Annotated in this window: 41 protein-coding genes and 1 pseudogene (2 of these 42 running past the window's edge); 22 read left to right on the top strand and 20 right to left on the bottom strand. The window is 46.6% G+C overall.

From position 1 onward, the window contains the following. The 5 genes from uvrA to AADH33_RS06895 form a co-directional block, all read left to right on the top strand. Positions 1-1,642, top strand: the 3' portion of a protein-coding gene (uvrA, locus tag AADH33_RS06915) for an excinuclease ABC subunit UvrA (RefSeq protein WP_348548404.1). 917 nt of this gene lie to the left of the window's left edge; only the last 1,642 of its 2,559 coding nucleotides appear in the window; its start codon lies off the left edge, out of view; the stop codon is at positions 1,640-1,642. Between the two features lie 58 nt (positions 1,643-1,700). After that, entirely contained in the window at positions 1,701-2,444 is a 744-nt protein-coding gene (locus AADH33_RS06910; RefSeq protein WP_348548403.1) for a M90 family metallopeptidase, read from the top strand. Positions 2,445-2,814: 370 nt separating this feature from the next. After that, on the top strand, positions 2,815-4,599 hold the full coding sequence (locus AADH33_RS06905; RefSeq protein WP_348548402.1) for a caprolactamase subunit beta: 1,785 nt from the start codon (positions 2,815-2,817) through the stop codon (positions 4,597-4,599). A gap of 46 nt (positions 4,600-4,645) precedes the next feature. Next, entirely contained in the window at positions 4,646-6,727 is a 2,082-nt protein-coding gene (locus tag AADH33_RS06900; RefSeq protein ID WP_348548401.1) for a caprolactamase subunit alpha, read from the top strand. A gap of 185 nt (positions 6,728-6,912) precedes the next feature. After that, positions 6,913-7,983 (top strand): AraC family transcriptional regulator, encoded by a 1,071-nt coding sequence (locus AADH33_RS06895; RefSeq protein ID WP_348548400.1) that lies wholly within the window; start codon positions 6,913-6,915, stop codon positions 7,981-7,983. A 157-nt stretch (positions 7,984-8,140) separates the two neighbouring features. On the opposite strand, the gene AADH33_RS06890 is transcribed toward AADH33_RS06895, so the two are convergent. After that, positions 8,141-8,797: a hypothetical protein gene (locus AADH33_RS06890; RefSeq protein ID WP_348548399.1), complete on the bottom strand. Its 657-nt coding sequence runs from the start codon at positions 8,795-8,797 to the stop codon at positions 8,141-8,143. A gap of 154 nt (positions 8,798-8,951) precedes the next feature. Between AADH33_RS06890 and AADH33_RS06885 the strand changes: the two genes are divergently transcribed. Then, on the top strand, positions 8,952-9,452 hold the full coding sequence (locus AADH33_RS06885) for a hypothetical protein (protein WP_348548398.1): 501 nt from the start codon (positions 8,952-8,954) through the stop codon (positions 9,450-9,452). Positions 9,453-9,952: 500 nt separating this feature from the next. On the opposite strand, the gene AADH33_RS06880 is transcribed toward AADH33_RS06885, so the two are convergent. From AADH33_RS06880 to AADH33_RS06850, 7 genes and pseudogenes are all read right to left on the bottom strand, one after another. After that, the gene (locus AADH33_RS06880) at positions 9,953-12,256 is read right to left on the bottom strand and encodes a TonB-dependent receptor (protein WP_348548397.1); all 2,304 of its coding nucleotides are present in this window, start codon (positions 12,254-12,256) and stop codon (positions 9,953-9,955) included. A gap of 312 nt (positions 12,257-12,568) precedes the next feature. After that, complete coding sequence (locus AADH33_RS06875) at positions 12,569-13,543, bottom strand: siderophore ABC transporter substrate-binding protein (RefSeq protein WP_348548396.1); 975 nt, start codon at positions 13,541-13,543, stop codon at positions 12,569-12,571. Then, positions 13,540-14,316, bottom strand: coding sequence for an iron ABC transporter ATP-binding protein (locus AADH33_RS06870; protein WP_348548395.1), 777 nt, complete (start codon positions 14,314-14,316; stop codon positions 13,540-13,542). The genes AADH33_RS06875 and AADH33_RS06870 overlap by 4 nt, the downstream gene beginning before the upstream one ends. Beyond that, a complete protein-coding gene (locus AADH33_RS06865; protein ID WP_348548394.1) occupies positions 14,313-15,263 on the bottom strand; it encodes an iron chelate uptake ABC transporter family permease subunit in 951 nt (316 codons plus the stop codon). Before AADH33_RS06865 ends, AADH33_RS06870 begins: the two co-directional genes overlap by 4 nt. Then, a complete protein-coding gene (locus AADH33_RS06860) occupies positions 15,260-16,201 on the bottom strand; it encodes an ABC transporter permease (protein ID WP_348548393.1) in 942 nt (313 codons plus the stop codon). The genes AADH33_RS06865 and AADH33_RS06860 overlap by 4 nt, the downstream gene beginning before the upstream one ends. 347 nt (positions 16,202-16,548) lie before the next feature. Next, positions 16,549-17,886: a putative histamine N-monooxygenase gene (basC, locus tag AADH33_RS06855; protein ID WP_348548392.1), complete on the bottom strand. Its 1,338-nt coding sequence runs from the start codon at positions 17,884-17,886 to the stop codon at positions 16,549-16,551. Between the two features lie 104 nt (positions 17,887-17,990). Next, positions 17,991-20,962, bottom strand: a pseudogene (locus tag AADH33_RS06850) (condensation domain-containing protein). Between the two features lie 89 nt (positions 20,963-21,051). Between AADH33_RS06850 and AADH33_RS06845 the strand changes: the two are divergent. The 3 genes from AADH33_RS06845 to AADH33_RS06835 are packed head-to-tail and all read left to right on the top strand — an operon-like array spanning position 21,052 to position 25,565. Then, entirely contained in the window at positions 21,052-22,695 is a 1,644-nt protein-coding gene (locus AADH33_RS06845; protein WP_348548391.1) for a (2,3-dihydroxybenzoyl)adenylate synthase, read from the top strand. Between the two features lie 48 nt (positions 22,696-22,743). Further along, a complete protein-coding gene (locus tag AADH33_RS06840; RefSeq protein WP_348548390.1) occupies positions 22,744-23,613 on the top strand; it encodes an isochorismatase family protein in 870 nt (289 codons plus the stop codon). A gap of 32 nt (positions 23,614-23,645) precedes the next feature. Then, the gene (locus AADH33_RS06835) at positions 23,646-25,565 is read left to right on the top strand and encodes an AMP-binding protein (protein WP_348548389.1); all 1,920 of its coding nucleotides are present in this window, start codon (positions 23,646-23,648) and stop codon (positions 25,563-25,565) included. Positions 25,566-25,810: 245 nt separating this feature from the next. Here AADH33_RS06835 and dhbA read toward each other — a convergent pair whose 3' ends face one another. The 7 genes from dhbA to AADH33_RS06800 all read right to left on the bottom strand — a co-directional run bounded on the left by dhbA (position 25,811) and on the right by AADH33_RS06800 (position 34,300). Beyond that, the gene (dhbA, locus tag AADH33_RS06830; RefSeq protein ID WP_348548388.1) at positions 25,811-26,569 is read right to left on the bottom strand and encodes a 2,3-dihydro-2,3-dihydroxybenzoate dehydrogenase; all 759 of its coding nucleotides are present in this window, start codon (positions 26,567-26,569) and stop codon (positions 25,811-25,813) included. 30 nt (positions 26,570-26,599) lie between these two features. After that, a complete protein-coding gene (locus AADH33_RS06825) occupies positions 26,600-27,748 on the bottom strand; it encodes an isochorismate synthase (protein ID WP_348548387.1) in 1,149 nt (382 codons plus the stop codon). 348 nt (positions 27,749-28,096) lie between these two features. Then, on the bottom strand, positions 28,097-28,954 hold the full coding sequence (locus tag AADH33_RS06820) for a 4'-phosphopantetheinyl transferase family protein (RefSeq protein ID WP_348548386.1): 858 nt from the start codon (positions 28,952-28,954) through the stop codon (positions 28,097-28,099). Then, positions 28,929-29,690 carry a thioesterase II family protein gene (locus AADH33_RS06815; RefSeq protein ID WP_348548385.1) on the bottom strand — a complete coding sequence of 254 codons (762 nt, stop codon included), beginning with the start codon at positions 29,688-29,690 and terminating at the stop codon, positions 28,929-28,931. The genes AADH33_RS06820 and AADH33_RS06815 overlap by 26 nt, the downstream gene beginning before the upstream one ends. An 86-nt stretch (positions 29,691-29,776) precedes the next feature. After that, positions 29,777-31,360 carry an ABC transporter ATP-binding protein gene (locus AADH33_RS06810; RefSeq protein ID WP_348548384.1) on the bottom strand — a complete coding sequence of 528 codons (1,584 nt, stop codon included), beginning with the start codon at positions 31,358-31,360 and terminating at the stop codon, positions 29,777-29,779. Then, positions 31,357-32,967, bottom strand: a complete 1,611-nt coding sequence (locus AADH33_RS06805) for an ABC transporter ATP-binding protein (RefSeq protein ID WP_348548383.1) — start codon at positions 32,965-32,967, stop codon at positions 31,357-31,359. The genes AADH33_RS06810 and AADH33_RS06805 overlap by 4 nt, the downstream gene beginning before the upstream one ends. Positions 32,968-33,151: 184 nt before the next feature. Continuing rightward, entirely contained in the window at positions 33,152-34,300 is a 1,149-nt protein-coding gene (locus tag AADH33_RS06800; RefSeq protein WP_348548382.1) for a histidine decarboxylase, read from the bottom strand. A 612-nt stretch (positions 34,301-34,912) separates the two neighbouring features. Between AADH33_RS06800 and AADH33_RS06795 the strand changes: the two genes are divergently transcribed. After that, positions 34,913-37,018, top strand: a complete 2,106-nt coding sequence (locus AADH33_RS06795) for a condensation domain-containing protein (protein ID WP_348549963.1) — start codon at positions 34,913-34,915, stop codon at positions 37,016-37,018. A 577-nt stretch (positions 37,019-37,595) separates the two neighbouring features. Here the strand turns inward: AADH33_RS06795 and AADH33_RS06790 are convergent. After that, entirely contained in the window at positions 37,596-38,654 is a 1,059-nt protein-coding gene (locus AADH33_RS06790) for a hypothetical protein (protein WP_348548381.1), read from the bottom strand. 288 nt (positions 38,655-38,942) lie between these two features. Between AADH33_RS06790 and AADH33_RS06785 the strand changes: the two genes are divergently transcribed. From AADH33_RS06785 to AADH33_RS06740, 10 genes are all read left to right on the top strand, one after another. Continuing rightward, positions 38,943-40,007, top strand: a complete 1,065-nt coding sequence (locus AADH33_RS06785; protein ID WP_348548380.1) for a LysR family transcriptional regulator — start codon at positions 38,943-38,945, stop codon at positions 40,005-40,007. A 279-nt stretch (positions 40,008-40,286) separates the two neighbouring features. Further along, positions 40,287-41,594, top strand: coding sequence for an NRAMP family divalent metal transporter (locus AADH33_RS06780; protein ID WP_348548379.1), 1,308 nt, complete (start codon positions 40,287-40,289; stop codon positions 41,592-41,594). A 418-nt stretch (positions 41,595-42,012) separates the two neighbouring features. Continuing rightward, positions 42,013-42,906: a methylisocitrate lyase gene (gene prpB, locus AADH33_RS06775; protein WP_348548378.1), complete on the top strand. Its 894-nt coding sequence runs from the start codon at positions 42,013-42,015 to the stop codon at positions 42,904-42,906. Positions 42,907-43,018: 112 nt separating this feature from the next. Next, positions 43,019-44,149 (top strand): bifunctional 2-methylcitrate synthase/citrate synthase, encoded by a 1,131-nt coding sequence (gene prpC / locus AADH33_RS06770; protein ID WP_348548377.1) that lies wholly within the window; start codon positions 43,019-43,021, stop codon positions 44,147-44,149. Positions 44,150-44,248: 99 nt separating this feature from the next. Continuing rightward, positions 44,249-46,894 (top strand): Fe/S-dependent 2-methylisocitrate dehydratase AcnD, encoded by a 2,646-nt coding sequence (acnD, locus tag AADH33_RS06765; protein WP_348549962.1) that lies wholly within the window; start codon positions 44,249-44,251, stop codon positions 46,892-46,894. Between the two features lie 142 nt (positions 46,895-47,036). Then, positions 47,037-47,348 carry a type II toxin-antitoxin system Phd/YefM family antitoxin gene (locus tag AADH33_RS06760; protein ID WP_025646995.1) on the top strand — a complete coding sequence of 104 codons (312 nt, stop codon included), beginning with the start codon at positions 47,037-47,039 and terminating at the stop codon, positions 47,346-47,348. A 20-nt stretch (positions 47,349-47,368) separates the two neighbouring features. After that, complete coding sequence (locus AADH33_RS06755; protein ID WP_348548376.1) at positions 47,369-47,629, top strand: Txe/YoeB family addiction module toxin; 261 nt, start codon at positions 47,369-47,371, stop codon at positions 47,627-47,629. A 254-nt stretch (positions 47,630-47,883) separates the two neighbouring features. After that, positions 47,884-49,125, top strand: coding sequence for a 2-methylaconitate cis-trans isomerase PrpF (gene prpF / locus AADH33_RS06750; RefSeq protein ID WP_348548375.1), 1,242 nt, complete (start codon positions 47,884-47,886; stop codon positions 49,123-49,125). Between the two features lie 152 nt (positions 49,126-49,277). Then, positions 49,278-49,877, top strand: coding sequence for a GNAT family N-acetyltransferase (locus AADH33_RS06745; protein ID WP_348548374.1), 600 nt, complete (start codon positions 49,278-49,280; stop codon positions 49,875-49,877). Between the two features lie 150 nt (positions 49,878-50,027). Beyond that, a complete protein-coding gene (locus AADH33_RS06740; protein WP_348548373.1) occupies positions 50,028-51,551 on the top strand; it encodes a bifunctional 2-methylcitrate dehydratase/aconitate hydratase in 1,524 nt (507 codons plus the stop codon). 40 nt (positions 51,552-51,591) lie between these two features. Here AADH33_RS06740 and AADH33_RS06735 read toward each other — a convergent pair whose 3' ends face one another. Next, the gene (locus AADH33_RS06735; protein ID WP_348548372.1) at positions 51,592-52,347 is read right to left on the bottom strand and encodes an SDR family oxidoreductase; all 756 of its coding nucleotides are present in this window, start codon (positions 52,345-52,347) and stop codon (positions 51,592-51,594) included. Between the two features lie 190 nt (positions 52,348-52,537). Between AADH33_RS06735 and AADH33_RS06730 the strand changes: the two genes are divergently transcribed. Continuing rightward, the gene (locus tag AADH33_RS06730) at positions 52,538-53,905 is read left to right on the top strand and encodes a DUF2868 domain-containing protein (RefSeq protein WP_348548371.1); all 1,368 of its coding nucleotides are present in this window, start codon (positions 52,538-52,540) and stop codon (positions 53,903-53,905) included. A 66-nt stretch (positions 53,906-53,971) separates the two neighbouring features. Continuing rightward, positions 53,972-55,591 carry a GTPase/DUF3482 domain-containing protein gene (locus AADH33_RS06725; protein WP_348548370.1) on the top strand — a complete coding sequence of 540 codons (1,620 nt, stop codon included), beginning with the start codon at positions 53,972-53,974 and terminating at the stop codon, positions 55,589-55,591. Between the two features lie 4 nt (positions 55,592-55,595). Here AADH33_RS06725 and AADH33_RS06720 read toward each other — a convergent pair whose 3' ends face one another. The 3 genes from AADH33_RS06720 to AADH33_RS06710 form a co-directional block, all read right to left on the bottom strand. After that, complete coding sequence (locus tag AADH33_RS06720) at positions 55,596-56,654, bottom strand: ArsA family ATPase (protein WP_348548369.1); 1,059 nt, start codon at positions 56,652-56,654, stop codon at positions 55,596-55,598. A gap of 82 nt (positions 56,655-56,736) precedes the next feature. Next, complete coding sequence (locus AADH33_RS06715) at positions 56,737-57,048, bottom strand: cory-CC-star protein (protein ID WP_348548368.1); 312 nt, start codon at positions 57,046-57,048, stop codon at positions 56,737-56,739. 125 nt (positions 57,049-57,173) lie between these two features. Further along, positions 57,174-57,671, bottom strand: the 3' portion of a protein-coding gene (locus tag AADH33_RS06710) for a carbon starvation CstA family protein (RefSeq protein WP_348548367.1). The gene runs 1,182 nt beyond the window's last position; only the last 498 of its 1,680 coding nucleotides appear in the window; the start codon falls outside the window, past its right edge; its stop codon occupies positions 57,174-57,176.

Raw genomic sequence — 57,671 nt, 5'->3', positions numbered from 1 at the left:
GCTCAAAAAAGAATCGCTATCGGTGACGTTTGCAGGGCTGGATATCGGCGAGCTGTCACAGCTTACCTTAACCGATTTGACGCTCGCGCTGGAAAAAACAGCGCATGCAAAAATCGAAGATGACACCCCCAACCGCGAAAAAGCCATCGTCGCACAGCGGATCGCTAGCGATATATTAGCGCGTGTTGAGGCACTAACGAGACTGGGCTTGGGTTACTTGTCGCTTGAGCGCACCACGCCGACATTATCGCCAGGGGAGTTGCAGCGGCTTAGATTAGCCACACAGATTCGCTCGCAGCTGTTTGGTGTGGTGTATGTGCTTGATGAGCCATCCGCAGGCTTGCATCCTGCCGACACGCAAGCACTGCTGGGCGCATTGGATGAGCTGATAGCCGCTGGCAACTCAGTGTTTGTCGTCGAGCATGATGTGAGCGTTATTCGTCATGCCGATTGGGTGGTCGATGTCGGGCCTAAGGCGGGCACGCATGGCGGCGAGATTGTCTATAGCGGCCCGGTAGAGGGTTTGCGTCAGGTTGCTGCATCAACAACCGCACAATATCTCTTTACCGATAAAGAGACGGCGCACAAAAAACCGCTTAGAAAACCTAGCGCTTGGCTACAGCTTGCTGATATAGAGCGCAATAATATCCAAGGGTTAAGTATTGCGTTTCCGCTAGGGGTGATGACCTGTGTCACTGGCGTATCGGGATCAGGCAAATCGAGCTTGGTCAGTCAGGCGCTAGTCGAGCTGGTTAATGAAGCCTTAGGGAAAGAAGTGGTTACCCAAGCCGCAACTGATGAAGCGGATTTGTTAGAGCAGGAGTTTGAGACGGTCACTAAAGGCCAAATTATTTCTGGCATGGACAAGGTCAGTCGCCTTATTGATATCAATCAAAAAGCCATTGGTCGTACGCCGCGCTCAAACCTTGCCACCTATACAGGGCTGTTTGATGATGTCCGTAAATTATTTGCGGCAACGGCGGAGGCCAAAGCATGCGGTTATGATGCGGGACGTTTTTCCTTTAACACACCAAAGGGTCGCTGCTCCAACTGTGAAGGCCTAGGGTTTGTCAGTGTCGAGCTGTTGTTTTTGCCGAGTGTTTATGCGCCTTGCCAAGTCTGTCACGGTCAGCGCTATGATAATGACACGTTGGCGATTACTTACCGAGATAAAAACATCGCTGAAGTGCTGGATCTCACGGTAGAAGCCGCTTATGCGTTTTTTGATGGAGAAGCCTCGATATTACGTGCTTTAGATGCTCTCTTGCAAGTTGGTCTTGGCTACTTGCGTCTGGGGCAGCCAGCGACTGAACTGTCGGGCGGCGAGGCGCAGCGTATCAAACTTGCCACCGAGCTACAACGTACCCAGCGTGGCGATACGCTTTATATCCTTGATGAGCCGACCACTGGCCTACATCCTGCCGATGTGTCGATGCTGATGGCGCAATTGGACGCGCTCGTCGAGGCAGGCAATACCGTCATTATGGTTGAACACGATATGCAAGTGGCCAGCAATAGCGACTGGATTATCGATATTGGCCCAGGGGCAGGGGATGCAGGCGGGCAAGTCGTTGCTCAAGGTATACCTGAGGATGTGGCAACATCAAAGACCAGCCAAACTGCACCGTTTTTATTGATATAGCGTTAATTGGCGCAGTATTATCATCATTGCATATCGTTTAACGTTAAGGAAAATCAATATGTTCGAGATAATAAAAGACTGGCGTGAGCAGCGCATACTAGACAACAGTGAATTTACCACGGCTGACTGGAGCCAAGCTGCCAAGCGTATTGTGATACTTGATAGACTAAATGAGGACGAAAGGAGCCGTCTGTTTGAGCTGGCGACGTTATTCTTAGATGAAAAGTCGATTACAGGTGCGCAGGGCTTTGAGATTACCGATAAAGTCAGGCTGTCTATTGCCTTGCAAGCTTGCCTACCGATTTTGAACCTAGGGCTGGAATGGTACAAAGGCTGGTCGTCTATTATCATCTATCCTGGTTCATACAAAAGCCAGGCTAAAACGGTCGATGAGTTCGGTATTGTTCATGAAGGCAGTCAACATCGAAGCGGCGAGGCGTGGCAGCGTGGGCCTGTGATACTGTCATGGAAGGATGCCAAACACTCAGGCGAGCGCGATGGTCACAACGTCGTCATTCATGAGTTCGTACACAAGCTCGATATGTTAAATGGTCGCGCCAATGGCTTTCCGCCCATGCAGCCTGATATGGATCCGACGCGCTGGACTGAGATTATGAGCCGTGATTTTGAAGATTTTCAAAAACATCGCAAGTCAGGACTGGATCGCTATGGCGCGACCAATCCCGCGGAGTTTTTTGCGGTGCTTAGCGAAGTGTTTTTTGAGACCCCGCAAAAGCTGATAGACGCTTATCCTGATATTTATGACATTATGGTGAAGTTTTTTCAGCAAACGCCGCTGTAGTATTTATGGCAAAACCGTAAGTCATAGGTGTACTCATCCTATCAATATAAACAGCAAAACACGCATAAAAAAGCCATATATCGTAGGTGATATATGGCTTTTTTATGCGTGAAATACCTCTCAAATTTTAATGACTCGATAAGATAAAACATGCCTTGGATGATGTTTTTGACAATAAATGTGCACTCACAGTCAAAAACCCTGCACTGTCAGCCAATCTATTTGCTAAAAACCCCGCTATAGTAAAAAAGCTTAGTCATTAGGATAGATGACAGCCAGACAAAGAATGAGGGTTTTTCAGTGTTATAGGCCACATTGGCCGTGCACAGCCGTTCATATCTTTTATTACTTATCAGACAGGGAGTCTCACATGAGCAACGCTCACACTTCAATTGATCCTATTACCTTATCCGTCGTACGTGGTGCCTTAGAAACGGCACAGCGTGAGATGACAACCACCTTAGAAAAAACCGCCCGCTCTAGTGTCTTTAACCTAGCTCACGATTACAGCAATGCGTTGTTTGATCATCTGCCTGAGATGATTTTGCAGGGGCAGGATATTCCTATCCATCTAGGCTCACTCATGCCAGCCATGAAAGCCGTTGCCGAATATTATGGTGATGACATCCACGAAGGCGATGTCATTTATCACAACGATCCAGTGATGATGGGCAGTCATATCCTAGATTGCTGTATGTACAAGCCTGTCTTCTATAAGGGCGAGTTGGTGTTTTGGACGGTGTGCAAAGGTCACGTCACGGATATCGGCGGCCCAGTGCCTGCAGGCTACAACCCAGATGCTAAAGAAATCTATGCTGAAGGCTTACGTATCCCGCCCATCAAAATCTGGGAGAAGGGCGTCAAACGTCATGATGTCATCAATTTAATTCACAGCAATATGCGCTCTCGCCGCAACCAAGAAGGCGATCTCAATGCCCAGTTTGGCGCTTGTGCGGTCGGTGAGCGTAACATGATTGCGCTGCTAGACAAGTATGGCGTAGAGACCGTACGCGCGGCGATTGAAGAGCTAAAAAATATGGCGGATACCCATATGCGCTCATTGATCTCATCTATCCCAGATGGTCAGTATCATGGCGAGGCGGTGCTAGAGGACTCCGGGCATGGTCTGGGCGACTTGACCATCAGCGCCGATATTGAGATTACAGACAGCGACGTGCATATCAAGATTACCAGTCCACCGCAAGTGCCTTACTTTATTAACTCTTATGCGGGCAACTCGATGTCTGGTGTGCTGCTGGGGCTGATGATGTTTGCGCAAGTAGATCCGCCGTACAACGAAGGGTTGTATCGCTGTGTCACGGTGGACTTGGGCGAGCATGGCACCCTGTGTAATGCCAAAGAGCCAGCCCCACATGTCAACTGTACCACCACGCCGATGGAAACCTTGACCGATGCCGTACGTATGGCATTTGAAGATGCTGCCCCAGATCGGGTGATTGCTTCTTGGGGTCATGCTTCTGGCATCAATATCTCAGGTATCGACCCAAAAACGGGCGAGCAGTATGTGACCATGATTTTAGCTTCGATCATCTCTGGTGCTGGCGCGACTCAGCAGATGGACGGCTGGCATGCTTGCGGCCCCTTATGCTGCTTTGGTGCGCTAAGCTCTGGTGATATCGAGCTGCTCGAGTATCAATATCCTATCTTGATTCATAAATATGGGCTGGCAGAAGACAGTGGCGGCGCTGGTGAGTATCGCGGCGGCTGCGGTACGGTATGGGAAGTTGAGCCATTGGGTCATGAGATGACGGTAGTCGCCTTTGGTGAAGGCCGTGAGCATCCAACGATGGGGGCCGCTGGTGCGGAGCAAATCTCACCCGAGCTTAAATTAGGACGCTTAGAGATTATCCATAAAGAAGGAGTCACTGACCTATATAAGCAAAATACCGTGACTGAGATTCAGCCTGGTGATCGGGCGCGTAATACCAATCCTGGTGGTGGCGGCTACGGTAGCTCATTTGCACGCTCGATACCCGCAGTATTAAAAGATGTAGAAGAAAGAATCATATCAGTAGCAGCGGCTAAGACTGAGTACGGGGTGGTTATTGACCCACAAACGCTGACAGTTCATGAAGCAGAGACGGACGCTTTACGTCGTCATTTGCAGCGCCAGCAGTTGAAGCTAACAGCATAAAATTATAAACCACCTAATATTAAATAACTTGAGTTAAGGATAACTGATGAAAAATGATTTTCGAATTGGCGTTGATGCTGGCGGGACATTCACTGACTTTGTACTGGCCGAAAAAACAGGCGATGTACATTTATTTAAGGCACCATCCACTCCAGAAGATGGCACCTTAGCCATCGCCAATGGCTTACAGCAAATAGCCGACCAGTTTGACCGTCCTATTGAGGATATTATCCAAGCCTGCGATCTATGTATCAACGGTACCACTGTGGCGCTCAACGCCTTGATTCAGATGAAGGGGGTAAAAGTCGGGCTGTTATGCACCGCAGGCCACGAAGACAGTATCGAGATTCGCTTAGGGCATAAAGAAGAAGGGCATCGCTATGATGCCAGTTACCCGCCAGCACCACAAATCGCTACCCGTGATCGTCGCTTTCCCATTCGCGGCCGTATCTTAGCGGATGGTACTGAACACGAACCACTAAATGAGCAAGACGTCCTCGATGCGATCAAAGTATTGAAGGAAAAAGACGTCAAGGCAGTAGCCATCTCTTTTGTTTGGTCTATTCGCAATACCCAGCATGAGCAGCGCGCAAAGCAGCTGATCGAGCAGCATATGCCTGGGGTCTTCGTTTGCTGTGGTAGCGATGTCTATCCGCAGATCAAAGAATACACCCGTACTTCAACGACGCTGGTCAATGCTTATCTAAGCCCCGTCATGGCCTCTTATGTCCATAAGATTGATGATTATTTTAAAGCACTCGGGGCAGAGCAGCCCGTTCGTTATTTTCAATCCAATGGCGGGCTAGCAGTCGGTAGCATCATGCGAGAGCGGGCAGTCAATGCCATCAACTCAGGGCCAGCGTCAGCGCCGCAAGCAGGTCTGTATATCGCCAGTCCTTTTGGTATTGATGACATCATCACCGTCGATATGGGCGGGACCTCTTTTGATATCACCATGGCAAAGTCAGGCCGCACCAGCCTCAACCGTGATATAGACTTTTTACGTAATCGCATTGGCGTGCCTATGATTCATGTAGAGACCTTGGGCGCAGGCGGCGGCTCTATCGGCCATGTCAATACCTTTGGTATGCTCGAGGTCGGCCCGCAAAGTGCAGGCGCAACCCCTGGGCCGGCGTGTTATGGCAAAGGCGGGGAGCAGCCCACGGTGACCGATGCCAATTTGGTATTGGGTTATCTGCAGCCCAATGCAGTGTTGGGCGGTAGTGTGACCTTGGATAAAGACAAAGCGGTGCAAGCGGTACAGACCCACATCGCTGATCCACTGAAGATTGATCTGGCGCATGCCGCCTTTGGTATCAGTGCCATCGTCAACCAAAACATGTCCAATGCCATTCGCCGTATTACCATTGAAAAAGGCTATGATCCTCGTGACTTTGCCCTTATCTGTGCAGGCGGCGCAGGTGGTATGCATATTATTGCGCTTGCCGAAGAGATGGGTATTGGTACCATCTTAATTCCTAAGATTGCGTCTTGCCTGTGCGCCTTTGGTCAGATTATCTCCGATATCAAGTATAACTACTTGGCGACGCAGATGATGATTTTAGCGCCAGAGGCCGATCTGCAAGATCTCAATGCAAAACTACAAGAGCTCGAAGAGCAGGGCGTGCAAAAGCTACTAGAAGATGGCTTTACCGATGAAGACATCTCTATCGAACGTACCATGGAGATGCGCTACGTCGGTCAGGTGCATGAATGTAATGTGCTGATACCCAACGGCAAGCTCGATGCTGAAAGCGTAAATACTATCTTAGAGTCATTTCATCAGCGTCACAAGGAGCTGTATACCTATGATGAGCGTGATAGTAAAGTCGAGCTGGTGAATATCGAAGTGGCGGTGATTGGTAAAATCAGTAAGCCAAAGCTGCCCACGCTTGCGCCTCAGCAGGGGGATATTAGCCAAGCTCAGATTGACAGTCGTGAGATGTTATTTGATCAGTCTTATGACTGGATCGATACGCCTATCTATGATGGTGAGCAGTTCGGAGCTGGCGCAGTGGTCACTGGCCCTGCGCTTATTCAAGAGCCGACCACCACCGTGGTCATCAAGGATGGCTGGCAAGCCCAGCTGCATGAAACTGGTACCTATAAACTCACCCGTGCTGCATAAAACATAAGGCTAACTTTCTTTTAACTTTCTTTTAGTATTTTTTAACATTAGTAAAGGCATCAAGTACTGAACAGGGTTCAAGACTTGATGCCTTTTTGGCTTTATTTATAATAAAAAATATGATCCTTCGTTATTAGCTGCTAGGATGGCAGTACAGTTGTATACTAAATATTGAGTGTTCAAGGATGAATGCAAACCGTAAACCAGATAGTCTCTCATGCTGGCATGAGCAAACCGACCCAGTCTCATCGCATCTGAATCCTCTTGCAAGCACGCTTGATGCCGATATAGCGCCTTCTTTGTTGCCCATACTCTCTACGTCAGTAAATAGCACCTTGCAAGCGCAGACGAGCCTAAATGCCTTTGACTGGAAGCGCACCATTAATGACACCTATTTTGATCTAAACGTAAGCTTTCGACAGCCCAATAAGTTTTTGGGATTTTTGCAGCATGCTAAGCTGCTCGATATCGGCGTCTCGCATTATCATGCCAATACCGTACACTATGATCGTGGTGCTCAAAGTGCTGATTACGATGACAGTATTTTAATCACGTTTCCGCTGACAGGCGATGTGCGCTTTATTCAAAAAAATCGCTCACTGAGCGCTAAACCAGGCCAGTTTTTTATTGAGCTGTCCAACTTACCTTATGAGTTTTATCATCTGCATGAAGTGTCATTGTATGTGATCAAGGTCCCGTTAACCTTACTGTCGGCACAAATACCTACTATAGAGCGGCAGTTTGCCCGCAGCTTGTCTATCGATGAAGGTGCAGGCAGGCTACTGGTGTTTCAGATGAAGCAAATTTTGACGCTGATTCATCATCAAAAGCTGGCTGATTTGGAGATAAAGATACTAGAGCAGCAGCTACTAAACCTGATTGTCTTGACATTAAGCGCACCCAAAGAGGTGATGATGAGTGAGATGTCAGCGATACAGTCTGTGCATCTCAAACGTATCGAGCATTATGTGAATTTAAATTTAGCAAACCCTGATTTGAGCCCAAAAACTGTCGCTGCAGCTTGTCATATTTCTATTAGATACCTGCACAAACTCTTTGCCAGACTGCCTTATAGCTTTTCGGAGTGGGTCAAGATGCTGCGCTTAAAGCAGGCCAATCATATTTTGAAGTCAAAGAGCCATGTCACCATTGAAGAAGTCGCTCATAGGGTCGGCTATGGCGACCAAAGTTACTTTTCTCGCATTTATAAACAGTATTTTGGTTATCCGCCTCGAGATACGCCCAACACGGGATAACAAGGTATTGTCAATTGCACTGCATCTGTTCTAAAGCGAGTCAACTATACCAGTTTTAAAAATATCTACAAATGTGAATATATAGCAAAAAAGGGCAGGGCGTCATGATTGAGCATCAGCATCCTGCTGTTTTAGCCACTATTTGCTTATAAATGCATTAAATCGTCCACTGGTCAGTGATAACAGCTACCAGATAACGCTTACCTTGATACTCATCAAACACCAAGCGCAATGCCCGCCAGTCTAAACCGCTGTATTCATCACTACCGTCATAGTAAAACTCAACGACATCAGAATTTTGATATATATCTTTTAAGTTGTTGATACTGTTACCACTTTTTTGAAACTCGTTGACGCTAAGGGTAGCATCATTGAAGGTTTTGGCTTTTACCCAAGTGTCTAAGTATTCTGGTAGCGGTATGATTAATGGCTCACTAGTACCGTCACGTTCACCCCAAGTAAAGCGAATCTTTGAGTCTTGTAAATATTGTGCATACTGTTCACGGCTAAAGACTTTATCTGATTCTGGCTGCACATAGGCATACATGGAGAAACGCACACCACGAGTTGGATGAATGTCCTTGGTGATTCTGGCATAGTCGTTATTGGCAAGTGCGCGCTGGATACGTAACGCTTGCTGTCTGAGCGTTTGTTGGCTCATGTCCGTGGTTACGGAGGTGTTGGTGGATTGCGCCGATGCATTTATAGTGGACTCAGCTGAGGATTGACAGCCTGTTGCTGCCAATACAAAGGCGAACATACCACTTGTCATTATCGAAAAATAAGGGGGCTTTAACGCTGCAAATAGGGTCATATTATGTCCTTATGATAGCCGTTACTGGGAGTACGCAAAGCGACAATCGTTAATCATCTCAACCTGAATGATACGATAAGACAGCACAGTCCTCATATGAGTGTGATGTAATGGTTAATATCTATTTGTGTAAAAAAATAGGGTAAATTGACCCATGCAGATTACTAAATCATTGATACCCATACTGATATCGCTCGCGGCAGGATTTGCGACATTTGCTCATGCAGCAAGTAATGTTACAAAGAGTCATACAACAACAGGCGTGCAGACATATAACGCGCAAAAACTACAAACCATTCGCCATATGTATGAGCAAGACATTCGTAATGAAGGAATGGATAACCCAGTCGTCCTGCAACAATATGCCAATACAGCGCTGCAAAACGCCATGCAGTTAGAACAAACATATTTTGAGACGGCGCAAATGTCTTGTCATGTGGGCTACGATGTATTATGGAACTCACAAGATCCTGATTATCAGCAAGACAAGCAGTTTGCCACCACTGATAAAGGCCTGGTTAAAGTCAGCTTGGCGCAAGGCGGCGATGTCTATTATGATTTGACTTGCGATAATAAAAATTGCCAAGTGGCAGACGTGATATTAAATGATCAAGGAAAATCACTGCGTGAGCACTTGCTAAAAGCCTGCCGTTAGTTTGATAAAAGTATGGTAATGGATTGGTGACGGATTGATGATTTTCTGGGAACATCGACAGAAAGTAACGTAAGTAAGATCGTCGAATCAGTATGTATAAAAAGCTTATCGGTAACTTATTAAAAGCATTGGTTTGTTTTCGCATAATGTATATTATGTTAAACTAAGGCTACCTGATATTAACTTCATAAAACTATAATTTTATAAAGTTAGGTTTGCGGTGCTAAATGACTATTGAATCTTTGCAGTCTCGTGGTTTGTAGCGGCATAATACCTACACATCAGTTAGATGAATCTTGACTTCATAGGTTAAAAAACCCTGCATGCTATAGTCAGTTCAATATCATTTCGATACAAGGAAACCGAGTGCAAGCGATACATTAGTATGCTTAGCGAGGATGACGATGTAGCGGATTTATATAGACTTGGCTATATTACTTATATAGCACGCAGGGCTGAGTCTTCAGCAGTTATACAATGTCGAAAACCCTTGGCTCAAATCAAAAATCCATCGTTGCTGAAAGCATAAATGTACGCGGCTCACCTAAAGCAAGATCATTATAATATGCCGTTGTCCAATAGGCTTTATTCATCACGTTATCGATGCGTGCTCGAATGGTGAGAGGTGTTTGATTAACAGAAGTGATATAACGTGCGCCAAGATCGTATGTGGTGTGACCTGGTAACGACTGTACATTATCATTTTCAAGGTATTGTTTAGACACAGCATTTGCATTCGCTGTTAGCGTTAAATTTTCTATAAAAGGCAAATCCCACTCTGCCCCAATTTTCGAGTACCACTTTGGCACACCTGCGGCTTGATTGCCTTCATTAACACCATCATTTGTTTTAGTTAACTTCGCATCAATATAGGTAACACCACCCATCAAGCGTACACTTTCAGCAGGCGAGCCAAAGAACCCCCACTCTACACCTCGATTACGCTGTTCACCAGCATAAGAGAAAACATTAGTATCTGTGTCGGTATAACTATTGGGTTTTTCAATTTCGTAGAGACTAAGGGTATGAGCGAACTCGCCAAGATCCATTTTTATCCCTATTTCTTTTTGTTTGGTTTTATAAGGAGCAAATATTTCACCTGAGTTTTCTGCACTTGTTGGTGCTGTAGCGCCTTCACTCAGCCCTTCTATATAGTTCGCATACAAAGAAGTTTGATCCGTCATATTTATAAGAAATGCCACTGACGGCGTTATAGCGCTTTCATCATGCTTAGTACCTGAGGATAAGATGCCTCCCGTTTGTTCTGTTTCTAGCTGCTGATACCGAGCACCTAAGGTGAGTTGGTATTTATCCTGATCAAACGATAAAGTATCTGCAATTCCGTAACTAGTTAAACTTGTGTCAGTCGTCAATAACAGCGGCACGTCAAAACTTAGGCTAGGAGTTTCCCATACTGGATTATAAATATTAGTGTCATATGTATAAGTGGCGTCAAAGTACTTAGCATTTAAATTGTACTCTTCATTGTAACGGGTAATATTCGCCGCAAGCTGATGCTCAATAGCTCCTGTCGAAAAATTGCTGTTCAGCCCTACTTCCATAGAGACTCTTTCCTTATCATCAGCAACGTATCCAATCGTTGTATTCATATCTCCGTCAGAATTATACACCTGCGCTTTTGCTGCACTGAGTCCTTTAAATTCCATTTTATTAGCACCTAAGGCGGTATAGACAGTCGTTTGATCAGTCACATCAAACTCACCGCGCGTGATTGCACCTTTTGTTTTAGTATCATAAAAAGCCCAGCTTGGGTTCAATAACGTATCTGGATCTGGTGCACTAGGAATATCAACTCCTGATGCTACCGTGATACCTCGAGTCGGCCCATCGACATGTTCTGTCGTAGCATAAAGGTCAGCTGAAATTCGTGTACGTTCGCCTTTCCAGTCTAATGCAATAGAGCCCACTTTAGCCTCTTTATCTTGGTCATTAACCGCACTTTCACCCTCTCTATAAGCCCCATTTACCCGAACACCAAACTGCTTATCTTCACCGAATCGGCGACCGATATCCAGGCTCCCACCAAGCTGTGAGTCTGATATGTACTTAGTTGTCAATCGAGTGAGTGGTTCATCACCTGCTCGCTTAGTCACTAGATTCACAGAGCCTCCTACGGAGCCGTTAGGTGACATGCCATTAAGCATCGCTGATGGACCTTTAAGCACTTCAACACGCTCAAACATCTCAGGTGAGCTACGATAGTAAGGTGCCATACCAGTCAATCCATTGACGGTCACATCATTACTACTCGAAGCAAAACCACGAATATAATAACTTTCAAGATTTTCTCCACCTGCACCACTGGTATGAACAGCGGGATCCATTGCAGCAATAATCTCACTGATATCTGCGGCTTGCTGATCCTCAATAAATTTGTCAGTATAACTAATGGCACTAAACGGTGTTTCTAAAAAGTCTTTGTTTCCCAAAAATCCCATATTATTGGTGTATGTCACCTGCCCGCCAGCATAGTTAGAGTTCTCCTCAACGTCAGCTTCAACCGTGATTGCTGGTAGTGTGACCGTTGGTAGGTCTTGATCCGCTTCTGTGCTCTGGTTTTGTGCCGTAATGGTCATATCAGTGGCTTGTGTACTACTGACTGGCGTACCGTTGGTCTGGGCATAAGCGGCGGGCATGTCCAAAAATACAGTACCAGCAGCTGCCCCACATAAAAGTGCCAGTTTTGCTGAGACAAAATAATTGAGAACAAAAAATGGTTTGTGCTCTGTGAAAGATTGCTTGACGTTGGGGTGTTGGCTTGAATGTTGTTGAAGTTGAGACATAGCGATATCCTGTCGTTTTGATAAACAAATAAGTATTAAGTTAATAAAAGATAATGATAATAAAAATACAAATGATAACTATTTACATAACGAAGCTAAAAAATAACTTATTTTAGCTTCGATTGAGCAACTTGCCTGCCTTTCTTGGCAATACTAATTATCTGATATAGTCAATCCACTATAAAAGCGTTACAGCGTTAACCTCGCTTGAAGTATGACATATACATCTGCACTCAGTTGCCTTGTACCACTCTTAAATTAGATCAACGATAGTATCCGTGATGTATTGATGTCTTTAAGAGATTGCTGTCTTTAAGAGGTCGTCTGATAACCCTTTAAGACATCATCCATCATGATGTTCAACGAGGTCGGACTGGCTGCAGTGATATACCATGCATCGGCATCAACAAACACAACGTGGCCGTTTTTCCATGCTTTGGTTTGACGCAGTAACGGATTGCTCACGTCATCAGGGCTGATGGTCGCGCGATGCTCCATAACCGCAGTACGGTCGACGATATAGATGATGTCAGGATCTGCTTGCTGTATAAACTCACTAGAAATAGGCTGACCGTGCAGGCTGGTATCGTCAAGTGTGCTTGCTGGATTGACACCTAAGTCATTAAAGATAAAACCATAGCGAGAATGCACGCCAAAATTACTAAAAGCCCCATTGTTATGCAGTACCACCAGCGCTTTTTCTGGGCGATTTTTTGTTACTGCTTGTACGTCTTGCACTCTTGCTTCTAGCTGCGCGACCTGCTCTTTTGCCAAAGCTTCTTTATCAAAAATCTTGCCCAAGGCTAATAAGTGATTTTCAACATTTTCGACATGATGCGCCTGACTGTCATTAAAGCTCACATCGAAGTGTAGCGTTGGTGCAATCTCAGACAGCTCTTGATAGTTTGCTGCATGTAGCGGAGTCATCAAAATAAGGTCAGGATGTAGCGCATATATGCGTTCCATATTGGGCTGAACAATGGCGCCCAGATCCTCTATATCCGCATTTTGTTTGTATTGAGCCAAAAAATGTGGCACGTAGTCTTTGACCATACCTGCAATCGGTACACCAAGCTGGTCTAGAAAGTCAGCTTCGTTCATATCGAGCACAGCAACCCGCTGCGGACGATGATCGAGCACGGTCGTACCAAGTTCATGCTCGATGGTGATGGGCGTCTTTAGCGTCTGCGACGCTGCAGGCTCGTGAGATGTTTTTTCACAGCCTTGTAGAGGCATAGATGCCATGATGGCAAGCATCCACACCCAACCTTGTTTTCTTACATTCATATACTCACTCCTGATAAATTAAAGTAATTGCACAAACAACCACGCTCACTACAAATAATCTCAAACTCAAGATCATACAACTCGCTTAAGTTGCTTTCTGTCACCACCTGCTCAGATGAGCCACTAAAACTCAGTGTCCCATTTTTTAATGCTACGATATGATCTGAATAATTGGCCGCAAAATTGATATCGTGAATCACCAAAATAACTGTCCTACCCTGTTCATCACATAAACGCCGTAGCGCTTGCATAATGCGTACCGCATGCTTCATATCCAAATTATTCAAAGGCTCATCCAGTAACAACACATCCGTCTGCTGAGCGATGGTCATTGCCAAAAAAGCCATCTGCCGTTGACCACCACTCAATTCATCCAAATAAGCATGGCGCAAGGGCGCTAACGCCAAAAACTCAATCGCCTCATCAATGATACGATGGTCTTCTGCCGTCAATACGCCGCGGCTATAGGGAAAGCGCCCAAACGAAATCAGCTCCTCCACCGTTAAGCGCAGATTGAACCCGGGCGACTGACGCAGAGTGGCGACGTGATGAGCGTACTCAGAGGTGCGAATATCACTAATGTTACGACCTTCCAATAAAACCTCACCGCCACTTGGTTCTAACAGTCTGGCCATCACCATCAATAGCGTGGATTTTCCAGCCCCATTAGGGCCAATCAAAGAGGTCACTCCGCCTTTAGGAAAAGCCAAACTGATCTGAGAGAGCACACTTTTGTTGCCATAGCTTTTATACACATTGTTAATCGTAATCATGTAAACCCTCTAGTACGAACCGTCAGCGCTAGAAAATAAATCCCACCCACAAGGTTGACAAGAATACTGACGCTGGTTTTGTAATTAAAGACATGCTCAACAAAAATCTGAGCTACTAAAAAGATAGCAATCGTAATGGCGCAGGCCATTGGTAACGTGACCTTATGACGGTTACTACCTGCAAGCACATACGCGATATTGGCAACAAACACCCCCATAAATACCGTCGGGCCAATCAAGCTTGTGGATACTGCCACCAAAATAGCAATGAGTGCTAAATATCGTTTAACATACTTGGTATGACTCACCCCAAGGGACTGTGCCTGCTCACGACCCAAAGCCAGTACATCTAATATGGGCAAGGTTTTGCGACCAACCCACAGCGCGGTTGTAACCGCAAGCACTCCATAAAACAACGTCTCAGGCTGAGAGCGATTGAATGAGGTATAACTCAAACCCTGAAAAACAGAAAACTCGCCCGGGCTGATACGCAATTGAATAAACTGAGTCACCGTGCCAATGACCATGGTCAGTACCAAGCCAAATAACAGCAAGGTGTAAACATCGTTTTTACAGCGTGGAAACAGCCAGTGGTGCAGTGCCCACGAATACGCCAGCATCAACGCGATAGAGACTATAAAGTTGCCGCTCACCCCCAAAAACAATAGCCCTTGTGTGCCCATCAAAAAGAGCAATAGCACTTGAAACAATAGATAAACCGCTTCGTATCCCATGATCGAAGGCGCTAAAATCCGATTGCCCACAATCGTCTGAAAAATGATGGCTGAAAAAGCCAAGCAAACACTACCCAAAATAATGGTGACCAAGCGAATCAAGCGCTTAGGAATCAAATAATCAAAATCCAAACCTGAACCAATGAATAAAAAGATAAGCGCCAAAACGATAATCAATACAAACATCGTCCGAAACTTTGTGGTTACCGTCATCTGACACCCCTCATAATCAGCATGAGGAAAACCACGCCACCAAGCCCGCCTGCCGTAAGACCAATAGGCACCTCAAAAGGATAAATCACCAGCCTGCCAAACACATCACACAGCAGCAGCAGACATGCACCGCCTAGCGCCACAATGGGCAGCGTTCGCGACAGGTTTTCTCCATACTTTAGTGCCACCAAATTGGGTACGACCAACCCCACAAAAGGTATCGCTCCGATGGTGATGACTGACGCGGCGACGGTCACTGACACCAGTATGAGACCCAAAGCGGCAGTAGTGACATAACTTAGCCCCAAACTGGCCGCCATCTCCTCACCCATACCGACCACCGTAAAGCGATGCGCGTAGACATAAGCGAGAATGATAATGGGCAAGATAATATAAATCAGCTCATAGTGACCTTGAACCACCCGCGAAAAGTCCCCCAATAACCAGCCTTGCATACTTTGCAAAATATTGTGTTGGTAGGCATAAAACTCAGCGATGGCGCTGAGCACACTGCCATACATCAAGCCAAGCACAGGAATCAGCACAGAACGCTTAAGCTGAATGCGACTGATGATATAAATAAAAATCAGACTCGCAGCAAAACAAAAGCCCAGCGCAAACATCATCTTACTGCCCGTACTCGCATTAGGAATCATCGTCAGTGACACTAAAATACCAAGTTTGGCGGCATCCATTCCCCCTGACGTTGCAGGCTCAACAAATTTGTTACGCACGATATGCTGCAAAATAACGCCACTGACTGACAGCCCTACCCCTGTCAGTATCAGCGCAATCAGCCGTGGTATACGACTGGCCGTGAGCGTCAGCCATGCGTCCGTAGAAAAAGAAAATAATTCCGACCACATTATCTGTTTGGTGCCAATCATAAGAGAGGCCAGACATAACGTGGCAAATAAAACCGATAACCTAAATATCATGAAAAATCTGCTGCGCTTGAGAATAGAGTTTCACTCATAAGCATCAGTGGTAACAAAGCGGTATTAGTGATGCGCCAAACGACAGCTATTGTCATCAACGACAAAAAATATCGCTGTAAATATAGCCATACTTAGCAGATGTTTGGCACCGTCTAACAAAATTCAGCTGCTTTAACAAACCTTATCGACATTATCAAACCGATATGGACATGCCCCACTATACTTATAATAAAAAACAGAAAAAAAAGGCTGTGCTTACCGTCAGTAAGACAGAAGCCCCCATTGATTCACCACCAAACACGTCAGTGGTTCACTTCTTTACCCTGATCAACATGCTTTAAGCCTTATTACCGATCTAAGAGCGCATCTTCAGGAATACCATACGTTTGAAAAGCCGTGCCGCTAGCAATGCGATACACCTCGCAACCCAATAACTGATTGATAATCACTGCATTTCGATTGGCACCAATACCCAAGTCTGGAGAACCGATCCCTTGTTGGAATATTTCTGAATTTTGTATAAATATTCGTCCCAAACCTGCATCACACCTAAGCGCCGTAAAATCTTCTTGCACTATAAAATCATCATTACTGTCCGTTGCCAGTACCGACCCTTTTAATTGCGTCAACCATTGTGGCCAGTCATGCACATAACCGACAGCCGCAATCACGGCGTCTGTCTCTAGGCTAAAGCGCTGCGCTAGCTGCGTGTGCAAACACTTGATCTCAAGCGCCCCTGATTGGATATTTTTTGCAATAGATTCTACTTCGCAGTTGGGATGTAGAGATAAGCCCGTAGGCTTGCCACCGATGGAACGCTCATACAGCAGATCATATATATCGGCGATGGTTGAGCAGCTGATTCCTTTATATAACAGTCCTTGATTCCCTGCGATGTCACGGCGTTTTTCTCGAGACAGGCTTTGGAAATACTGCATATAAGCGGGTGTAAAGCACTCTTGGCCAAGCTTTGAGGACTCCATAGGATGAAAGCCTGCTGAGCGGCTGATCCAGCGAATGCCCGCTCCTGCGGCAACTTGAGTCGGCGTCAATGATCTTAGCAGTGCCAATACACACTCAGCCGCACTTTGTCCTGAGCCAACAACGGTCACTTTTTGACATTGCGCTAAGGCTTGTTGTAAGGAAGCAAACTCCGCCGCATGCTTGACCAAAGGATGGTTACTTTCGGCCAGCCATTTGGGTATATTCGGTCTTGTACCAATACCAATGGCCAGATTGGTGCTGCGATACTGTTTTTTTTCTCCTGATGCTAATGTACTGTCGATGACAAAGTGATCTTGCTTAGCATCATAAGTGACATCGTCAACATGCTCACCAAAATGGCAGCTGGGTAACTGCGTGGCGGCCCAGCGGCAATAGTGATTATATTCAACGCGCGGTATTAAAAAGTGCTCATAGTAATAAAACTGGTATAAGCGGTCATGCTGATGCAAATAGTTTAAATAGCTCAGCGTGTGGCATGGGTCTGCCATCGTGACAAGGTCGGCAAAAAAAGGGACTTGCAGCGTCGCACCAGACAAAAGCAGTCCTTTATGCCACTGAAACTCGTGCTTACGCTCTAAAAATCTCGCCTGAATAGTGCGATGCTCCGAGAGCAATGCCGCCAAGCCCAAATTAAAGGGTCCAATACCAATACCAATAATGTCGGCAATTTTTTTATTCATTGTGCATAAGCCCTTAATGTCAAACGGTTCCAGTATTCAATAGTGCTGATTTGTATTATGTCATTGCAGCAGCATGTCTCTTTTGCAGCGCTTTGTTGCGCGGGCTACCCAGTCTTTAAGAGCCGCTTCACCTCAGTCACATCGCGGCAATGCAGTAGCTGCGCTGGCGAGAGCTGCACTGCATAAGCGTCATAAAGGCGCTTTGAGATGGTTTTGAGGTGCTGAGGACGTAGACCAATGGTCATAAAATTCATGGTTTTATCGATAGGGGTATCACTCATCTGACCGATGGTGTCCAAATAAATATCAAATAAGGCTTGCTGGCAAAACGTGGTAGTCACATCAGCGCTTTGCTCGGTAGCGACAGGCAGATATGGCGATACATCAAAGTGCAAGGCTTGTGAGGCGACAATTTGATGTATTGCGGTATCGATAGCCTGCAACAAGCAGTCAATGGTCTTGGTGGCAATAGCTTTGGGCACATGGTCGATATCAAACACGAGCGCGCCATCACACTGGGTGGTAAAGCGAATATCAATCGCTACCTGCGGCGTTTGGGTTAATCCACACTCTAAACTCATTGGCGTATCTGCTGTAAGAACCGGCCAAGACAAACCATTGGTAATTACGATAGGTAACACAGGCGCGGCATTGAGTTTTTCAAAGAGCAATCGCGCCAAGTCTACTCCTGAGAATGACAAATGCTGTAAGCCTTCGAGCACATCGACTTGTAACTTTGAGGCTTGCTGAACGAAGTTTTCTGTACCACCTGCCCACTCAACCGCCATAAAGGTGGAGTTATTGACCAGCGTACCTGTATATAAGGGTAAAACGGGCACCGCAACCACGATGGATTGCTGTACCTGCAATTGTGTCTGCACTTGTGAGAGCAGCTCTAGAATGAGTGCCATAATCACAGAGTTTTTAAACAGCCCTTGTTTTGCCCCAATTTTCCCCAATTGCCGAAACGTATCTGCGGGTACGACCAAACTACGGCGCACAAAATGGGCAGCGCCCAGCTCATTTAATGGTTTGATCCATGGCAATGCAGGCACATTGGTAACGGCAGACAGCTTTTGTACCCAGTAGGTCATGTCCACTGCACGTGTCGCCGCTTTAGATTCAGCTTTAGCAGGCGTGTCTGTTGTCACAGTAGGAATCGTCATACATGTGGTTGTGGCGTACGGCGCTGCAAACAGCTCAAGCATTAAAGACGCGATCGCACGGCCATCAAGAATGAGCGCATCAAAGCGTATAAAGAGGCGCAAAAAGCCATCTGTTAAATGAAAGGCCGTGATGTTCCAAGGTGCGCCCTGCAAATCAAACATTTGGTGTGTATACGTCTCTCGATAAGACTGTAGATAGATAGTGGCCTCTTTGGCTGAGAGGTGGTGCAAATCAATCTCTTGTAGATTGATACAGCTATCATTGCTCACATACTGAGTCAGTGTGGTCACATTGATATGAGTGCGTAGACCCTCATGCCGCTTAACAATATCCGTCAAGCGCTGCTTGAGCACAGTCATATCCATACGACCATAGTATTCACGGAACTCCTGCATGGCAACGCCGCCAAGCGGCAACTGCGTCGTACGACCAAGTAGATAGGCTTCTTGTATCGCGGACAATGGCTGCTCGTCAGTCATTATGGTTTTGTGATCGGCTGGCTGCTCAGGTTGATAAATAATGCCTTTGGGCAGTTGATTAAACATCATATCCAGAACAGCAGGATTTTGACCGACTTCTCTCAGTAAGCCGATAAATGAGTGAAACAGCGCAGTGACCCATGCCAGTGGTAATGTGTCTAGACGTATGTCCCAATTCACCAGTACACCATTCTCCACCCGTACCACCTGAGCATCCAAGGCAACCTGCGGACCTTGAGATGTTGTCCATGTCATTTCACCAAAAGCTTGTTTGACACTTTCAGAAAACAGCACCCCTTGTGGTAAATCCAAAGCGGCAGTAAACACCACAGGCGTCTGCTGGGCAGCACCATGATAGCGAGATAAATCTCTCATGATATTGACACCCGCATAATGGGTATGGTCTAGCAGTTCAATCATTTGATCAGCCACATCTTGACAAAGCGTACCCAAGGTTTTGGCTGCCGCTGTGTCTATATTGACAATGACAAAATTAGAAAAATCGCCAATACACTGGTCAATATTCTCTACCACAGGCGCGCGCCAAAAGGTTGGAACATTGAGCCTAAAGAAAGTATCTTGGGTGGCCTGACACAAGGCAAAAGCAAACAAACCAAGCATCATGCTAGAAAAAGTGATTTTTCGCTGACGTGCCAGCTGCCGTAACGCTTGGTATTCTACGCTTGTCAGCTGCTCACTGAGACAATGACTCTGCGCCGTTTTTGCTGCGTTATTACTCACTGGCAATGAGGGCATTGGGGCGATATCTGTAAGACGCGCCCGCCACCATGCTTTGTCTCTATGATGGCGCTGCTTGATGCTTGCATCTGCTTGCATGGCCTCATACCAATCAAAAAAGCAGGCAACAGGCGTAGCAGTGGTGACTATACCTTGATAACACGCCGCCAACTCCTCTATCAACTGACAAAAGCTGGAGGGATCGACCGCGATCATATCTGTGTCAATGTGCAAACGAAAGTTTGATTGATTGAGCAGACTGATGGAGTACCTTGCCGTTTGACCACTAGTCAAATCCAGCTGCTGGTGTGTCCATTGCTCGCGTTTATCTTGCAAATACTGTATTTGCTTTTGGGGAGTCAGCACGCTTAAATCATTAATTTCAAGCAGGGTTTTTGGTGCAGATGCGGCAATAGTAGCAATACCATCTAAGCTGAGACGCATTCTCAAGATAGAGTGCTTCAAATGCATATGCTGCAAGGCCGACTCTAGCTTTTGTAAATCAATTGATTGCCCTTCAAATTCCACATAAAGATGGGCGGCCACCCCGCCTAAAAACTCAGATTCGCTGATACGACCAAACCAGCAGGCTGCTTGCATGGGAGTTAAATCACTCATGATGTGCTTACTCAGTTGACAAAATAATATATATGAGGCACTGTATCACAAATGATAATCATTAGCATTAACATTTACAAACAATAATTGATGATTTTTGTTTTATTGCCCTGATATTTTTTTTCACTATGACGTAGCACCGTTTCGCTAAGGTTTTGACAATATGATTAAACCGCTTATTAAATTTTATCCTTGGCCAAAAAACAGAGCGCAGCATTATATAACCCAAGGCTATTGGATCAATGAACCACTGACACATATCCTGTCTCAGCGCTGTGCCAGCGACCCTACAGCGACGGCGCTGATCTGCGGTGATCGTCAGCTCAGCTATCAAGCGTTAGATGACTTATCTACCCATCTAGCCCATCGCATCAGCGCTCAAGGTATTGGCAAAGGAGACACCGCCTTGGTGCAGCTGCCCAACACGGCTGAATTTTATATTGTTTTTTTTGCGCTATTAAAAATAGGTGTCGTTCCCTTAAATGCGCTTTATTCCCATCGGCAGCATGAGCTACGTAGCTTTTGTCAGCAAATTAAACCACAGTTACTTATCGTGTCAGCGACTCACGAGGTGTTTAAAGACGATGACTTTATTAATGAGCTTCATGCTACTGATCTGAGCCCGCAGCTTGTCTTAACCCTGAATGACGCTGCAAATACGGCAAGTAAATACAGACTGGAGACATGGATAGCAGCCAGCGATATGGTTGATGCTGACGATGCGCATCCTGTGCTCTACTCGCCTACCCCCGCCGATGAGGTGGCTTTTTTTCAGTTGTCCGGCGGTAGTACGGGCACGCCCAAGCTAATCCCGCGTACACACAACGACTATTACTATAGTGTCAGAGCGAGTGCTGATATTTGCAGACTGGATACTGATACGCGGCTGCTTTGCGCGCTACCGGCACCGCACAATTTTATGATGAGCTCTCCTGGCGCGCTTGGCGTGCTGTATGCAGGAGGCACAGTCGTTATGGCACCTGATCCTGAGCCCTTAAAATGCTTTTCAATCATTGCGCGTTATGGGGTCACTATGGCGTCACTAGTACCAAGTGCGGTCGTGGCGTGGATAGAGCAAGCGCCCAAACATGCAGCACAGCTGAAAACCTTGCAGCTGATACAGGTCGGCGGGGCAAATTTCTCTGAGACGCTCGCACGAAAAGTGCCTATAGTATTTGGCTGTGCTTTACAGCAGGTTTTTGGTATGGCTGAGGGACTGGTGAATTACACTCGCTTGGATGATGCTGATGAGCAAATATTCACTAGCCAAGGGCGACCGATAAGTCCAGATGATGAGGTGATAATTGTTGATGAGCAAGGCAATCCTGTCCCAGAGGGTGAGGTGGGCATGCTGACCACCCGCGGGCCTTACACTTTTTGCGGATATTACCAAAGCCCTGAGCACAATGCCAACGCATTTGATAAGAATGGCTACTATGCCTCTGGCGATTTGGTACAGCGCACCCCTGAGGGCAATTTGCGCGTTGTGGGGCGCGTCAAAGACCAGATCAATCGTGGCGGGGAAAAGATCGCTTCTGAGGAAATTGAAAACCTCATTCTTGCGCATCCTGATGTGTTAAACGCCGCGCTCATCGCCATCACCGACCCGCGACTTGGTGAAAAAAGCTGCCTCTACATCATCTCTCGTGACCCTAATATCAAAGCATCAACGCTACGGCGTTATTTACTAAACACAGGTATTGCTCAGTACAAAATCCCTGATCGTTTCAAGTTTATTGAGTCTATGCCCTTAACCGCCGTGGGCAAAACCGACAAAAAAGCCCTGCGTACTCTTCAATTACTTTAATGATTTTATGACCATCCCAATACTTTTAAATTCAATAGCGAGCCTTGTATGACCATCAAAACCCTCTCCGACTACCCCATGCCGCAGCCTGAAAGCTACCCCGCCAATAAAGTAAATTGGCAACTCGATGCCAAACGAGCCGTACTTCTAATCCATGACATGCAGCGTTATTTTATTAATTTTTATGAGACAGACAGTACACTTATCAATACCTTGATCCAGCATTTAACACGCCTGCGCCAATGGGCTTATGACAATGGCGTCCCTGTGGTATATACCGCCCAGCCTTATGAGCAGCCAGAGGAAGACCGCGCCCTACTCAATGCCATGTGGGGCGAAGGCTTGCCAGCATCGACAGCCGATCAGCAACCCATTGTCGATCCGCTCACCCCAGCTGACACAGATACCGTCTTGACCAAGTGGCGCTACAGCGCGTTTGCCCGCTCAGACTTGCAGGCGCGTATGCAAGGCTGGAACCGTGACCAGCTGATTGTGGGCGGGGTTTATGCCCATATTGGCTGTATGGTGACCGCTATAGATGCGTTTATGAATGACATTCAATGCTTCTTAGTCGGTGATGCGGTTGCTGACTTCTCAGAAGCGGAGCATCGCATGGCATTACAGTATGTGTCTTCGCGTTGTGGTCAAGTGCTAAATACCGAGGCGATCGTTGGGGCAAAAACGGACAAGATCACCAAACAGTGGCTTCATACCCGAGTTGAGCAGCTCATTGAGGAAGAGGAAGAGATCGACCCTGAGGAGAATTTAATTGTCTACGGGTTAGACTCGCTTAAGATCATGCAGCTTGCCGCCGAGTTTAAAGGATATGGCGTTGATATTGGTTTTGAAGAGATTGCACGCAATCCAACCTTGTCTAACTGGTGGGATTTGATACAACAGCAGCAAAAGTCAGCCTAAATAGTTCCCCTAGATAAAAGGATATAAAGAACGTGAGTGATGACCATCTAGAGGGTGTTTATACTCCCAACCAAGACGCTGCATTTGCAAACGTCGTATTGCATGACTATCTTGCTGCGATTAAGACCAATATATTGGTCACACCGCCAGATAAGACCGCGCTTATTTTTGCTGATCAATCGATCAGCTATCATGAGGTGGGGCATCATGTTGCAGCAATAATGACCATCTTTAGGCAGCAAGGTATTCGTGCTGGGTCTGTTGTGGCCATTTGCTTGCACAAGAGCCCTGAACATGTCTATACCACGATTGCATGTGCCTTAATGGGTATCGTTTGGCTGCCTGTTGATATACAAGCACCGCGCTCAAGGATTGACTACTTACTGACCAATAGTCGGGCCGACTTTGCCGTCAGTCAGGGGCCACTATCGCCGCTGTCTGGTATTCAAATAACGATCATTAATATTGATACCGCGCGCGGTCATAACGAACCGATAGATCTGCGTGACTGGTCTTGTGCCTATGATTTAAGCCGCCGCCCTGCCTACTATCTCTATACTTCGGGTAGCACAGGAAAACCAAAATGTGTGGTCTTAAACAATCAGGCAACCGCCAATGTCTTGCAACAAACCATAGCACACTGGGACATCACTCATAATGATGTCTGTATGGCTATCACGCCTTTTCATCATGACATGTCTGTATTCGATATTTTTGCGCCCCTATCAGTGGCAGCGACGCTGGTCATCCCAACTACCGAGCAGCAAAAAGATGCGGGTGCATGGGCAACATTGATCGCCAAACATCACATCACACTGTGGTGTAGCGTGCCTGCCATTGTCGATATGTTATTGACGGTGAGTGGTCATGATCAAATCAAGACCCTGCGCTTAATTGCCCAAGGCGGTGACTATATCAAGCCATCTATGATTGCCCTGCTCAAACAGACCTTGCCCCAAGCACGGCTGTTTTCTTTAGGCGGGCCGACAGAAACCACCATTTGGAGTATTTGGCATGAGATCCTTGACGACGATCAACACACCATTCCATACGGGAAGGCCTTAGCACACAACCAGTATCACATTCTAAATGAGCAGCACGCGCCTTGTGAGGCTGGTACTATCGGCACCATGTATATGTCTGGCATCAATTTATCAAATGGCTACTTATTGGATGGAGAGACACATCACAATGACTTTGTGCCTATTGAAACGATAAATGGCGGTGTGGTCATGGCCTTTATGATGAGTGATTTGGGTTATTATCGAGATGATGGTGCAATCATATTTTCAGGACGCAAGGCAGGCTATCTCAAGGTCAAAGGCGTACGCATTGCAGCATCTGAAGTTGAAAATTCATTATCTAGCCATCCTACCATTCATCATGCCGTAGTGATCAGTTGCACAAACCCTACCACCGATATCAATGAGCTGGTGGCGCTTTATACCATCGACAATATCGACAATACGCATGACATAAGCAATACCAACCGCGTGTCCAAGCAACAGCTGGGCGCTGTTGATCTAAGAGTCTATCTAAAAGATCAGCTACCAAGCTCGCACATTCCCTCTAAGTTTTTATTAATAGACGACATACCGCTGACAGCGAACCACAAAGTCGATCGCAACAAGCTATTAAGCCTAGCACAGGAACGATTATCTATAGCGCCAACGCCTGTCATAGCGGGCATACCCACTGATCCCAGCCTGTCAGCAGAAGTGATTGATACCATCTTGACCTTATTCAAAAGCCATCTACCCGAGCATCAAACGCAAATGCTGAGGGGCGATACGCAACTGTTTGCTTTAAACCTAAAACCCAAACAGCTGATGACCATTGCCACACAGCTGTCACAGCAGCTGAATGTCTCACTTGATTTTTATTCACTGGGGGCCTGTAAAACACTGGGTGAGGTAATGACAAAAGTACAGCTTGCTTTAGACCGTTCATAAAGCTGCGCTACATAAAGAGGATCTAAAAAAGGTTTACTGCGGTAAACCCTTTTTAGATCCTCTTTATCTTTTTTATGTCTTTTTTAAGTGCTCATATAGTCTATCCATTTTAAAAAGAGTACGGTTCTACTGGGGTAAATTGTACGAAGCATCTGTCACGCTTGCGAACAGCCAGCGAGGAAAATTTATACCAGTAGAACATGATGACCGTACCACTTTTATTTTGGATTAACTATACCACCGTGCTAGCACCCTAACGTCGCACCACCATCCACCACCAGATCCTGCATGGTAATATGTGACGACTGATCGCTTATAAAAAACATGATCGCGTTGGTGATGTCTTTAACCTGCGCTATTTTTTGTAGCGGTATGCCAAGTTTATACTGTTTAAGATTGCCCGCAATGGTGGTTTGCTCGCCATTGTCATCTGTCCATAGCTGCGTTTGCATCGCCGTCCCCGTGGATCCTGGTGACACCACATTGGCTCTGACACCATATTCAGCCAGCTCTAATGCCACTGTCTTTGTGAAGTAAGTCAGCGCCGCTTTTGATGCTCCGTAGGCGGACATATTGATACGCGGCATTGCGGCGGCATTGGATGACACCACAACGATACTGCCACTGCGTTTTTCTTTAAAATAAGGCGTCAACTTTTGGCAGAAGTGAAAGCAAGAAAACACATTTACCGCAAAGGTATCCAGCCAATCGGTCGAGGACATATCATTGTGCTGTCCCAAATGCAGGACACCTGCAATATGAATAAAATAGTCAGGGGGACTGACCCTTAATAGTGTCTCGCATAAATGCACAATCTGCTGTTCATCTCGAATGTCACAAATGTGTACCTGCTGTTGTAGCGCTGCGGGCAGCTTGTCTTTGGTCTTATCGATACCGATAACCTCAACATCCTCATCTAACAGGCGCTGCATCACATCTGCGCCAATGCCTTGATTGACGCCCACCAGCCACGCGGTTTTTTTTATCACAGTGTGGTTTGTCATTATACTGATCCTTAAGTGGGTTTGAGTGGGTTACGCGCTGGTGTCACAGAGGCGTAGTATGGTTTTCATTTTGTCTTCTGTCTCACGCCACTCCGACTCTGGGTCAGACCCTTCGACGATACCAGCACCCGCATACAACCGTAATTTTTTATCATTGAGTAGCCCGCAACGAATTGTGACGACCCACTCGCCATTGCCTTCTGCATCCATCCAGCCCACCAAGCCTGTGTAATAACCGCGCTCATACCCTTCATGCTGCAATATAAAATCTTTGGCCAATTGCGTTGGTGTACCACACACTGCAGGGGTTGGGTGTAGTTTTAATGCCAAGCTCAAAGCATTGGGCGCGGCTTTTTTTAGTGTGCCTTGTAATATTGAGGACAAATGAAACATGGTCGAGGTTTCGAGCACTTCTGGAAACTCAGATATACTCAGCGTCACACAGTCTGCCACCAGATTACGCGATATGTTTTCGACAACGATTTTATGCTCGTGCTGATCTTTGATTGACTCATGCAAGGCGCGTTGGTTTCTTTGATTGTGCTCTAAGCTATCACGCTTGGGTCTAGAACCCGCTAGAGGATTGCTCTTAACGAGCCGATCTTTTTTAGACAATAGTAGCTCTGGGCTCGCCCCTAGTAGGTATTGCTGATTGTCTACGGGTATCACAAAGTTATAAGCGGTTGGGTTCTTATCCAGCAAGGCGTCTAAGTAAAAGGCGAGGTTCTGCGACTCATCAAAACGGACATCAACCGCTTGTGACAGCACTATTTTTGTTAGCTCTGTGTTTTTGAAAGTCTCTAACGCATAATTGACGGTTTTTTCAAACTTATCTTGATTCACCAGCAATGTCTTGTTCTTGATGTGCGTCTCATTTTTTATCAGATCAGCTTTTTTGGTTTTTTTGTCCGACTTAGCGTAGTCACTATAAAAATTTAATACCGCGTCATTTTTGATATCAAAAGGAATAGCAGCAATTAAGATTGGGTTTTTATCGCCATTATTTTTCATCTCTTTAAAACAATCAGCGATACGCTGATTAAAATGTACCGTATCTGCTGCAGGTGTCGTTAGCGTCTGCGAAAAACGCTTGCCGATCAGGTGATACTCTTTTGTAGAAAAGCAGGCAAAATATGCTTCATGATTCGACGGTGTTTCTACATAATGTTGTAAAGACATAACTGATATCTCACTGTGGTTATTGATGCATCGATCGTTATTGTGACTTATATTATTAAATTTAAATGATAATTATAGTAATGCTGATAATCATTATCACTTGCAAATTACAGATGGTACTTGTAATAAGTTTTTGATTCTTACGGACGGTGCTCTACAGGGTTGCCAAGACGCTATGCCACCTACTATGGATATATAGCTACTGTAATAAGTGAAAGGCAAGTGACTCATAAATAGCCGCCTGTCATGGCATAAGCGCTTTGTAGTACAATTCTTGTCACTGCTTTATATAATCAGCGCCATCGTAAGACAGCTCGCTCAGCACATCTTATTCATTTTTTGATATCTCTATGATATAGAACAGATGGTGATAATATGCTGCCCTGTCATCCCCCACTGCACCTGCATCACTGTTTGGGTCAGTCCGTTTTCTTGTGCCTTTTGCATGCCATCAATGATGGTAAACGTCATAACGTCACCAGACACACCTATATACTCAAACGCTAAAAAACTCAGTAATACATTATATTTGGCATATATCGCCTTAATGAGGCTCTCTTTAGCAGAAAATATCATTAAATAGATATAATGATTTGGATGTGTGCCACACAAATATTCTACCAGTGTCATAGTTTCTTGATGATTTAAAAAAGCATGATGATTTAAAGGAGCATAGTGCTGAGACTCATCACGATCAAAGCAAACATTATGCTCAAAACAGACATTGTTTATTTTGGCCTCAATATCCACCCCTATAGCACGGCAATCCTGCATAGATGGTTGCCGATAAGCGCAGCAGATCGCCGTACACGATGTTTTGCCACCTGTGTGGCTAATGCTCCCCGTCATGCCATCTGGCCATAGCGGCTCGCCATGCATCCCTTTTAAGACGGTAAAATGAGCCAAGCCGAACGCCCGTAAGGCAAGCTTTGCCGCTAAGCGTCCCGTCAAAAAATCCAGCTTTCGCTTTGTGGATACGCGGGTTAATGCCTTTGGTAAGTCAATATCAAAACAATCATATGCCGCCTCTATCGCAAAATTGGCGGTCAATATACTCACAGACAGCTGATGTATCTGGTGATGCGCGAGCACTATGGTGTGATACGTCAGCCGAATACGCTGTTGTATATCACTCAGCGCCCGCGCATCTTGTGCCAATAAAACACTGGTGTCCGATACCTCACGCTTTATAGTGTGGTAACGCATGCAGCAAACACGCCTCTATTTTTTTTAGCATTTGCGCAAGCGATGACGGATTTAAAAAATAAAAATGATCGCCTGCCAGTGCATGACACCCCAAAAAAACCTCAGAATGTGCCTGCCACGCTTGCATCATCGCCTCGTCTTCGATATCTGGATCATCAATACCATAAAATACAATTAAAGGTCCGGTTAAGGACATAGGTGTCTTAGTTACCTGCTGACAGATAAGCTGGTCACTGACAGAAAAATCATTACGAATAATGGTCAAGAAATAGTTGAGCGCTGCTGGGTTTTGTAAAATCTCAGGTGGAAAGTTATTGTAATGCGCCAGTTTTTCGATAATCTCATCATCCGTTAAGTGCTGCCTGCCACAGATATGTTGCAAATATTGCGGCGCTGGGCGACTGCTGACCACCACTAGTGCCAATGATTCAAGCGCATCCTGTGCGCGCAAATGATCAATCACCGTCCACAGCAAAGCGCCACCGACACTATGTCCAAATAAAATATAAGGTATGTTTTTGTAGGACATAATCGTCTGGGCAATGTCTGCCGCCAATACATTTGGATCATTAACCAAGGGTTGCCCCGATCTGCTGCCATGCCCCGAATACTCTATCGGTATGACTTTTATATGGCGATGTTCACAGGTCTCGGCAACGACTGGTTTCCATGCGCTATAAATTGCAGAGCTGCTGCCAGCGGGTGGCAGACAAAACAGGTGATAACAGTTATTCATTGACATCATATTTACCCAGCTTTATATCTCTATGTTTCACCATATATAGTGTCTGTCTTCACATACAGGAGCGAACCGCATCAGCCCTATAAAGCGATAGATTGGGTCGGCTGCCAGATCGTCGCATCGCGATGCGTTACAAAAACCACCGTAGCAGATAAGGCGCGAATGCTATCGGCAATGACCTTTTCGATCTCATCATCCAAAGCCGATGTCGCTTCATCTAATACCAAAATGGGCGCTTTTTTGATCAATGCACGTGCCAGTGCGACGCGTTGACGCTCTCCTCCTGATAACGCCGCGCCTTGCTGACCCACGGACTGATTTATTCCTTCAGGGGTACGATCAATCACAGACTCTAGCCTCATTTTTCGGGCAATGCTGTCAATCTCAACGTCTGATGCTTGCGGATTGCCAATACGGATATTTTCAGCCAGAGTGCCTGTAAATACGATGGGGTCTTGAGGGACATAGGCGATATGCGCCGCCAAATCTTCATATGCCATGTCATTAATCTTTACCCCCCCGAGCAAAATGTGACCGTGTTCAGGATCATCAAAACGCATCAATAACTCAAGCAAGGTGCTCTTACCGCTGCCGCTCACACCCGTAACCCACACTCGATTGCCTTCTGGAATATCAATATTAATGTCTTTTAAGACGGGTGCATGGCTCACCTGACGCATACTGAGCTGATAGTCAGCAGGAGCAGATTTAAAAAGGGTGGGCTCAGGCAATGTTGGTGTATTGATCGCCTGCTGATAATTCTGTAAAGAGACCTTTAAATCATTGATACCCAAACCTGCCACAGCCAGTTCATCAAGTGGGGCGGCTGCACGACCGACCAAAACCAGTACTGCCAAGATCATTACCGCACTACTGCCACCTGTGACGATGAGGTAAGCGGCCATACCGGCTATGGGTAACACCGTAGCTAGATTTGAGACAAACACAGCCATGGCGGCAGCGTTGTTGGTGCTTTTTAAGGCCTCTTCTTGAGTACGCCAGCGCTGCTCAATACGGTCGATGGCGCGTTTGGGGCCTGCCGCTGTTCTTAATAACTCAATATGATCTACCAATTCAAGCGTGGCTTCTGCGGTGCTGGCTTCTGCCTTATGCCGATTGTTATCTGCACGACTTAGCGCTCGCTGTGATAAAAATTGAATGATCAAAGACAATATCAATAGCGCCGCTGCCACCAATGCCAGCGTCAACCCTGCAACCACGCCGATCCCAACGACCAAAAATAAGGGAATACAGGGCGCATGTAAGAACTTTTGCAGCTGATGCGCGGGGATACTCATAAACCCTGGTATACCTTGACCAGCAATGGTCGCAACCTGAGCACGATGCTCATTGGTAAACCAAGACAGTTTGGTGCGCGAGAGTGCTTGACCCAGCGCCGCGTACAAGTCACCCGCCAGTCGCACACCAGTTAAGTAGCCTGAACGATTGACCAATACGGTAGCAAAAATGGCGGCACAAGCGGTGATTAAGACCCATTTGGGCGACCATTGATTGACAATACCTAGTGCCAGCGCGGTATAAGCAATGGCTTCTAGGACAGCGACCACTATCCAGCCTACCCCTACTATCATCAATCGCCTGCGCGCAATCGCTGGCAATGACGATGCTCGCTTTTTGTGTGATGTATCTACGGTAATACTCATGACAAACGCTCCAGATCAGTATTGGGTATCAGCTCTAGTCGAGCATCTGTTTGATCCGCCAATGCCTTATCATGAGTCACCATAATGATGGTCTTTTCCTGATTGTGTGCTTCATGTAGCAAGGCTTTTAGCACTTTTGTAACCCTCGCCTGATCCAAGGCGCTGGTCGGTTCATCAAGTAGAATGATAGGTGCTGATGATAAAAATACGCTGGCAAGACCGATACGCTGACGTTCGCCACCTGAGAGTGATTGAGCATCGGCGCTCAGATCCACGCTCAGCTGAGCGCACTCTAGTGCCGCGTTAAGCGCTTGATCTGTGGCATGCGGGGCAAATAATAGTAGGTTGTCTTTAACGGTTGCAGGCAGTACATCACCCCCTTGCGGTACGAACAATACGGCATTATGTCTGGTATGTTCATCCAGCTTGGCTATATCCGTATTTTCCAGCTGCACCTGTCCGGCGTGCAATGGCTCAAAGCCTGCCAGCATACGCAGCAGCGTCGTTTTACCCACGCCGCTAGGCCCTGTGATGGCAGTGACGGCATTTGTCTTAAATGTATGCGTCAGTCCGTCAATAATCTGGACATTATCGATCACCATCTTAGCGTCTGTAATGTTCAGCGTGAACGGTGCTGATAGTTGCGTTATGTGACCTTTGGGTAATATCGGTTGTTGTAATAAAGCAATCAGCCGACTTGCCGCCGCTTTACCAGCCCCAACATAATCCAGTCCATGCCCTAAACGTAACGCGGGACTGACAACGGCGAGACTGAAAAACAAGATCGTGGCCATCACAGGAGTGTCGTAGTCATAAGCAATCAGATAAGCAATCGCAAATGTCGCTACTGCTTGTAACAGTGCCACGGCCATACCTGCGAGCGTCGCCACTTTACTCACCCACATGACCAAGCTGTCTGTAAAGCGCTTGGTGGCATCATGATAAGCAGCCAACGCTCCCGATTGTTGGCCATAGATACGATTGACGCGGATACCACGTGCATAGTCATCTACGGCGGAGATGACCTCGCCCACCACCTGCATGCGCGCAGCACCATCACGGGCCGTCACACGCGGCACAATGACTAAATAATATAAAGAAGCGATTACACCTGGCAGTAAGACCCACAGCGCCACAGGGCCTGCCACACTCACCAATATCACAATAGATACCAGCGGTAAAATCGCAAAGCTTGTCACCTCTGAGGGCAGGTGCGCTACCATGTGATGCAGCGTCGTAATGTCTTCTGACACCAAGCGGCGTAAAGACTGATCGCCTTGCTTGGATAGTGTGGTTGCGGGCAGTCGGGTCACATGATTGGCCACTTGCCGCCGCAATCTTGCAGAAAACGCCGCTTCTGCATCATGAGCAAGCGCCGATGCGGCAGCGGCAAACAAAGCGCCTAGCAACCACAGCCCCACAGCCGCAATCACCCACGGTAATGCGATATCCTCGATTAATTTTACCAAGCACCACAGCGCCCCAAGCATGGCCAGACCAGATAAGGACGAGGACAGCACGCCAATAGAGAGCTTGGGGAGTGCAGGACGTAAAGCAGGCATGATTACAGGGTCAGTCATCAAGCTGCGCAATGTTGACTTGCTCATTGATTTCTCCGATGACCGTGGTTGGTTTGTTCCATAAATTGAATCCAGCGCGCTTATTTACCAGTATGATTGGTTGTCAGCATGAGTAAAAATTAGAAAAAGATAGCGGCCAATAGGTTTGATCGCTTTGCATTTAAGATTAGGTAGAGCAGTGATACTAAGATTAAGTGATACTCAGACCGCATTAACTGAGCTGTAGACGCTCTTGTAAGCTTGCAATCACATCTTTAATCAAAGCATCAATCTTGTGACTGTCTTTGTGATGCGCGGTCGCAATCAGATGGGCTTGATCCTCAGAGACAGCAAGACCATGCTTTTTCCACACCGCCTCAGAGGGGCACGGAAACACCACAGTGATAGAGTTAGGGTTGCGCCATGCATCAATCCCCGCTTCTTGGAATTGATCAACCGCGTATTGAGCCATGTTCAGACAGTGTTGAATACGTTGCTGCCACTGCTGTGGTGAACGATTATGAATAGCCGCCCACATAAATAGCACGGAGTGACCATTTCGAGAGCCACTAATGGTTTGATCGCGGGCGCAAATATAGTCGATATCTACGGCGATACGATCGACGTTTTTACGCTTTGCCACCACAATACCGCATGGCACAGGCGAGCCAATCATTTTATGTCCAGACACACTGATAGAGTCGATACCATCGCCAAATGAAAATGGCTGCGGACAGTCCACAAAAGGCAAAATCATACCGCTGAGCGCCGCATCTGCATGCAAATAGTAATCCTGACGACGGATGCCAACGTGCTCTAATTGCTGTTGAATGATTTTTATATTGTCTACCGCCCCTGACATGGTCGTACCAATATTGGCGAAGATGATAGGGTTTTTGTCCCCATTGCGCTGTACCTGATCAATCAAATCATCGTAATCTATTTCACCATTGTCTAAAGACCCAATGACACACGACTTCATACGCAGTAGTTTGGCAATCTTTAAGACCGAATAATGCGTCTCTTTGGAGTAGTACAACGTGGCATGGGGAAATAGCTCTCTTGCTAAATAGCAGCAGAACATATTGCCCTCTGTCCCACCATTAGTAACATAGCCCCAGCTGTCCTCAAAAGGTATTTGAAACAAATCGGCATAGTAATTCATCACCTCTTTTTCAAACGAAAATGAGTTCAGCGCATAGTTACTGGGTGCATCCCAGTCGCCGCAGTTGTTGAGGGAAAAATTAAAAAACCGATACAAAGCAGAATAGTCGAAGTCTGCAGACTCAGGATAGCCAACATTAAAATACTGATTTTTTAGGCAATAATGCCAAAAGTCATTGAGACGTTCTTGATAAGCAACAGATAGCATTACATTCATTCCCACCACAGATTAGGTTATATAGGGTTATTTTTTACGATTAAATAGTCAACCCAAGTAAGTTTTATACTACTAGATACGTGCTTACAGGCCATCAGTTCCCGCTATTATTCTTTGTCAATCACTTATGATTAAAGGCTTGAGAGCCTTGTTATGAATAAATGATTTGGGCATGGTTGAATACACGCTCTTGACAATAGTTTTGATTATAATCATAATGATAATGATAATCAACCTCATTTAAAATTAAGACTCTGATTTGCTCATCAATGCTTAGCTCGCTGATATGTTTTGGTACGTTTTATTTGTGCATACAATTTATGAGTACAAAACGTCAGCGCCCCATATCTTATTTAGATAGGATATGGGGCGCTGGACGGCTTACTTTTTGATGTACAACCCGATCGGGTACTTATTATTAGACGTGAGGCATGAGTATAGGAGCATTGATACAAATACGCTGCTACACCAACCCTTTTTACACACATACCTCTTTACAAGAATGAGGTTTTTATTGACTTTTATTAAATAGGACAAACTATGTTGGCGCAGAATTCTACATCACAAGTACAGCCACCCAAGCCAGTCAGCGACTATGAAGAGCATATTTGGATGTTACAATTACAACAACCTGAACAGGTTATTCGACATAGTGGGGCTTGGCGTCTGAGTGGCGATATCGATGAGGGGGTATTACGCCAAGCGATTAAAGACACTATCGAAGAGATACCTGACTTAAATGTCAGATATCGTTTTAGTGATGATGGGGACTTGTATAAATACCAATATGAACAATCTGAGTGCTGCTTACAGACAGCTAGCGTGGCTGCTATCGACATCCCTACCTATATGTCCAAGCTAAAGGATATGCCATGGAGTGCGGCGCTTAACCCGCCTTTTAATTCATTTATTGTACATACTGAATGCGATACGGTTCTTATATTGGAGTTGCATCCCATACTTGATCAAGCTCATCAACTGGCAGACCTTACTGGTGTCATACAAAACCGCTATCATCAGCAAATGCCGAAAGATGCTACTCTGAGCTGGACAGCCATTGAAACGCCAGTATCCACACACAACACACAAAAAATCGCCTCAGAGCAGGCGCAAGATCAAGAAGCGCGTACTGCCATTATCCTTGGCGAATTTCGCGCCGCCCTTGCCGAGCCTGAGATGACCGCGGCAGATGATTTCTTTGATTATGGCGGTCACTCCTTACTGGCCACCCGTATTATTGGCAAACTTGCCCAGTCTCATGGTATCGACATTGGCTTTAACGATTTTTTTAAATCACCCTCAGCTGCCGCCCTTGCCGAGCATGTGAGCGTCAATAAAACTGACCACACGACCGAAGCATCAACGGCAGCGACTGGTGCTGCCGTTTTTCAAGAACAAGCACCGCTGACATTGGCGCAGCAGTTTTTGTGGCATGCTTATACGGCCTACGACTTTAGTTCGATATACAACCTGCCTTTTGCTATCGCTTTTTCTGAGGCGGTCGATGAACAGATTCTCTATCAAGCTTTTAGCGACATCATCAAACGTCATGCCAGTTTGCGTACGACCTTTCACACACAGAACGATGTAACGCTACAGCGAATTGTGCCCGTCTCAGAGCTGGATCAATATCAATGGTTTTGGTTTAGTGAAGACAGTCAAGGCGTCACTCTAACTGATGAAGCCGATTACCAATTTGACCTCGCCTCTGAGCTGCCATTAAGAATTCGCTTTTTGCCAAGTCCAGCATCTGAACCGCAAGTATTGTCCCTACTGATACATCATATGGTCATTGATGAATGGTCATTAAATACCATCATGGCAGACCTCTCTCAGGCTTATTGGTCTCGAGCGCTACATCAAGAGCCGCAGTGGGATACAAGCGCAGGCAATATCAATGATTTTGCACTACTTCAGCAGCTGCAAGGTATCAACCAGCAACATGTCAATTATTGGACAGATAGGTTACGTGAGGCTCCTAAAGGCTTTGCGCCGCCTGACCCAAGTGCTACTATCACGCCAAATGAGGTATCAACCAACGCGCAATGCATCGAGCTGGATCTTGATGCAGCGGCCTATCAGACAATATCTGCCTTTGCTCGGCAACATGGTTCGTCCTTATTTGCGGTTATATATACAGCGATAGCCCTGTCTTTGCACAAGCAAAGTGGGTTAGACGATATCGTTATTGGTACGTCCGCCTCTGGCAGAACCGATGCCGAATTCTTCGATACGGTTGGCTATTTTACAACGATGGTCGCACATCGCATCCAATTCGATACTGAGCAATCGGTTGAATCGCTACTCAACGATATTACCTTTACCATCAATGACTCTATGCGCTATGCAGACATCCCGATTGATATTATCCAAAAATCACTGGGGATGTCCCCTACCGATGGCCTACTCTTTGATGTCTATATACACATTCATTCAAATAATGCCTTAAATGGCGCGTTAACTGCTCCTAATAATAAAGCGCTAAACTATCAGCAGATACCACCGAAAAAAGACATTTCGATGTTTGGGCTGCATTTTGAGATTATGGATGATGTATTTGAAGAAGATCAGCATGCTTTGCGCATAGTGACCACCTATCAACAAGACCGCTATTCTACGGCGCTGGTAGAGAGTGTTTGTGACAAAATCAGTCAGATATTAGCGATACTAAACACGACCAATGGCAGTGATTATAAGCTCGGTCAAGTGCTACTCTGATGTGATTTAAGAGCGCAAATTTACACGCGATTTTTGATATATTGGTATATGCAAACTTCGTCATAATGGTGCTGTGTTTTTCAATGCGATTGGCGATAAATCATACCAATCGCCCAGTTAATGTCATTTGATTCTTTCTCATTCATTAAAGACGCAATACTCACTGTCCTTACAAGATCACCCCAAAATTTCTGAATTTAGAAGAACAGTGGCTAATATCGTAGAAGGCAAAGATTCTTGCTTGCTTGTGATATATGGCCTGTGCTCTATTCATGACTGTAATACTGGCACTAAGTATGCACAGCGCCTGAGATAGCTATCTGATAAAGTAAAAAAATACTCATAGTCATGAGAAGCTACTTTGAAAAGCCGCGTACGATTTTTGGCTGGTTCATGAACCAATCTGCAATATACCTGTGCTATTCTTTTATTTTAATATGCTTCCTCGTGAACCTCATTTCAGGTAGCCATAAGTTAAATAATGTCTATAAAATACTAGATCAGTGATTATATTAGCGCTTATTAGACATTGCCTTGCTAAGCACTGCATGGCCAGTCCACCCTACAAAGAACATCATCAATCATTGGTCTCGCGGTACAAGGTGGTTTGTGATTCATCTTTAAATTCTTCGTAAGTAATCACAGGCTCAGCATCCAACTCAGTATCCAAATTCTCATCCTCGCTGGTTGAGGCAGCATTGCTTTGACTTTCGCTTTGACTTTCATCAGCTGGCTGCTCGGTTGTAGCGATTTCGTCTGATTCATCCGAGCTAAGTGCTGCATCAGAGTCGTTTGACGCTGTATGATCAGCAGTTGCACTGGTGTCTGTCATCGCATCTTGCTCTTGCTGAGTCGCTACAGCCACAGTGCCCGTGGCTGCTGCATTGTCATTATCAGGGGTTGTGGCTTCTGTACTTTGTGTAGGGTTGTCTTTTGTATCGTTAGAGAAATAAGTGATGGCGGCATAACCCAGCACAGCCGCTGCTAAAAATACTGAGCCGATACCGATAATGAGTGTTGACGGTTTGCGTTTACTTGCCAGCGTTTGCTCGTCTTGAGGGTGGATACTTTGAGAGTCGGTATTTTGAGAGCTGCTAGCCTCAATCTCTGTGCTGGCAGCCGCTTGACGATCCTGTGGTTCATGGTCGTCGATGTGATGCTTTGGCGCTATGCCACTATCTATTTCTGAAATATCTGAGCTAAAGACACTGCCCGTCCCTTTGTCGGTATCTAGCTCACCCTCAGGCGTTGATACACTGTGAGAGGTTGTGGTCGTTCTATCTGGCTCAGAAAAGTCCAGCGTAAAATCAAGCGTGTCGTTGTCGCGCTCAGTATCTGGTGCCGCAGCTGTCGCTTCTTTTGGCAGCTTTGTTGGCTGGGTATCATGCTTATCTTGACTGGCAAAAAATTGCAGTTCTTCGTCGGTCAGCGGCTCATAAGTAGGCAGATGACGTGCGCTGTTTAGCGGCTCTAGTTTTTTATGAGACTCAGGGTGCTGCACACGTTTCAAAAAACGCTTGTAGATATCACCATTACGCTTGTCTCTGCGATTTTTAGCATTGGCAATCTTTTTTGCCAACTTTGTGTCAAGCTTTGCTTCAAGATCAATACTACTGTCATTATTTATATCGTTCATAGAATGATACCGAGCCAGTTATACTATTACCATCAGATAAAGGATAATACAGTTTATTTGCCAAATGTAACAGCACCGTTACGGCCAATATAATTGCCTACTGCTCTATCTTCAAGCACAATTTGTAGGCTTTACCTATTTACCTTTACAGGGCGCGCTTGATTTTTTCAAACGTACGTCTCAAACGTATGATGGTTCTTTCATCATATCAGGCGCGTTGCCAACGTTTTAAATCAAACGATTAAAATACAGTATAAAGACAACAATAGATATAACAGGCACTCAGATATGGATTTAAAACAACTGAAGGCGTTCATTGCGATTGCAGATCTACGCAGCTTTAGCGCAGCGGCAACCCAGACAGGTTTGTCGCAGCCAAGTCTGAGTCGCCTGCTCAAACAGCTTGAGACAGAGATGGGTGTGGTGCTCATTGATCGTTACCATCGACCACTGCATTTGACAGATGCGGGGGCGTTTTTTTATGAAAAAATCAGTGCCGTACTGACAGAGATTGAGACAGTCACCAGCATGACTCAGCGCTTATCTATGCCCAGTAGCACACTCAATATCGGCTTTGTGCCATCGGTGCTATATGGGCTACTACCCGACATTATCGCCACCCTAAAGCAGTCAAACCCTGATATCGATGTCAATCTTAAAGACATCAGCTCTTATCAGCAGATCGATGCACTAAAATCTGGCGAGATTGACATCGGTTTTGGGCGCTTTGCTCACCAAGATCCTTGGATTCAGCAGATACTCCTGCGTCATGAGCGCTACGTGGTGGCCTTGCCCAAGGCGCATCCGCTCGCACAGGTGCGCGCGCAGCGTTTAATAGATTTGGCAAATAACCGTTTGATCTTATACCATCAAACACACCTGCCGATAGCCACCACCGTATCGACAGTATCGACAGCTTTTTCGTCATCAAAACCTAAGTCGCCGGCCTCTTCGCCAATCGATACCGATTCTGCAGCCCAGCAGCGTACGTCATCGGATGCTCAAGCGCCGCTAGTACAAAACGAGCCGATCACCGAGCCGCTGCTGCATTTATTTGCCCAATACGGTGTATCACCATTTATGACCACCACAGTGAGTGACTTACAAGTGGCACTGGGCCTGGTGGCGGCAGGCGAAGGGATCACGCTGGTGCCTGCCAGCCTAAGCACTGTCCGTACCGAGCAGATCAGCTATCAGCGCCTCATTCACGAAAACGCCACCTCCCCTATTTATTTACATACGCTCAAAGACTGCGTTCATCCTAGCATCCCCGACCTACTCACCGCGACGTATCAAGTATATGAGCAGCGCGGTATCACCTATCGACCACAAAAATTTGCCTCGATGCCTTAAATTATCAGATATCGAACGATTATTATGTTATAAAGAACGGCCAAAAAAAATTCGTCCAAACTCTTGATATTTACATGCAATTATGCTAACTATCAAGAATGGGCATGCAAACAATTAGTAATAATTATTAGAATAATCATTCTCCTGAGCTACTTTGGTGTGCTAAAGTCGATACAAGATGAATCGTTTTATTTGAAGGTAATAAAACGTTCATGACCGTTCATTGGCAGACTGACACAGGTAAGTGATGATTTGCCGTTCAAACATCTCGAGGTATTCATGTCCACACAACCACTCAACAACTCTCGCATTGCAAGCACCGACGCGACCGACAGCGCAACCGATGAGGCGCAGCAGCCCAAGGGCTTTAGCTGGCGTATCTTTGGCCCAGGGATTTTGATGGCGACGGCCGCTATCGGCGGCTCGCATCTGATCTCATCAACGCAGGCTGGCGCGATATATGGCTGGCAGCTTGCGATCATGATTATTTTGGCCAACGTCGTTAAGTATCCGTTTTTTCGCTTTGGTACTGATTATGTCTATGACACAGGTGAGAGTCTGATTGCTGGCTATGCCAAGCGCTCAAGGGTCTATCTTTGGGTGTACTTTATCCTATCTGTCTTGTCTGCCGTCATCAGTACCGGCGCTGTGTCACTGATTGCTGCGGTGATATTAGGCTTTATGCTGCCCGCCTCTATTGGTCTATCGACGATGACGTTATCGCTCATCATTGTAGCCGTGTCTTGGTTCTTTTTGATTGCAGGTCACTATAAGTTACTCGATGGCGTGACCAAATGGATCATGATTGCTCTCACGACGGCTACCATTGCGGCGGTCATCATCGCTGCTGGCAAGCCGACCGTGATGGCGGCTGACTTTGTTGCCGCCTCGCCATGGAATTTGGCGACACTAGGCTTTATTGTGGCGCTAATGGGCTGGATGCCCGCACCATTAGAGTTTGCTGCCATTACCTCTATGTGGACCTCTGCCAAGGTTAAAACCGATCATACGACCCACCGTCAGGGCCTGCTAGATTTTAATGTCGGCTACTCAGTATCTGCGATACTAGCACTGTTTTTCTTATCACTTGGCGTGTTTGTGCAGTACGGCTCAGGACAAGAAATTGAGCTGGTTGGCGGTGCTTATATCAGTCAGTTGATTAATATGTACACAGCGACCATCGGTGAGTGGTCACGGCTGCTGGTCGCCTTCGTCGCCTTTATGTGTATGTTTGGCACCACCATCACCTGTGCCGACGGTTATGGCCGTGCCAACGCAGAGTGCTGGCGTTTGCTCAAAGGCGAAAAGGAAATCAACAAAAAACAAGTCGCGTTCTGGACAACTTATGCCATCGGTGGTGGTTTGGTAATCATTACCTTCTTTACAGGTCAGCTCGGCGCGATGCTCAAGTTTGCTATGATTTCCGCCTTTGTCTCGGCGCCCATCTTTGGCTGGCTCAACTACTCACTGGTGAAAAAGCATAAAAAGCTATCAGCTGGCATGAATGCTTGGTCGATCGCTGGGCTTATTTTCTTAGCCAGCTTTGCGTTATTGTTCTTAGCCAACCTAACTGGTATGTTTGGCTAGAGCATAAAAGCACCTCTTTGTTAAGCGAATAAAGCTCAAGCGAACAAAAGCCCTTTTAGCATTTTAGTATTGCTATTAGGGCTTTTTTTGGCGACTAGATAACGCACCTACTCCTCTGCTCTGCCAAAGCTCGCCAGCACAGATATAAATGTAAATAAATGTAAATAAACCACCGTCAGTACTTTTATGATTTAAAGGATATAAATAATAAATCAAAGAAATAGCGATTTTTTGGATAATGCTATTTGAAATACGAATATATTTACTTTTCTTTCACTGATAAATTAGTAATCATTTATAAATCTAGCTTAGCAGGGTCTTTGCATCGGTAGATATTTGGGTATAATCAAAAACCGATACGACCAAACTCACTTTTTATACTCAGTGTTTTTCATAAAACGATAACAAGGACCACCACATGACTTCTTTATCCGCTGGCGCACGTTTTCGCCAAGCTTTGACTCAAAAAAACGACCAAAACCAACCATTACAGATCGTCGGTACTATCAACGCCTATACCGCAATGATGGCGACCCAAGTCGGTCATCAGGCCATCTATCTATCAGGCGGCGGCGTCGCCAATGCGTCTTTTGGCTTGCCTGATCTGGGCATGACCAGCCTTGATAATGTGCTAGAGGATGCGCGCCGTATCACTGACGCGGTGGATACGCCGCTATTGGTCGATATCGATACTGGTTTTGGTGGCGCTTTTAACATTGCCCAAACCATCAAAAAAATGGAAAAAGCGGGCGTGGCTGCTGTACATATCGAAGACCAAGTGGCACAAAAACGCTGCGGCCATCGCCCAAACAAAGAAATCGTCAGTATCTCAGAGATGGTCGATCGCCTAAAAGCGGCCTTAGATGCCAAAACCGACCCTGATTTTGTGGTCATGGCGCGCACCGATGCGTTATCGGTCGAAGGGTTGGACGCGGCGGTTGAGCGTGCGGTAGCCTTCCAAGAAGCAGGTGCCGATATGATCTTTGCAGAAGCGCTAACCGACATTGAGATGTATCGCAAGTTTACCGATGTGCTCGACATCCCCGTATTAGCAAACATGACAGAGTTTGGCCAGACCGATCTATACACCACCGATCAGCTATATGGAGTGGGTGTCGATATGGTGCTGTACCCCTTATCTGCTTTTCGCGCAATGAACAAAGCCGCCCTCAATGTCTATCAGCATCTGTTAGATGACGGCACACAAGAAAACGTCGTCGATACCATGCAGACCCGCATGGAGCTATATGATTTCTTAAACTATCACGAGTTTGAGCAAACGCTAGACAAACTGTTTGCAGATAACAAGTAAGCACCGATTAATAGGTGTCAGTCAATAAGTATCTATTGTAAGTGCTTATCACTGTGATACCACCCTTTTCGTCAATTACCCAAACAAGCCACCTAAAAAAAGGAATTCAACCATGGCAGCACAAAAAGAATTATCAGGCGCAGGTCTACGTGGTCAAGTCGCAGGCAAGACCGCGCTATCGACAGTTGGCAAATCAGGCTCAGGCCTGACCTATCGCGGCTACGATGTCTCTGAGCTGGCGGACAAGTGCATCTTTGAAGAAGTGGCGTATTTGCTACTGTATGGTAACTTGCCTACCCAAAGCGAGCTTAATGCGTATCAAGCCAAACTCAAAAAAATGCGCGGCCTACCGCAAGCGCTAAAAGACGTACTCGAGCGCATTCCAGCAGACGCGCATCCTATGGACGTACTGCGTACGGGCTGCTCGATGCTAGGTAACCTTGAGATGGAAACCGACTTCGATCAGCAAAATGATAAAACCGATCGTATGCTGGCGGTGTTCCCATCTATCATCAACTACTGGTATCGCTTTAGCCATGACAACGTGCGTATCGAGACCGAAACGGATGATGCCACCATCGGTGGGCATTTCTTGCATCTGCTCAAAGGCGAGAAGCCAAACGAGCTACACGAGCGCGTGATGAACGTCTCACTTATTTTGTACGCTGAGCATGAGTTCAACGCCTCGACCTTTACCGCCCGTGTCTGTGCGTCTACGTTATCGGACATTCATTCTTGTATCACAGGGGCGATTGGCTCACTACGCGGGCATTTGCATGGCGGTGCCAACGAGGCTGCTATGGACATGATCGAAGGCTTTGCTTCACCTGATGAGGCCGAAAAAGAGATGCTGGCCATGCTGGCACGTAAAGATAAAATCATGGGCTTTGGTCATGCGATCTATAGCGAGTCGGATCCGCGTAACGTCGTCATCAAAGGCTGGTCTGAAAAGCTGGCGGCTGACGTCGGTGATGAGGTGCTATACCCAGTATCGGTACGCTGTGAAGAAGTCATGTGGCGCGAGAAAAAACTGTTTTGTAATGCTGACTTTTTCCATGCCTCAGCCTATCACTTCATGGGCATCCCGACCAAGCTGTTTACACCCATCTTTGTCTGTTCACGCTTAACTGGCTGGGCGGCGCACGTGTTTGAGCAGCGCGCCAACAACCGTATCATTCGCCCAAGCGCGGAATATACGGGCGAAGAGCTGCGCCCAGTACCGGACATCGGCGCGCGCGGTTAATTTTTTTAAATAACAGCTATTTTTAATAACCCTTCTTAGTAAGGATGATCCGTCATGACAGACAACAAACAGCCGTTAACGCAAGTTAATCCGCAAACCATGAACGATAAGTACAAAAAGCTCTTGCCCGGCACCGAGTTACATTACTTTGATGTCGAGCAAGCGGTCAATGAGATCGAGCCTGGTGCTTATGCCAAGCTACCATTTAGCTCAAAGGTATTATGCGAAAACCTTGTGCGCCGCTGCCCACCTGAGGATTTGCGTGAAGCACTAGCGCAGCATATCTACCGTAAGCAAGAAGTCGACTTTCCTTGGTACCCTGCCCGCGTGGTATGCCACGATATCTTAGGACAAACCGCGTTTGTCGATTTGGCAGGCCTACGTGATGCCATCGCCGAAAAAGGTGGTGATCCTGCCAAAGTAAATCCCATCGTACCGACGCAGCTGATCGTTGACCACTCATTAGCCGTAGAGCATGCCGGTTTTGAAGAAGATGCGTTTGAAAAAAACCGTGCCATTGAGGAGCGCCGTAACGAAGACCGTTTTCACTTTATCAACTGGTGCCAGTACGCCTTTGATAACGTCAACGTCGTCCCGCCTGGTAATGGCATCATGCACCAAATCAACCTAGAAAAAATGTCGCCTGTCGTACAAGTGGTCGCCGACCAAGACGGCGATGCTATCGCCTTCCCTGACACCCTAGTCGGCACCGATAGCCACACGCCGATGGTCGATGCGCTTGGCGTTATCTCTATCGGTGTCGGCGGGCTAGAGGCCGAAAGCGTGATGCTGGGCAATCCCTCATACATGCGCTTGCCAGATATCATCGGTGTCGAGCTGACAGGTAAACTACAAGAAGGTATTACTGGTACCGATTTAGTGCTAGCGATGACTGAGTTTTTACGCACTGAGGGCGTGGTGTCATCTTATTTAGAGTTCTTTGGTGAAGGTGCACGAAACCTAACGGTTGGTGACCGCGCCTCCATCTCTAATATGACCCCTGAATATGGTGCCACGGCAGCGATGTTCTCCATCGATGAGCAGACCATTGATTACTTGCGTCTCACCGGTCGCTCAGAGCAACAAATCAAAATCGTAGAAGCTTATGCCAAGCAAGTTGGCCTCTGGGCTGATGGCCTAAAAGAGGCTGAGTATGAGCGCGTACTACGCTTTGATTTATCAAAAGTCGTACGCAACATCGCAGGGCCGTCACGTCCCCATGCTCGCGTATCAACGACTGATCTTGTGGCCGAGGGCATTGCTCACGGCGAAGGGAATAAGTTGCCTGAGCCAAAAGATGGCCAGATGCCAGATGGTGCCGTCATTATCGCTGCGATCACCAGCTGTACCAATACCTCAAACCCACGCAATATGGTGGCCGCTGGTATCGTCGCCCGTAACGCCGTCGAAAAAGGCCTCATTCGTAAGCCTTGGGTGAAGTCCTCACTAGCCCCTGGCTCAAAAACCGTTAAGCTGTATTTAGAGGAAGCAGGGTTGCTACCTGAGCTACAAAAGCTAGGCTTTGATGTTGTGGCCTTTGCCTGTACCACTTGTAACGGTATGAGCGGCGCGCTGGACCCAGATATCCAGCAAGAAATCATCGATCGCGACTTATTTAGTACCGCTGTGCTATCGGGCAACCGTAACTTTGATGGTCGTATCCATCCGTATGCCAAGCAAGCGTTCCTCGCCTCGCCGCCGCTTGTGGTCGCTTATGCCATCGCAGGTAACATCCGCTTCGATATCGAAAAAGACTCATTGGGTAAAGACCAAGACGGCAACGATGTGTATCTAAAAGATATCTGGTTTGACGATACGGAGGTCGACGCTATTGTCAAATCAGCGGTCAAGCCTGAGCAGTTTAACCAAGTGTACATCCCGATGTTTGATGAAGCCAAAGCGCAGGCAGGCCGTAATGAAGCGTCGGTCATCGACCCGCAATATGACTGGCGCGAAATGAGTACCTATATTCGCCGTCCACCGTATTGGGAAGGTAAGATGGCGGCAATGAATAAGTTAAAAGGTCTGCGTCCACTCGCTGTGCTTGGTGATAACATCACAACCGATCACATGTCGCCGTCTAATGCCATCATGGGAGATTCCGCTGCTGGCGAGTATCTCGATACCATGGGCTTGCCTGAGGAAGACTATAACTCATACGCCACCCACCGCGGCGATCACTTGACTGCGCAGCGTGCCACCTTTGCCAACCCGAAGTTGCTTAATGAAATGGTGCGCGACGAGGATGGCAACGTCATTCAAGGCTCACTCGCTCGCGTGGAGCCAGAAGGTACGGTCATGCGTATGTGGGAGGCGATCGAGACGTATATGAATCGTGAGCAGCCACTTATCATTATCGCCGGTGACGGTTATGGTCAAGGCTCCAGCCGTGACTGGGCTGCAAAGGGCGTGCGTCTGGCTGGCGTGGAAGTCGTTGTCGCCGAAGACTTTGAGCGTATCCACCGTCAAAACCTCGTCGGCATGGGCGCTCTTCCCGTGCAGTTTAAAGAAGGCACCAACCGTGAGACGCTAAACATTGACGGGTCTGAGATTTTTGATATCGAAGGGGACGTCTCCGCTGGCGGTGATATGACTCTGGTCATTCATCGCACAGACGGCACGGTTGATAAAGCGCCTGTTATCTGCCGCTTAGACACGGCGGATGAAGTAAAAATGTACAACTCTGGCGGTATGCTCCAGCGTTTTGCCAAAGAGTTTATCGAAGGTACGCTAGATATTGCGTAAGCGTTAAGACATAGCGTATAAGTAATAAATAAGCCGATGTTGTATAGAGTGTCTATATGGCATCGGCTTTTTTATAATTATTGATATACTTTTATAAATAGCGTAACATGTACTATTAATTGTACAAGTATTGGAGACTGTTATGAGAGTAATTAGTTTTTCAGAAGCGAGAAAGCATTTAAAGTCGGTTTTAGACACCGTTAATGACGATGCCAATGCCACTATTGTGACTCGCCGTGATGCAGATGATGCTGTGGTCATGTCCCTTGATTACTACAACAGCCTGATGGAAACCGTCTATTTATTAAAATCTCCTGCTAATGCCGCTCACTTAGCAAAATCAATTGCGCAGTATCAAGCTGGCAAGACGGCAGTGCGTGATTTAATAGATAATGAAGATGTAGAGGACGCTGATAGTTATTCAAGCGATGAAACCGATGCTGAAGATGCTTAATACTACTGCGAGTAAAAGCTATGAATGAACAGCTAGCATGGACGGATGCCGCTTGGAAAGATTATCTATATTGGCAAACGCAAGATAAAAAAACCCTTAAACGCATCAATAAGTTAATCACAGAGTGTAAACGCAGTCCATTTGAGGGCATCGGCAAGCCCGAACCTTTAAAAGAAAACCTATCAGGATTTTGGTCTAGGCGTATCGATGATTCTAACCGTCTAGTATACGCAGTTGATGATAACTATCTGACTATTATTTCTTGTCGCTATCATTATTAACTTTTTAAATCTATCCAAACTTAAAAGGTGTAACCTGACCTATCTCAATCTCTGTTTGAGCGATTAATAATTGACGTATGAACTCATAAGACAAATCAGGGTTATCTTGCATTATCTGATTAATTTTCGCCGAATTATCACTTTGTTCTTTTCCTAAATGCATAACAACACAACCTTTATTTCAATTAGTCTTGATCACTCTATACTACCAATAAAACTATAAACAAGTCATAAATATATAAAGGACTCCAACAATGACCCAAAACCAACCTACTTTCGCCCCGCAAATCTCCGTCCCTGCCACCTATATGCGTGGCGGTACCTCAAAGGGCACATTCTTTAAATTATCTGACCTACCTGAGCGTTGCCAAGAACCAGGCCAAGCCCTTGATAATTTCTTACTGCGAGTCATTGGTAGCCCAGACCCTTATGGCAAGCAAATCGACGGCCTGGGTAATGGTAGCTCTAGTACGTCAAAAACGGTGATATTGTCTAAAGCGTCGCGCGCCGACCACGATGTTAATTATCTATTTGGACAAGTTAATATCGCAAAGCCGATGATTGATTGGGCGGGTAACTGCGGTAACCTAACCGCCGCCGTGGGTGCTTGTGCGATTAATATGGGCTTGGTCGATGCAGACAAAATTGCTAGTAGTATTGATAAAGACGCGGACAGCGGTGTTTGCGAAGTGCGTATCTGGCAGGAGAATATCAGCAAAACCATTATTGCTCATGTGCCTGTCTACAAGGATGGGAATGGTCAGGTGCAAGTGCAAGAGACTGGCGACTTTGAGCTTGATGGCGTGACCTTCCCCGCCGCTGAGGTCAAGATTGAATTTATCGATCCCGTTGATTCATCTAGCGATATGTTCCCGACCAATAACCTCGTTGATGACTTTGATGTTTCCGGTTGTGGCCTCGATAAAGACAGCGTCAAAGCGACCTTTATCAGCGCAGGTATCCCTACTATCTTTATGACAGCGGAAGACTTAGGCTTTAGCGGTACAGAGCTGCAAGGCGATATTAATAGTAATGACGAGTTATTAGCCAAGTTGGAAAAAATTCGTGCCCGTGGCGGCGTGGCGATGGGATTGTTTACCGATGAGTCTGAAGCGCAAAGCAGTCAGCATATCCCTAAGATCGCTTGGGTAGCACCAGCACAAAGCTATAACGCCTCCAGCGGCAAAGCAGTTAATAAAGAAGACATCAATCTTGTGGTTCGCGCGATGAGCATGGGACAGCTGCATCATGCGATGATGGGTACCGCAGCGGTCGCCATTGCGGCAGCAGCCACCACACAAGGGACATTGGTCAATGAGGCGGCGGGCGGCGGCGAGCTGACCGAGGTGCGTTTTGGTCATCCATCAGGGACGCTACTGGTCGGCGGTAAGACCGAACAAGTCGACGGCCGCTGGCAAGCCAAAAAAGTCTCCATGAGCCGCTCAGCGCGCCGCATTATGACAGGCGAGGTATTTGTACCAGCGGATAGTTTTTGAGATATTTAACGCCATACCGGATAGTTTGATCGTTTGAATGCAGATAAAATCTGTCAAACTATCCATGGTTGATAAAGGGCTAAATCGTTATAATGCCACTGCTTTATGATGTTTCTCTTGTTTTTTAGCCTACTGCCAAAAGCCTGTAAATTATGACGTGTGAATTTTCTATAAAAACCTTTGATGAGCTAACCTCAGTTGATATTTATCATATTTTAAAAGCCCGCTCGCAGGTGTTTGTCGTCGAGCAAAACTGCGCTTATCAAGACATGGATGAGGTGGATTTTGATTGCTTACATCTTATCGCGCATCAAAACGCCGCGCTGGTTGGCTACTGCCGTATTATCCCGCCTGAATTTAATCCCAAAAAATCGCTAGAAAACCCGGCGTATTCTATGCCTGCTATCGGTAGAGTGCTGGTACTCAGTGAGTATCGCAATCAAGGGCTGGCGCGGCAAATCATGACGCATGCTATCAAATACTGCCGCAAAAAGTACGGCAAAAAGCCCATTATTATCTCCGCGCAGACCTACTTACTCAGCTTTTATGAATCGTTGGGGTTTGTCACCGAAGGCGAGCGCTATCTGACAGACAATATCGAACACGCCACCATGGTGTTGCCGCTACTCAAAAAAACCAAAGTCAAAAAACCGCCGTCAGCAGGCTCGGGGGTGGCCAGTAAGGTTTTGGGTGTGCTGCTTTTACTTTTTAGCCTGATGTTTGTCGCAGGGCTGATTTATTTGATGACATAAGATAGCCATTTGTTGAATCTAAGTTTAAGAATATAGGTGTATAAATAGAAGTATCGGCCTTGTGTTTTTACATGACGTCACTGTGATGCTGGATTGAGTATGTTACTTTGTGAAAATACAAGTATCTGACTCAAGGAAGAGGTAACGGTTATGTCTACTATATCTAATACTCAAAACGCTACCGTCGAGAGTAATATCCGTCCAGAATACGACGATGAGATCCAAAAAATCGCCGACTATGTGCTGAGCTACTCGATTGATGATGACTCGCCAAATAGTGCTGAGGCATGGGATACGGCTCGTTACTGTCTGATGGATACACTCGGCTGCGGACTACTGGCACTTCGTTTTCCTGAATGTACCAAGCACCTAGGGCCTGAGTGCCGCGAGCAAATCACTCCCCACGGTGCGCGCGTGCCCGGCACCTCCCATCGACTTGATCCTATAAAAGCTGCGTTTGATATCGGCTGTATGGTGCGCTGGCTTGATTATAATGATACGTGGCTTGCGGCCGAATGGGGTCATCCTTCTGATAATTTAGGCGGTATCTTGGCGGTGGCGGACTATATCAGTCAGCAAAATATCCGCCAAAACAAAGCACCGCTGCTCATGCGCGACGTGCTAGAGGCGATGATCATGGCGCATGAGATACAAGGGGTGCTCGCCTTAGAAAACTCATTCAACCGTGTGGGTCTTGACCACGTATTTTTGGTCAAACTTGCCTCAACCGCTGTCGTTGCCAAACTCTATAAACTACCACGCGAGCGCATCATGGCAGCCATCTCGCAAGCGATTGTCGACGGTCAGGCGCTGCGTACCTATCGCCATGCGCCAAATGCTGGTAGCCGTAAGTCTTGGGCGGCAGGTGATGCAACCAGCCGCGCTGTACGCTTGGTCGATATCACTCGCCGCGGTGAGATGGGTATCCCAAGCGCCCTAACCGCGCCGCAATGGGGATTTTATGATGTGCTGTTTAGCCATACCAATAAAGACTTGGCACTCAAGCCTGAAGAGGAGCGACGGTTTACCTTCCAGCGCGAGTTTGGCAGCTATGTGATGGAAAACATCTTGTTTAAGATAAGCTTCCCTGCCGAGTTCCATGCCCAGACCGCGTGCGAGGCGGCCGTAATACTACACCCTCATGTCAAAGATAATATCGATGATATCGAAAAAATCGTCCTAACCACTCATGACTCAGCCATTCGCATTATCTCTAAAGAAGGTGCACTGGATAATCCCGCCGATCGCGATCACTGCTTACAGTACATGGTCGCGGTGCCTCTATTGACGGGCGACTTGATGGCAGAAAACTACGAAGACGACTATCACGAGCAGCATTTGTCTATCGATGAGCTGCGTAGCAAAATGGTGGTCGTAGAAGATGCACAATATTCAGCGGACTATCATGATCCTAATAAGCGCTCGATTGCCAATGCCATTCAGGTATTTTTTAAAGATGGCAGCCACACTGAAAAAGTCGCCGTTGAGTATCCTATCGGCCATAAACGTCGCCGCAAGGAAGGCATTCCGGTACTAAAAGCCAAGTTTCGAGCCAGTTTGGCCACACGTTTTATTGACAGTCGCTGTGCCGATATCTTTGCGCTATGTGATGATCAAAGCCGCTTAGAGCAAACACCGGTTAATGAATTTATGGATTTATTTGTCGCCAATTAATGATTTGACGCTTTTACCAATCACCCGTTTTACCTATCTTTTACCAAGGTATCGACTCACCTGCCCAATCGACAAAACTACCAGATTGGGCAGCGCTCATACTATCAAGCACTTCCAGTAAACGCGCCGCACTGTAGGCAGACGAGAACAGCTTTTCGTCCGCCACATTGCCTTGAAACGGTGAAGATAACTGGGTATCAACCGTACCTGGCTGCATGACCACCACGCAGACATCCTTTAGCGACCGACTCCATTCAATACTCAAATTCTTCATCCCCATATTGAGCGCCGCTTTACTCATACGGTAGCTGTACCAACCGCCAAGCCTATTATCAGTGATACTCCCCACACGCGCCGATATGGTCGCAAAAATAGCAGGCTTATCCGCACTACGTTTAGATTTTGCGAGTAATGGCTTGATATGCTTGGCAATCAGTAGACTGGCTAAGGCATTTATCTGCATGCTCTGCAAAAAAAAGTCCGTCTCCAGTTGTCGTAGCGCCTTTTCTGGCTGCTTGTGCGGCGTATGTAATAAGCCGGCACAGTTAATCACCCAGTCGATATGAGTGGCTTGTTGCTTCATATCAGCAATGACTTGTTCGATACTACCCTCATCGCTGACATCCATGGACAGCCAAGACAAATGATCTGCCACAAAGTTAGGCTTCGTTGTATGATAAGTGGCAAATATTTTTCCACTGCTTTTATTATTAGCACTCATCTCTATTAGCTGTTTAACCATCGCCCGACCAATACCACCCGTACCACCAATGACCAAATAATTTTTTTGCTTCATAACGCCATCCTTATGGTTATCTGTATTATAGGCTGCTGCTTATCTCCATTTATTTTGGCGCATTTATTTTACATATACTATGAGAAAACGCTAAAAATAACCGAAGTCACCGCCATACGATATAAGCTACAATAATCATTCACACAATCAAAATGATGATTGTTGACCAACGCTTTTATACGGATATCTTATGCTATCACCCCAAGACCAACTGACTGAGCTGGTGCGCACGCTTGAGACGCAGCAGCATGTCTTTGCAACCGACCCGCTACTTATCACCGAAAAGCTGCAAAGCGAAGATGGCACGCCTATCCAAAAGCTGCATCGCCGCGCCTCACGTATTGATAGTAACGGTGCGCTGGCAGGGGTGCTCGGTAAGATTGATGGCCGCATCAAGGGCGTCATGATAGTCATGAGTGTGGTGTGGTGTATCTCAGGGTTTCTAGGACTGTTTGCCCTACTTCAGACCAGTGTGGTGAACTTCTTTTATGTACTGGTCTGTTTGCTTGGCTTTCATACCATTATGCTCTTAGGCTGGCTTGCGATGACGCTCATCAATCAAGGAAAACAGTCGTCCAATTGGTTTGCCAGTTTTGTCAGCCCCAGCTATCTTATTCGTGGTAAAGACGATGTGACCAAAGCAGCCGTGAACTTGTACGAGCGTCAACTACAGCACAGCGGCATGCGCTGGTATTTGGGACGTTTTAGCCATCAATTATGGCTCGCTACCTTGACGGGTATGCTGCTGGCTATTGTATTTTTATTGATCGTGCGTCAGTACAGTTTTAGCTGGGAGTCGACCTTACTGTCTGATCAGGCGCTTATCACGTTGACTCAGATACTCGGCTGGCTGCCAAGCATGGTGGGGTTTGATGTGCCAGACAGTACTGCTATCGCCCAAAGCCGTCTGGTGACTGAGGCGATGCCGCTGTCTGCCGCGCGGCAATGGGCGGGGCTGTTGGTAGGAAGCTTGCTGATGTATGGTATCGTACCCAGAGCACTCGCTTGGGCGTTTTGTGCGTTGATGTTTCGCCGCAAAAAAATGCGCCTAGATATCAAGCAGCCTTATTATCAAAAGATTTTGAATTTTTGGCAGCGTCATGTGGTGGATGCTGACGACTTTTCAGAAGCACCAGCCCCTGTCGCGCCAAAAGCGACAGTCAGCACTGGTAAAAAACTGGTGGCCCTGCTCGAGTACCCAGCAAAGCAAGACAACTGGTGGCAATCCGGTCTTGATGTCAATATCACTGATAATAGTGAGATAGAGGATTTCGGTATCGTTGATGACCGCGATGATATGGAACGCTTGATAAGTCATCTTGATAAACACCCCGTGCAGGTGTTATTAGGCATTCATAGTAATGCGCTGCCTGATCGCGGCACCCTGCGTAAACTCGATCGTATCGCAGAGCATGCGGCAGACGGGCTTATTATCCAGCTGCTTGGTGATGGCACCTTGGCAAAAGACCCGAGGCAGACCATAGCAAACCAAGACACTCGCTATCAACAGTGGCAAACCGCGCTTGCGGCGCGAAACATTGGCCTGGTGGATAGTTAGCCACTTTTTCTAGTATGTGCACAAAAGCTCTAGCGTTTATATATATAAATAATACGGAAACATAAAATGGATAATAATAAAACCAATGATCAGCCCGTCGGCCTATTTGCCGATAAAGCCCTAAAAGACGAACCTCATGTAGAGACCGCGCCAATAGTATCTGAATCTACTACATCTACGCAGACTCACGCCACTGAAGAATCAAACAACTTGACAGCGCACGCTGGCAAAAAAACAACCATCGCCAGTGGCGAAGCGCTGAAACTGGCAGTCGTTGGCCATACCAATACAGGTAAAACCTCTATCCTGCGCACACTATTACGCGATGTTTATTTTGGTGAAGTCAAAAATGAGGCGGCCACCACGCGTCATGTGGAGCAAGCCAAACTCACAGACAGCCAAACCGGTGAAGACTTGGTCATACTATATGACACCCCTGGCCTAGAAGACGCTTCAGGGCTGATGGATTGGCTAGAAGACAATACGGCCAGTCGCCGTGATGGTATTGAGCGTTTGCAGCAATTTTTGGCCGCAGATATCGCCCAAGGTGGTGATGCGCTAACAAGCAGTGGCGGCAATGACGACTATAGCCAAGAAGCCAAAGTGATTCGGCAGTTGCTGGCAAGTGATATGGCCATTTATGTCGTCGATGCGCGTGAGCTGGTACTCGGTAAATACAAAGACGAGTTGGCTATTTTATCTTGGGCGGCGATACCGGTGATGCCAGTATTTAATTTTACCGACAGTCAGGATGCCAATATCGATGACTGGCAAACGATGCTGGCAAGACGCAATCTGCATATCTCGACGCGCTTTGATTCCGTCGCCTTTGAATTTGAAGACGAGATGCGCTTATGGCAAAATCTCGCTACCATGCTCACTCACTCAGAGATGCTTGAGCAACTAATGGCGCGCCGTACGGAGAACTGGGCGCAGCTGTATGATGAAGCCAATATCATCATTGCCGACTTTTTATTAAATGTTGCCGCTTTTGTCCATGAGATTAATGAAGATGATGACCCAATGCCCATACTTGCACAAATGCAAGAAGCGGTGAGACAAAGCGAACGGGCGATGCAGCACAATTTGCTCAATTTATATAAGTTTTATGATAATGCGGTAGCAGCCACCCCGCTTGAATTACAAGCCTATCAGCAAGATCCTTTTGATCCTGAGCTACTCAAAAGCTATGGTATTCGAACCACATCGGGCGCGGCAGCAGGTGCACTATTAGGCTTGGGTATTGATGCGGCGGCCCTTGGCACGACGTTGGGATTGGGCGCTGCCATCGGTGGTATCGCAGGTGGGTTATTGTCTAATACCAGTAGCATTGCTGATAAAATCACTGGGGTAAAGCGCTTATATATCGACCCTGCCACTCTAACCTTACTCGCCACGCGCGCGATAGATTTGCTCACCGCCCTGCGCCATCGCGGTCATGCAGCAACCGATGCCACGCAATTGCTATATAAAGGTGAAAAACCCAATATAGAGCCAGCGTTAGATGACGACGACCATACCGTCACACCATGGCCGACACACAAACTACCAAGCGAGCTCAAAAAAGCGCGCGGCAAACCGCAGTGGTCATCGCTCAGTAGCGGTAAATCCGAGCAGGCTCAGCTATTACGTGCCGATATGGCATGGTCGCTGGCGAGCAAATTACAATCACGTGAGTCTGAGTGACCAGCTAGCATGAAGCCTCTAGCAAGGTACTTAATGCATCTGTACCGCGTACGTCTGTTTTTTGCAAATAGATTGGGTATAGCGGATAATTGGGAAAACTACTTTCAATGTCTTGCAGTAGCTGCTGCTGGCGCTCGGCACGATGCTGCCAAAACGCATCTGCCTGCGTCGGTGTGATCAGCTGATTGACCACTATCGCCGCTGGCGGCAGTTTACTGTCCTCTAATTGTGAGACAGCGCGTTTGGTTTCAGCCAGTGGTAACACGTCAGCGGTCATTACCAAGACAATCGCCGTTTGGCTACGGTCATGCAGCAGTAGGCCTGCCTGACGAAACAGAGCTTTGCGCTTTTCTAGTACGGATACTGCTTGCTCCCAGCGATCAGATTTTTTTGCAGCAAATGGATTTTGCACATCATGATCGCTGTTTTTTTGACCACTTCGACCACCACTGCCACGCATTTGATGGTGGCTGTCTAAATGGTTCGCCACCGAGCGCAATTTGGCTTGCCGCCTTTGCTGTGCCAATAATCCATCTGTCCACGCGCCCATCATCTCAGGCAATACCAACAAACGCAACGTATGGCCAGTTGGCGCGGTATCAAATATGATATGTTCATACTTCTTATCAGAGTTGGCATCTGTGGCGCTGACGAGATGCTGACACATGGACTCGAGCATGGCGGCTTCTTGTGCACCGGGTGCCGACTTAGATAGACGCAGGTGCTCACGAATCTTGGGCATCATATCGGGGTTGGCGTAGGCACTGATGGTGCGCTGCACTTGAGCAAAGTGCGCATCGACGATGATATCAGGGTTTAGCTCGATAGCATCAAGATAAGGCGTGACCGCTGTTTTCTCATGGCTCAACCGTACATTGAGCACATCACCCAGGCTATGGGCCGGATCGGTTGAGATAATCAGTGTCTTTTTTTGCTGGCGCGCATAATCGCTGGCGAGCGCTGCGGCAGTGGTTGTCTTACCCACACCGCCCTTACCACCAACGAATATAATCGGCTGATCTGCCAGTTGGTCTATGAGTTTATGTAGAGGACGTAAGGCCATATTTATGTCTCAATTAAATTTCACGGAGCAATTAATCATAATAATCAACAATAACAGTCAATAACAGTTCCTAAATCAGCACCTAGCAGCAGCCAACATGATCAAAGGGACATCTATCCATACCCATACGGGTGTGCCACTCATGGAAGTTTTCTAAAAATAAAGGCTGTAGCTCAAGGGTATAAAAGCTGGCAGGATTATCAATACCAAGGCTCTCTGCAAACATCATCAGCATAAAAAAATCCTCTTCGTCCCGTGCTGCCCGTGCCATCGTCTGGCGATATGGCGCGTGATAAAACTCATTGAGTCCAGCGGCAAACCGTTGCCACCATGGTGCTTTATTTTCTCGTTGGTTGGTGCCTTTTGGCTGATTTGCTATTGGGTTGTCTTCCATGATGTCCTTACCTCTTTCTTATTTTGCTTATTTATCATATCTATGATGCCTACCTCATACAAAAAACGCCAGCAATTGCTGCTAGCGTTTTTTATAAAGATATGGATGATAGGTTCTAACCTTAACTAGGAGTCCGTTTTACCTTTATGCGATGTCCATTCTTTACGCAGTACCGACAGACTCTCAAACGTCACTAAAATCGTGGCGATTAAAATGACAATATCCATAATAATGAGTAGCCAATTACCATCATTAAAGAATGTTTTTAGCTGAATTAATAAGGCAAAGACAGTCATGATCAGCAAAAATGACAAAGGCGCTAAGGTATACCAGACAGGCTTACCTTTACGCAGTAAGATAACTGTGACGATCATCAAGGTTAAGGCCGCCATGAGCTGGTTGGTCGTACCGAATAGTGGCCATATAATCATACCGCCTGCGCCATCAATGCCACCTGCACCAAATGCCAGCAGTAGACAGCTTCCAACAGCGAGTAACGTGGCTACTACACTCTTATTTAGGACTGGTAGTTTATAAATCTCACCAAACTCTTGGAATATATAGCGCTGCAAGCGAACACCAGTATCCATCGTAGTACCAGCAAACAAAGCTGCCATCACGGT

This window comes from Psychrobacter sp. KFRI-CH2-11, assembly GCF_038239325.1.
Lineage (GTDB): Bacteria > Pseudomonadota > Gammaproteobacteria > Pseudomonadales > Moraxellaceae > Psychrobacter > Psychrobacter celer.
This window is presented reverse-complemented; position numbering and strand designations above follow the sequence as displayed.

Bases quoted from the DNA above. Each gene is read 5' to 3' on its own strand.
- AADH33_RS06910 (WP_348548403.1), top strand. From the start codon at position 1,701: ATGTTCGAGATAATAAAAGACTGGCGTGAGCAGCGCATACTAGACAAC.
- AADH33_RS06905 (WP_348548402.1), top strand. From the start codon at position 2,815: ATGAGCAACGCTCACACTTCAATTGATCCTATTACCTTATCCGTCGTA.
- AADH33_RS06900 (WP_348548401.1), top strand. From the start codon at position 4,646: ATGAAAAATGATTTTCGAATTGGCGTTGATGCTGGCGGGACATTCACT.
- AADH33_RS06895 (WP_348548400.1), top strand. From the start codon at position 6,913: ATGAATGCAAACCGTAAACCAGATAGTCTCTCATGCTGGCATGAGCAA.
- AADH33_RS06890 (WP_348548399.1), bottom strand. From the start codon at position 8,797: ATGACCCTATTTGCAGCGTTAAAGCCCCCTTATTTTTCGATAATGACA.
- AADH33_RS06885 (WP_348548398.1), top strand. From the start codon at position 8,952: ATGCAGATTACTAAATCATTGATACCCATACTGATATCGCTCGCGGCA.
- AADH33_RS06880 (WP_348548397.1), bottom strand. From the start codon at position 12,256: ATGTCTCAACTTCAACAACATTCAAGCCAACACCCCAACGTCAAGCAA.
- AADH33_RS06875 (WP_348548396.1), bottom strand. From the start codon at position 13,543: ATGAATGTAAGAAAACAAGGTTGGGTGTGGATGCTTGCCATCATGGCA.
- AADH33_RS06870 (WP_348548395.1), bottom strand. From the start codon at position 14,316: ATGATTACGATTAACAATGTGTATAAAAGCTATGGCAACAAAAGTGTG.
- AADH33_RS06865 (WP_348548394.1), bottom strand. From the start codon at position 15,263: ATGACGGTAACCACAAAGTTTCGGACGATGTTTGTATTGATTATCGTT.
- AADH33_RS06860 (WP_348548393.1), bottom strand. From the start codon at position 16,201: ATGATATTTAGGTTATCGGTTTTATTTGCCACGTTATGTCTGGCCTCT.
- basC (WP_348548392.1), bottom strand. From the start codon at position 17,886: ATGAATAAAAAAATTGCCGACATTATTGGTATTGGTATTGGACCCTTT.
- AADH33_RS06845 (WP_348548391.1), top strand. From the start codon at position 21,052: ATGATTAAACCGCTTATTAAATTTTATCCTTGGCCAAAAAACAGAGCG.
- AADH33_RS06840 (WP_348548390.1), top strand. From the start codon at position 22,744: ATGACCATCAAAACCCTCTCCGACTACCCCATGCCGCAGCCTGAAAGC.
- dhbA (WP_348548388.1), bottom strand. From the start codon at position 26,569: ATGACAAACCACACTGTGATAAAAAAAACCGCGTGGCTGGTGGGCGTC.
- AADH33_RS06825 (WP_348548387.1), bottom strand. From the start codon at position 27,748: ATGTCTTTACAACATTATGTAGAAACACCGTCGAATCATGAAGCATAT.
- AADH33_RS06820 (WP_348548386.1), bottom strand. From the start codon at position 28,954: ATGCGTTACCACACTATAAAGCGTGAGGTATCGGACACCAGTGTTTTA.
- AADH33_RS06815 (WP_348548385.1), bottom strand. From the start codon at position 29,690: ATGAATAACTGTTATCACCTGTTTTGTCTGCCACCCGCTGGCAGCAGC.
- AADH33_RS06810 (WP_348548384.1), bottom strand. From the start codon at position 31,360: ATGAGTATTACCGTAGATACATCACACAAAAAGCGAGCATCGTCATTG.
- AADH33_RS06805 (WP_348548383.1), bottom strand. From the start codon at position 32,967: ATGAGCAAGTCAACATTGCGCAGCTTGATGACTGACCCTGTAATCATG.
- AADH33_RS06800 (WP_348548382.1), bottom strand. From the start codon at position 34,300: ATGAATGTAATGCTATCTGTTGCTTATCAAGAACGTCTCAATGACTTT.
- AADH33_RS06795 (WP_348549963.1), top strand. From the start codon at position 34,913: ATGTTACAATTACAACAACCTGAACAGGTTATTCGACATAGTGGGGCT.
- AADH33_RS06790 (WP_348548381.1), bottom strand. From the start codon at position 38,654: ATGAACGATATAAATAATGACAGTAGTATTGATCTTGAAGCAAAGCTT.
- AADH33_RS06785 (WP_348548380.1), top strand. From the start codon at position 38,943: ATGGATTTAAAACAACTGAAGGCGTTCATTGCGATTGCAGATCTACGC.
- AADH33_RS06780 (WP_348548379.1), top strand. From the start codon at position 40,287: ATGTCCACACAACCACTCAACAACTCTCGCATTGCAAGCACCGACGCG.
- prpB (WP_348548378.1), top strand. From the start codon at position 42,013: ATGACTTCTTTATCCGCTGGCGCACGTTTTCGCCAAGCTTTGACTCAA.
- prpC (WP_348548377.1), top strand. From the start codon at position 43,019: ATGGCAGCACAAAAAGAATTATCAGGCGCAGGTCTACGTGGTCAAGTC.
- acnD (WP_348549962.1), top strand. From the start codon at position 44,249: ATGAACGATAAGTACAAAAAGCTCTTGCCCGGCACCGAGTTACATTAC.
- AADH33_RS06760 (WP_025646995.1), top strand. From the start codon at position 47,037: ATGAGAGTAATTAGTTTTTCAGAAGCGAGAAAGCATTTAAAGTCGGTT.
- AADH33_RS06755 (WP_348548376.1), top strand. From the start codon at position 47,369: ATGAATGAACAGCTAGCATGGACGGATGCCGCTTGGAAAGATTATCTA.
- prpF (WP_348548375.1), top strand. From the start codon at position 47,884: ATGACCCAAAACCAACCTACTTTCGCCCCGCAAATCTCCGTCCCTGCC.
- AADH33_RS06745 (WP_348548374.1), top strand. From the start codon at position 49,278: ATGACGTGTGAATTTTCTATAAAAACCTTTGATGAGCTAACCTCAGTT.
- AADH33_RS06740 (WP_348548373.1), top strand. From the start codon at position 50,028: ATGTCTACTATATCTAATACTCAAAACGCTACCGTCGAGAGTAATATC.
- AADH33_RS06735 (WP_348548372.1), bottom strand. From the start codon at position 52,347: ATGAAGCAAAAAAATTATTTGGTCATTGGTGGTACGGGTGGTATTGGT.
- AADH33_RS06730 (WP_348548371.1), top strand. From the start codon at position 52,538: ATGCTATCACCCCAAGACCAACTGACTGAGCTGGTGCGCACGCTTGAG.
- AADH33_RS06725 (WP_348548370.1), top strand. From the start codon at position 53,972: ATGGATAATAATAAAACCAATGATCAGCCCGTCGGCCTATTTGCCGAT.
- AADH33_RS06720 (WP_348548369.1), bottom strand. From the start codon at position 56,654: ATGGCCTTACGTCCTCTACATAAACTCATAGACCAACTGGCAGATCAG.
- AADH33_RS06715 (WP_348548368.1), bottom strand. From the start codon at position 57,048: ATGGAAGACAACCCAATAGCAAATCAGCCAAAAGGCACCAACCAACGA.